The 57,671-nt window shown below is 32.4% G+C and carries 51 protein-coding genes and 5 tRNA genes (2 of these 56 only partly in view); 21 read left to right on the forward strand and 35 right to left on the reverse strand.

Annotated elements, in window-relative coordinates:
- The 8 genes from AC07UM_RS20895 to AC07UM_RS20930 form a co-directional block, all read right to left on the reverse strand.
- On the reverse strand, positions 1 to 225 hold the 5' end (the start) of the coding sequence (locus AC07UM_RS20895) for a hypothetical protein (protein WP_494684480.1). Its footprint begins 2,154 nt before the window's first position; only the first 225 of its 2,379 coding nucleotides appear in the window; its start codon is at positions 223 to 225; the stop codon falls past the left edge of the window.
- Entirely contained in the window at positions 216 to 959 is a 744-nt protein-coding gene (locus tag AC07UM_RS20900; RefSeq protein ID WP_494684481.1) for a hypothetical protein, read from the reverse strand. Before AC07UM_RS20900 ends, AC07UM_RS20895 begins: the two co-directional genes overlap by 10 nt.
- A complete protein-coding gene (locus tag AC07UM_RS20905) occupies positions 932 to 2,065 on the reverse strand; it encodes an AAA family ATPase (protein ID WP_103234728.1) in 1,134 nt (377 codons plus the stop codon). Before AC07UM_RS20905 ends, AC07UM_RS20900 begins: the two co-directional genes overlap by 28 nt.
- Positions 2,066 to 2,116: 51 nt before the next feature.
- Positions 2,117 to 2,254: a hypothetical protein gene (locus tag AC07UM_RS20910; protein ID WP_494684482.1), complete on the reverse strand. Its 138-nt coding sequence runs from the start codon at positions 2,252 to 2,254 to the stop codon at positions 2,117 to 2,119.
- The gene (locus AC07UM_RS20915) at positions 2,247 to 2,906 is read right to left on the reverse strand and encodes a conflict system bpX4 domain-containing protein (protein ID WP_494684594.1); all 660 of its coding nucleotides are present in this window, start codon (positions 2,904 to 2,906) and stop codon (positions 2,247 to 2,249) included. Before AC07UM_RS20915 ends, AC07UM_RS20910 begins: the two co-directional genes overlap by 8 nt.
- 264 nt (positions 2,907 to 3,170) lie before the next feature.
- Positions 3,171 to 3,401, reverse strand: a complete 231-nt coding sequence (locus AC07UM_RS20920; RefSeq protein ID WP_494684483.1) for a VOC family protein — start codon at positions 3,399 to 3,401, stop codon at positions 3,171 to 3,173.
- Positions 3,398 to 3,511, reverse strand: coding sequence for a hypothetical protein (locus AC07UM_RS20925; protein ID WP_494684484.1), 114 nt, complete (start codon positions 3,509 to 3,511; stop codon positions 3,398 to 3,400). The genes AC07UM_RS20920 and AC07UM_RS20925 overlap by 4 nt, the downstream gene beginning before the upstream one ends.
- 61 nt (positions 3,512 to 3,572) lie before the next feature.
- Complete coding sequence (locus tag AC07UM_RS20930; protein WP_494684485.1) at positions 3,573 to 4,715, reverse strand: acyltransferase family protein; 1,143 nt, start codon at positions 4,713 to 4,715, stop codon at positions 3,573 to 3,575.
- A 109-nt stretch (positions 4,716 to 4,824) separates the two neighbouring features.
- Here AC07UM_RS20930 and AC07UM_RS20935 point away from each other — a divergent pair, with 109 nt between their 5' ends.
- The gene (locus tag AC07UM_RS20935) at positions 4,825 to 5,697 is read left to right on the forward strand and encodes an AraC family transcriptional regulator (RefSeq protein WP_494684486.1); all 873 of its coding nucleotides are present in this window, start codon (positions 4,825 to 4,827) and stop codon (positions 5,695 to 5,697) included.
- A gap of 76 nt (positions 5,698 to 5,773) precedes the next feature.
- Positions 5,774 to 6,484 carry a purine-nucleoside phosphorylase gene (gene deoD / locus AC07UM_RS20940; protein WP_494684487.1) on the forward strand — a complete coding sequence of 237 codons (711 nt, stop codon included), beginning with the start codon at positions 5,774 to 5,776 and terminating at the stop codon, positions 6,482 to 6,484.
- Positions 6,485 to 6,543: 59 nt separating this feature from the next.
- Here deoD and AC07UM_RS20945 read toward each other — a convergent pair whose 3' ends face one another.
- The 12 genes from AC07UM_RS20945 to AC07UM_RS21000 form a co-directional block, all read right to left on the reverse strand.
- On the reverse strand, positions 6,544 to 7,329 hold the full coding sequence (locus AC07UM_RS20945) for a TatD family hydrolase (protein WP_494684488.1): 786 nt from the start codon (positions 7,327 to 7,329) through the stop codon (positions 6,544 to 6,546).
- Positions 7,330 to 7,371: 42 nt separating this feature from the next.
- Positions 7,372 to 7,441, reverse strand: a tRNA-OTHER gene (locus tag AC07UM_RS20950).
- Between the two features lie 9 nt (positions 7,442 to 7,450).
- Complete coding sequence (locus AC07UM_RS20955; protein ID WP_494684489.1) at positions 7,451 to 8,278, reverse strand: SIR2 family NAD-dependent protein deacylase; 828 nt, start codon at positions 8,276 to 8,278, stop codon at positions 7,451 to 7,453.
- Between the two features lie 20 nt (positions 8,279 to 8,298).
- A tRNA-OTHER gene (locus AC07UM_RS20960) sits at positions 8,299 to 8,368 on the reverse strand.
- Positions 8,369 to 8,373: 5 nt separating this feature from the next.
- A complete protein-coding gene (locus AC07UM_RS20965) occupies positions 8,374 to 10,305 on the reverse strand; it encodes a hypothetical protein (RefSeq protein WP_494684490.1) in 1,932 nt (643 codons plus the stop codon).
- Positions 10,292 to 10,798 carry a hypothetical protein gene (locus tag AC07UM_RS20970; protein ID WP_494684491.1) on the reverse strand — a complete coding sequence of 169 codons (507 nt, stop codon included), beginning with the start codon at positions 10,796 to 10,798 and terminating at the stop codon, positions 10,292 to 10,294. Before AC07UM_RS20970 ends, AC07UM_RS20965 begins: the two co-directional genes overlap by 14 nt.
- Positions 10,799 to 10,821: 23 nt before the next feature.
- Positions 10,822 to 10,893, reverse strand: a tRNA-Pro gene (locus AC07UM_RS20975).
- A 97-nt stretch (positions 10,894 to 10,990) separates the two neighbouring features.
- Positions 10,991 to 11,064, reverse strand: a tRNA-Val gene (locus AC07UM_RS20980).
- A gap of 3 nt (positions 11,065 to 11,067) precedes the next feature.
- Positions 11,068 to 11,140, reverse strand: a tRNA-Gly gene (locus tag AC07UM_RS20985).
- An 89-nt stretch (positions 11,141 to 11,229) separates the two neighbouring features.
- Entirely contained in the window at positions 11,230 to 12,594 is a 1,365-nt protein-coding gene (locus AC07UM_RS20990; protein WP_494684492.1) for an SDR family oxidoreductase, read from the reverse strand.
- 165 nt (positions 12,595 to 12,759) lie between these two features.
- Positions 12,760 to 13,410 carry a tRNase toxin domain-containing protein gene (locus AC07UM_RS20995; protein WP_494684493.1) on the reverse strand — a complete coding sequence of 217 codons (651 nt, stop codon included), beginning with the start codon at positions 13,408 to 13,410 and terminating at the stop codon, positions 12,760 to 12,762.
- 3 nt (positions 13,411 to 13,413) lie between these two features.
- Complete coding sequence (locus tag AC07UM_RS21000; protein ID WP_494684494.1) at positions 13,414 to 14,127, reverse strand: DUF434 domain-containing protein; 714 nt, start codon at positions 14,125 to 14,127, stop codon at positions 13,414 to 13,416.
- 281 nt (positions 14,128 to 14,408) lie between these two features.
- Between AC07UM_RS21000 and AC07UM_RS21005 the strand changes: the two genes are divergently transcribed.
- Positions 14,409 to 15,248, forward strand: coding sequence for a DUF4822 domain-containing protein (locus AC07UM_RS21005; protein ID WP_494684495.1), 840 nt, complete (start codon positions 14,409 to 14,411; stop codon positions 15,246 to 15,248).
- 98 nt (positions 15,249 to 15,346) lie between these two features.
- Here AC07UM_RS21005 and AC07UM_RS21010 read toward each other — a convergent pair whose 3' ends face one another.
- The 4 genes from AC07UM_RS21010 to AC07UM_RS21025 form a co-directional block, all read right to left on the reverse strand.
- The gene (locus AC07UM_RS21010; protein WP_494684496.1) at positions 15,347 to 16,396 is read right to left on the reverse strand and encodes an MBL fold metallo-hydrolase; all 1,050 of its coding nucleotides are present in this window, start codon (positions 16,394 to 16,396) and stop codon (positions 15,347 to 15,349) included.
- 11 nt (positions 16,397 to 16,407) lie between these two features.
- Positions 16,408 to 17,985, reverse strand: a complete 1,578-nt coding sequence (locus AC07UM_RS21015; RefSeq protein ID WP_494684497.1) for a Na+/H+ antiporter — start codon at positions 17,983 to 17,985, stop codon at positions 16,408 to 16,410.
- A 166-nt stretch (positions 17,986 to 18,151) separates the two neighbouring features.
- On the reverse strand, positions 18,152 to 18,838 hold the full coding sequence (locus AC07UM_RS21020) for a hypothetical protein (RefSeq protein ID WP_494684498.1): 687 nt from the start codon (positions 18,836 to 18,838) through the stop codon (positions 18,152 to 18,154).
- A gap of 99 nt (positions 18,839 to 18,937) precedes the next feature.
- A complete protein-coding gene (locus tag AC07UM_RS21025; protein ID WP_494684499.1) occupies positions 18,938 to 20,689 on the reverse strand; it encodes an alkaline phosphatase D family protein in 1,752 nt (583 codons plus the stop codon).
- Positions 20,690 to 20,911: 222 nt separating this feature from the next.
- Between AC07UM_RS21025 and AC07UM_RS21030 the strand changes: the two genes are divergently transcribed.
- Positions 20,912 to 21,421: a hypothetical protein gene (locus AC07UM_RS21030; RefSeq protein ID WP_494684500.1), complete on the forward strand. Its 510-nt coding sequence runs from the start codon at positions 20,912 to 20,914 to the stop codon at positions 21,419 to 21,421.
- A gap of 277 nt (positions 21,422 to 21,698) precedes the next feature.
- Here the strand turns inward: AC07UM_RS21030 and AC07UM_RS21035 are convergent, their stop codons facing one another.
- From AC07UM_RS21035 to AC07UM_RS21070, 8 genes are all read right to left on the reverse strand, one after another.
- The gene (locus AC07UM_RS21035; RefSeq protein ID WP_494684501.1) at positions 21,699 to 23,885 is read right to left on the reverse strand and encodes a peptidase domain-containing ABC transporter; all 2,187 of its coding nucleotides are present in this window, start codon (positions 23,883 to 23,885) and stop codon (positions 21,699 to 21,701) included.
- 9 nt (positions 23,886 to 23,894) lie between these two features.
- Positions 23,895 to 24,818: a hypothetical protein gene (locus tag AC07UM_RS21040; protein ID WP_494684502.1), complete on the reverse strand. Its 924-nt coding sequence runs from the start codon at positions 24,816 to 24,818 to the stop codon at positions 23,895 to 23,897.
- 10 nt (positions 24,819 to 24,828) lie between these two features.
- The gene (locus AC07UM_RS21045; RefSeq protein ID WP_494684503.1) at positions 24,829 to 26,184 is read right to left on the reverse strand and encodes a radical SAM protein; all 1,356 of its coding nucleotides are present in this window, start codon (positions 26,182 to 26,184) and stop codon (positions 24,829 to 24,831) included.
- A 56-nt stretch (positions 26,185 to 26,240) separates the two neighbouring features.
- Positions 26,241 to 26,441, reverse strand: a complete 201-nt coding sequence (locus AC07UM_RS21050) for an ecotin (RefSeq protein ID WP_109738735.1) — start codon at positions 26,439 to 26,441, stop codon at positions 26,241 to 26,243.
- A gap of 89 nt (positions 26,442 to 26,530) precedes the next feature.
- Entirely contained in the window at positions 26,531 to 26,731 is a 201-nt protein-coding gene (locus AC07UM_RS21055) for an ecotin (RefSeq protein ID WP_109738736.1), read from the reverse strand.
- Positions 26,732 to 27,066: 335 nt separating this feature from the next.
- Positions 27,067 to 27,285, reverse strand: a complete 219-nt coding sequence (locus AC07UM_RS21060; RefSeq protein WP_494684504.1) for an ecotin — start codon at positions 27,283 to 27,285, stop codon at positions 27,067 to 27,069.
- A gap of 332 nt (positions 27,286 to 27,617) precedes the next feature.
- Positions 27,618 to 27,812 carry an ecotin gene (locus AC07UM_RS21065; RefSeq protein WP_494684505.1) on the reverse strand — a complete coding sequence of 65 codons (195 nt, stop codon included), beginning with the start codon at positions 27,810 to 27,812 and terminating at the stop codon, positions 27,618 to 27,620.
- 30 nt (positions 27,813 to 27,842) lie between these two features.
- The gene (locus AC07UM_RS21070; protein WP_494684506.1) at positions 27,843 to 29,969 is read right to left on the reverse strand and encodes an outer membrane beta-barrel family protein; all 2,127 of its coding nucleotides are present in this window, start codon (positions 29,967 to 29,969) and stop codon (positions 27,843 to 27,845) included.
- 210 nt (positions 29,970 to 30,179) lie between these two features.
- Here AC07UM_RS21070 and AC07UM_RS21075 point away from each other — a divergent pair, with 210 nt between their 5' ends.
- From AC07UM_RS21075 to AC07UM_RS21125, 11 genes are all read left to right on the forward strand, one after another.
- The gene (locus AC07UM_RS21075) at positions 30,180 to 31,904 is read left to right on the forward strand and encodes a helix-turn-helix domain-containing protein (RefSeq protein ID WP_494684507.1); all 1,725 of its coding nucleotides are present in this window, start codon (positions 30,180 to 30,182) and stop codon (positions 31,902 to 31,904) included.
- 198 nt (positions 31,905 to 32,102) lie between these two features.
- A complete protein-coding gene (locus AC07UM_RS21080) occupies positions 32,103 to 32,225 on the forward strand; it encodes a hypothetical protein (protein WP_262509919.1) in 123 nt (40 codons plus the stop codon).
- A 168-nt stretch (positions 32,226 to 32,393) separates the two neighbouring features.
- Positions 32,394 to 34,505: a CocE/NonD family hydrolase gene (locus AC07UM_RS21085; RefSeq protein WP_494684508.1), complete on the forward strand. Its 2,112-nt coding sequence runs from the start codon at positions 32,394 to 32,396 to the stop codon at positions 34,503 to 34,505.
- Positions 34,505 to 36,685, forward strand: coding sequence for a lantibiotic dehydratase family protein (locus AC07UM_RS21090; protein WP_494684509.1), 2,181 nt, complete (start codon positions 34,505 to 34,507; stop codon positions 36,683 to 36,685). Before AC07UM_RS21085 ends, AC07UM_RS21090 begins: the two co-directional genes overlap by 1 nt.
- 5 nt (positions 36,686 to 36,690) lie before the next feature.
- Positions 36,691 to 37,548 (forward strand): thiopeptide-type bacteriocin biosynthesis protein, encoded by an 858-nt coding sequence (locus AC07UM_RS21095; RefSeq protein WP_494684510.1) that lies wholly within the window; start codon positions 36,691 to 36,693, stop codon positions 37,546 to 37,548.
- A 417-nt stretch (positions 37,549 to 37,965) separates the two neighbouring features.
- Positions 37,966 to 39,165, forward strand: a complete 1,200-nt coding sequence (locus tag AC07UM_RS21100) for a hypothetical protein (RefSeq protein ID WP_494684511.1) — start codon at positions 37,966 to 37,968, stop codon at positions 39,163 to 39,165.
- Entirely contained in the window at positions 39,116 to 39,574 is a 459-nt protein-coding gene (locus tag AC07UM_RS21105; RefSeq protein ID WP_494684512.1) for a hypothetical protein, read from the forward strand. Before AC07UM_RS21100 ends, AC07UM_RS21105 begins: the two co-directional genes overlap by 50 nt.
- Positions 39,575 to 40,243: 669 nt before the next feature.
- The gene (locus AC07UM_RS21110; protein ID WP_494684513.1) at positions 40,244 to 41,467 is read left to right on the forward strand and encodes a tyrosine-type recombinase/integrase; all 1,224 of its coding nucleotides are present in this window, start codon (positions 40,244 to 40,246) and stop codon (positions 41,465 to 41,467) included.
- A gap of 58 nt (positions 41,468 to 41,525) precedes the next feature.
- On the forward strand, positions 41,526 to 42,638 hold the full coding sequence (locus AC07UM_RS21115; protein WP_494684514.1) for a hypothetical protein: 1,113 nt from the start codon (positions 41,526 to 41,528) through the stop codon (positions 42,636 to 42,638).
- A gap of 114 nt (positions 42,639 to 42,752) precedes the next feature.
- Positions 42,753 to 43,082 (forward strand): hypothetical protein, encoded by a 330-nt coding sequence (locus AC07UM_RS21120; RefSeq protein WP_052003793.1) that lies wholly within the window; start codon positions 42,753 to 42,755, stop codon positions 43,080 to 43,082.
- A gap of 224 nt (positions 43,083 to 43,306) precedes the next feature.
- A complete protein-coding gene (locus tag AC07UM_RS21125; RefSeq protein ID WP_494684515.1) occupies positions 43,307 to 44,584 on the forward strand; it encodes a hypothetical protein in 1,278 nt (425 codons plus the stop codon).
- 116 nt (positions 44,585 to 44,700) lie between these two features.
- Here the strand turns inward: AC07UM_RS21125 and AC07UM_RS21130 are convergent, their stop codons facing one another.
- Together AC07UM_RS21130 and AC07UM_RS21135 are read right to left on the reverse strand one after the other, a co-directional pair.
- The gene (locus AC07UM_RS21130; RefSeq protein ID WP_494684516.1) at positions 44,701 to 48,555 is read right to left on the reverse strand and encodes an nSTAND3 domain-containing NTPase; all 3,855 of its coding nucleotides are present in this window, start codon (positions 48,553 to 48,555) and stop codon (positions 44,701 to 44,703) included.
- A 71-nt stretch (positions 48,556 to 48,626) separates the two neighbouring features.
- Positions 48,627 to 50,540 carry an ATP-binding protein gene (locus AC07UM_RS21135; protein WP_494684517.1) on the reverse strand — a complete coding sequence of 638 codons (1,914 nt, stop codon included), beginning with the start codon at positions 50,538 to 50,540 and terminating at the stop codon, positions 48,627 to 48,629.
- 290 nt (positions 50,541 to 50,830) lie between these two features.
- On the opposite strand from AC07UM_RS21135, the gene AC07UM_RS21140 reads away from it, so the two are divergent.
- The 6 genes from AC07UM_RS21140 to AC07UM_RS21165 all read left to right on the forward strand — a co-directional run bounded on the left by AC07UM_RS21140 (position 50,831) and on the right by AC07UM_RS21165 (position 56,637).
- The gene (locus AC07UM_RS21140; RefSeq protein ID WP_494684518.1) at positions 50,831 to 51,124 is read left to right on the forward strand and encodes a hypothetical protein; all 294 of its coding nucleotides are present in this window, start codon (positions 50,831 to 50,833) and stop codon (positions 51,122 to 51,124) included.
- 13 nt (positions 51,125 to 51,137) lie between these two features.
- Complete coding sequence (locus tag AC07UM_RS21145) at positions 51,138 to 51,482, forward strand: hypothetical protein (protein ID WP_034736921.1); 345 nt, start codon at positions 51,138 to 51,140, stop codon at positions 51,480 to 51,482.
- A 95-nt stretch (positions 51,483 to 51,577) separates the two neighbouring features.
- Positions 51,578 to 53,734: an ATP-dependent nuclease gene (locus tag AC07UM_RS21150; protein WP_494684519.1), complete on the forward strand. Its 2,157-nt coding sequence runs from the start codon at positions 51,578 to 51,580 to the stop codon at positions 53,732 to 53,734.
- Positions 53,716 to 55,665 carry a UvrD-helicase domain-containing protein gene (locus AC07UM_RS21155; RefSeq protein WP_494684520.1) on the forward strand — a complete coding sequence of 650 codons (1,950 nt, stop codon included), beginning with the start codon at positions 53,716 to 53,718 and terminating at the stop codon, positions 55,663 to 55,665. The genes AC07UM_RS21150 and AC07UM_RS21155 overlap by 19 nt, the downstream gene beginning before the upstream one ends.
- Positions 55,666 to 55,944: 279 nt before the next feature.
- On the forward strand, positions 55,945 to 56,295 hold the full coding sequence (locus AC07UM_RS21160) for a hypothetical protein (protein WP_454046828.1): 351 nt from the start codon (positions 55,945 to 55,947) through the stop codon (positions 56,293 to 56,295).
- Between the two features lie 12 nt (positions 56,296 to 56,307).
- Entirely contained in the window at positions 56,308 to 56,637 is a 330-nt protein-coding gene (locus tag AC07UM_RS21165) for a hypothetical protein (protein WP_454046829.1), read from the forward strand.
- A gap of 89 nt (positions 56,638 to 56,726) precedes the next feature.
- On the opposite strand, the gene AC07UM_RS21170 is transcribed toward AC07UM_RS21165, so the two are convergent.
- Positions 56,727 to 57,671, reverse strand: the 3' portion of a protein-coding gene (locus tag AC07UM_RS21170; RefSeq protein ID WP_494684521.1) for a DUF4365 domain-containing protein. It continues 54 nt past the right edge of the window; only the last 945 of its 999 coding nucleotides appear in the window; its start codon lies beyond the right edge, outside the window; it ends in the stop codon at positions 56,727 to 56,729.

Raw genomic sequence — 57,671 nt, forward strand, 5'->3', positions numbered from 1 at the left:
CTGCATCGCATACACTACCATAAGCAATGCCCCGAACGGAGGCCAGCCCTGCGGCAGAAGTTCTTTAAGGATCTCCATTACATAAGGCCTGTAAGCTATCGCTCCCACTCCCGGAACCGAGAGGAGATTGTTTTCGTGATACCCGGAATCACCGGGAACATCTTCATCAGTTTTCCATTCCCAGAAGTAATTTTCATAGGACTGGAAATAGGCCTTTAATTCCATTCTCTTGATTTTTCTGTAAGACGAAATGAGCTTACTGACAACGGACGGAAATCTGTTTCTTTTATTAAAAGGTAGTTTCCATTTTCATCCCAAAGCAACCATCCTTCCGACTCTTTATTATATTTCTGCTGTAGCAGCGTACTTACATTTTTAAATTCAAAATCCAGACCTGCCGGCAGTAAATGTCTGTCTTTTGTCCAATAGGTCTTTCCGGGAAAGCTCAATAATGGAATACCCATAAACAGTGCTTCATCTCCCAGAACAGTCCATTTTATTTTTTCAAGTTTAAACCTGGGTAATGCTGCAATACTTTCTTTAATATCAGCAATGTTACTCAATAAAGCAACTACAGATTGCTCTTCATCACTTTCTTTTAATCTTACCTGAACCTGTTCCTGAATTCCAAAATAGTTTTGATTCGAAGGTGGAAAAGTAAGCTGCAACGCCTTGTCTATAGGTATCCAAAGCAATGCTGTTCTCATTTTTTTACTCGGAACCAAAGCCTCTTTCCTGAACAAAAGACCATCCCGAAGCTCATACAGAATAAAGTCCGGCAATTGTTGTATTTCCGGAGCCGCTGCCTGCTCATCAGTAAAACCTCTCAGCCAGATTGTTTCTTCTTCCACTGCAATCTGAATGTTTTTCCAGTCTCTGATGGAGCCAAGAAAATCTTCATTGGGACGGGGAATTTCTGCCCAGAATTCTTTTAAACGCTTTGAAGGATCTTCTGCCATAAGCTTTCAATTTCTTGCTGTATATATTGCTTCTGCTCGGGATTTCTGATCCAGTCACAACGGGTCTGCAGGTATCTCAGTTTATCTTTTATTACATTTTGTTCTTCAAAACTCAGCATTCCACCATTCCATTTTTCCACAAGAATTGTCACATCTTTCATGACTTCTTCAGGATTGGGTGTTTTGTTGTGCATAGCCTGTGGATGGGAATCCGGATGATCATCTTTCTCGATAGTCCTGTTGATAATTCCTTCCAGAATTTCAATCTGTTCTTCTGTATCCCAGATATGTTTCAAGACCCAAAGATCGGAAAGTACCGCTTCTTTTCTTCCACAGATCAGGGCACTGGCAGCGATCAGGTTTTGAAGTTTCACCGCTCTACGGTCTGAAATGGCAATACCTGTATTTCGAAGATTGATGATCGTATTCAGGTAGACTTCATAAATGGGTTTAAGATCTATTGTTCTACACAGATTCTGAAGCTGTCTGATCTCATCAGCATGAATTTCCGGAATTTCCGTTTCTTCTTCATTCTCCAGTTTTCTTCCTGCCAAAAGGACCTGCTGCAATAATTCAGGGTTTACGTAATCTACATTGATTCTTACCAGAAAACGGTCAAATAATGCGTTCAATGCTTCGTCTTCCGGAAGAACGTTACTTGCTCCTACAAACATGAGTGCCGGCAAGTGCTTTGTTTCTTTTCCTCTTTTAAAAATTTTCTCATTGAGGGCCATCAGAAGTGAATTCAAGATGGCAGAATTGGCATTGAAGATCTCATCCAGGAAAACCATGGAAGCTTCGGGCATCATTCCTTCTGTATTGGTGAGAAGCTCTCCTTCTTTCAGTTTTCTGATATCAAAAGGTCCGAATATCTCGTTCGGTTCTGTAAAACGAGTTAATAAATATTCGAAATTTTTGCCGTCTTTTACCGTTTTTGCCAGCGTTCTTACAATTGCTGATTTTGCGGTACCCGGAGGTCCGTACAAAAAGGCATTTTCTCTTGCCAAAAGGCAGATTCCCAACAGATCTACGACATCATTTTTACCTACAAAAGTATCTTTTACGTAGTTAAGAACTGTATTGAGTTGATTTATATTCTGATTCATTGATTTAAAAAATTAAAATTTCCACCACTTTTTTTTGAGGCTTCTCCTCTTCTATACGTACTTCCTTTCATTTCTTTTGCTGAATGAAAATGCCAGTCTCAGATAAGGATCTTTGAGTACCATATCACGGCATTTCAGGAATGCTTCTTTTGTTGGATCCGCTAAAAATTCAAATACTTTCTCATCCATTTTCATTGTTGTTTTCGGTTATCGTTTTTAGTTCTCGCCAGAAAGCGTCTTTGTGTATTCCGAATTCGGCTATTATTAGTTTATTGAGGAACGGAATTTCCGCCAGTTTATAATCTTTTTTTTCAACAATTCTTTCCAGGTATAGTTTCCGGTAGATCTTGTCATTTAATTCTTCCTGCCAATTCATATTTTTCAGATCAAGATCATATCCGATTCCCGAATAATGAAATTGCCTCAGAATATCTTCCAGCATGGCAATCAAAGGATCTTCAGAATCGACAGCGTTTAAAGCCACAATGATCTGCGGTAAAAACCTGAGTGATAAATCTGCGGATAAAATAGAAGAAATATCCCGAGCTCCTTTAAATCCGGGAATAAGATTTTCAATATTTTTTTCTGTATTTTCTCTGATCAGATAAAGCTGTGCACTATGATAGAGAATTTTTGCGGCCCATACGGCTGTTTCCTTGTTACAAGTCAGTTGATCGGATAGAAATTCCAATCTTTCTTTTTCAAATTCGGTTTCAAAATAATCTCCTGCTTCCGCCTCTTCCTGAGGGGAAATTTTCTGTAAGCTTGAAAAAAGAGTAATGCATTCTTCCTTACGAAGTAAAAAGATCGTGTCTAAAAACGGTGACTTGGTTTCCATGATCTAACAAAAATAAAATTATTTCGTTGAGAATAAAATTTTTGTGAAGAAGATTCATGTTAAATGTGGAATTCTATGCTTTTAATTACAATATTGGAAAACGCAAAGGCGCAAAGATGATAAGCATTATGCTATTTTTAAGGCGCAAGAAAATCAAAGATTTTCAGCAAGGTTACAAACCTTATAGGTTTTAAAAACCTATAAGGTTTGAGATTACGTATTCATTACTATAAAGATTGCTCCGTCGCCATTCCTCCTCGCAATGACTTATTGCGATACGATTTCAATGATATTATTTTCCGGAATTAGTATTACGCTTTCGTAATAGCCGTCTCCCTTTGTACGAGATTCTCCGGCAATGATATATCCATCTTTTCTCAATATCTCCGTAAGTTCATTTACTTTCTCTTTACGGTCTACTGAAAATGCAAGAGGGATGATTCCATAGTGCTGAGACTCGTAAGAGGTTTCGGTTTCTTTGATGTTTGGCCTGGTCATATTTCAAGACGGCAGCCTTTATCAAAGCTTAGAAAGTAAGACTGAAAGTTTTTTACAGGATTGTGGTATTTTTCATTGGAAACGGCTCCGAAATACTTCTGATAAAACACTCTGGATTTTTCAAGATCTTTAAACCAAATGGCAATATGTTCAATTTTTATTTTTAATATTTTATTTATTTGAAATTAATTTTTTGTTTAGCCATTTCCTTACAGGAATATCGTAGAATTTCATAAAACAGTAGGCTAGAATTATCGCAGCAAATACCGTTATCAATCCTAAAATCCATGATTGAGGTTCTTCCAATGTATGTTTTCCATTGACAATCCAGGACATATAAACATATACCAATGGGAAATGGGTAATATATATCGGATATGAAATATCTCCTAAAAACTTGCAGAAACGGTTCGCTTTTTCATTGGTAATTTTCCCTTCTGCTCCAAGCAAAATAACAATCGGGAACATGATTATTAAGGAGAAACATTCATAAAAAGCATTCTGCCAATGTGCGGTAGTTCCTCCTAAGCGCGGAAATGCAAATACAACGATCAATAAAATACTGGTTGTAAAAAAAGCATTTTTTGTAAATTTTAATGAAGCTGTCCTTGCTAAAAATATTCCCATCAGAAAAGGAAAAGCCAGTCTTGTAAATCCTATTTTCAACTGTGTAGTATCGTCAATAGACCAACCTCCGATCATATCACCGTTTGGATTGGTAAATGCATAATAAATGGTAAACCCACCTGAAATCAACACCAGAATGCCTAATACCATCTTGGAAACTTTTCTTAAAACCAAAGCATACACGATATTAGCGATATATTCAAAAAATAGCGACCAAGACGGTCCGTTTAAAGGATGCATCTCATTCCAGCCTCTGATATCAAGACCTTTTCCAACCGGAATAACCGTCATTCCAATGAACATGACCAGTAATAATTTCCAACCCGGAGTGGTGGCAATGCCGCCCCAGCCCAATCCTTCCGAGTGCTGGAAATAGAATAAAACCGCTCCTACCAAAGAGCCTATGATGATCATCGGCTGTAATCTCACAAGACGACGGATAAAAAAATCTTTCAACGTCATCTTATTCCAGCGATTATCGTAAGCATAGCTAATCACATATCCGGAAAGCATAAAGAAAAAATCTACCGCCAGATACCCGTGATTAATAATCTGCTTTGTGTGATCTCCATTTGAAAACGTTTCAAAAACATGGAAAAACACAACCATGATGGCAGCCACTCCACGAAGCCCGTCAAGAATTTCATAATGGGGCTTTGATTGAGAAATAGATAACGTTTGATTCATATTTTAATTAAGATTTGATGCAAAAATAGAAGGTCTGGCTTCAAAAAGTTTGTTCTATATTTTCTAATCATTGTCTTATATTTACATTATTACGATTTTTATTCTTTAAATGAAGCAAAATTTAAAATATTATCCAAAAGCAAGGACCCGTACTTTTCATTTCGATCATGTTCATATCAAATGGAATCAGCAAGTTCCGTTACATCAGCAGGAAACATGGGAATTGTCTTATATCATAACCGGAAGCGGGGTAAGAACTATTGGTGATATTGTGGAAAACTTTTCAAAAGATGAGGTAATTCTTATTCCTCCCAATATTCCGCATTGCTGGTCTTTTGACGAGGTTGTTCATGATAATGAGGGTAAAATTGAGAATATTACGATTGTTTTTGAAAACGATTTTTTAGAAAGCTGTAAAAACATTTTCCCGGAACTGCTGAACAGTATTTCTGAGCTTCAAAGCAATGAAAATGCTGTTTCTTTTAAAAATGAACGGTTGGAAAATCTTCAGACCATAATGACTTCCATGATTCATCAAAATAGTATTGAAAGGCTTTCTTCATTTATACAATTATTGGAGTTAATTTCTTATTGTAAAGAAATGCAGATTGTTGGAAGACCTGTTTCTGAAAACAAAAAAGAAAAGAAATTACAGGAAATCTATCTTTTCATTTTAAATAATTTTCAACGGAATATTACACTGAAAGAAATATCAAAGTCCGTAGGAATGCAAAAATCTTCTTTCTGTGTGTTCTTCAAAAAAATGACCGGAAAATCTTTTGTCACTTATCTGACGGAGTTTAGAATTGAGTCTTCCTGCCAAATGTTATTGAAGACAAAATTGTCTGTGGCTGAAATCTGTATTGCTTCGGGGTTTAGTGATATTCCTTATTATAACAGAGTTTTTAAGAAAATTAAAAACATTCCTCCTACACAGTTCAGGAAGGCTGCAGAGCACACCAGCTCCATTGAAGTGCAATAGAAAAAATGATGACCTACCCGGATTGTCTGGTCACTATCCACATATTTGTTATCTTTGTGCCATTCAAAAAAACATTATGAGTATTCACATCAGTGCAAAAAAAGGAGAAATTGCTAAAGTAGTATTGCAGCCGGGGGATCCGCTTCGTGCACAGTATATTGCTGAGAATTATTTAGAAAATGCTAAACTGGTAAGCAAAACCAGAGGTATTCTTTATTATACAGGTCTTTATAAAGGGAAAGAAATCACGGTAGGAGCCAGTGGAATGGGCTTTCCAAGCATCGGAATCTATTCTTTTGAGCTGTTTACAGAGTATGAAGTAGATACGATCATCAGAATCGGGACTTGTGGTGCTTACAATACTGATCTTAAACTTTTTGATATTTTAAATATTGAAAACGCAGCCAGCGAAAGTACCTACGCCAAATATGCTTGGGGAATTGAAGAGGAAATTCTTCCTCATCAAGGGAATGTCTTTACTACCATCAATGAAACGGCTAAAGATTTATCATTAAACGCTAAGGCAATCAACATCCACAGCAGTGATATTTTCTACAGAAAAGATCCTGCTACTCCTGAAATTGCTACAAAATACAACTGTCCTGCAGTAGAAATGGAAGCATTCGGTTTATTTGCGAATGCTCAGCATTTAGGAAAAAATGCGGCTACTATTCTTACGGTAACGGATATCATCCCTACACACGAAAAAATCTCTGCTGACGAAAGAGAAAAAGCTTTGAATCCAATGATGGAACTGGCTTTGGAGTCGGCAATAAAGAGTTTGTAAGAGCAAGAGACAATTTTGTTTATAAAAAAAGAGCTTTACTTTATCAGTAGAGCTCTTTTTTATAGTCTGAAAAAATTTCTGGCTGTTTCTGTGGTCTCGTCTGCGACTTCGGAAATGCTGATCTTTTTCAGATGGGCAATTGTTTGTGCTACATACGGTAAAAAGGAAGGTTCATTCCGCCTGTTCTGCATCCTTGACATATTCTTCGGAAGCATAAAAGGGGCGTCTGTTTCAATCATCATTCGGTCAAGAGGGACATATTGTATAACGTCTTCGAGATGCTTAAACCTTTTCTCATCACTGATTGCTCCGGTAAATCCCAAATACAATCCTTTATCCAGATATATCTTTGCTTCATCCAATGTTCCGGTAAAGCAGTGTACAACAGCTTCGGGTAATTGGAAAAGGTATTCATCTGTAATGTCATTAAACCTTTTAAATGCAGATCTTTCATGAAGAAAAAGCGGTTTATTGACTTCTATAGCCAGTTCCAGCTGGGCTTTATAACATTTTTCCTGTATGGGTCTTGGAGAAAAATCCCGGTCGAAATCCAGCCCGCATTCGCCTACTGAAATCACATGATCCTGTTTCAACAATTTCCTGAGTTCACCAATACTTTCCCCGTTAAAAGATTTAGCATCATGAGGGTGAATTCCCGCTGTTGAAAATAAAATTTCCGGATATTCTTCTGCAATCTCAGCCGATTCTTTACTTCCCCTTACACTGGTTCCTGTAAGAATCATATGTTCTACACCCTGGTCCAAAGCGCGGTTGATAATTTCGTCGTGTTCATTATAGAACTGTTTATTGGTCAGATTAATGCCAATATCAATGTATGTATTCATTTTTTATTATAATTTAATTATTGTTTTTAGTTAAAAAAAAATAGAAACAGGCCGGGTTTGAACCAGCGACTTTCCTTTGAGTGGAATGTTTTTCCAGTTAAACTACTGTTTCCAATTCATATTATGATTTTATTATTTCTTCAATCATTGTTTTTAATTGTGGTATTGCTGATGTACTGCTTTCCCGGATTGAGTAAAGCGTTTTGCTTCCTTTCAGAATATAATCAAAATATGTATCACTCTCAGGATTGATGAGCACAATCCATTTGGCCCGTATTTTTACTGTTTCCACAATATTGACAGGCAATGCTGTAGATCCTGAAGTTCCGATGACAAACAAAATATCCGTATGATCAGCAATGTCATAAGCCGTATCAAAATAGTAATATTTTTCGTTATAGCTTTCATCAAACCATAGAGTATGTGGTCGTAGCCAGCTTCCGCATTTCTTACATTTCAAACCGTCAATATCTTCTGGTGTAAGGTCTTCGGTATATTCTTTCCGTTTTACATTTTCAGGGAAATCAATAGGGGCACTGCATTCTTTTGAGCACCGTACTTTCTGTTTATTTCCATGGATCTCATAGACATTTTGTGTTCCGGCTCTTTGATGGAGACCATCTACATTCTGGGTAATAAGCTTAAATCTGTCTCCCAAAAGATGTTCTATTTCCGTCAGCGCTAAATGTCCCTTATTGGGTTGTGCTTCTGCAATAAGTTTTTTCCAGAAAAGGTTATACTGCCAGACTTCTTCCGTTTCCTGTCTGAAATACTTTAACGTTCCAAACTCTTCCGGACGGTGATATTTTGTTCCTTTAATCCAGATTCCATCGATGGACCGATATGTTGGAAGTCCACTTTCAGCAGAAATTCCGGCTCCGGTAAGGAATGTGATATATCCTTTTTTCTCTTTGATTATTGTATGTAAAATTGATTGTAATTCTATCATGATTTTTAGTTTAAAAAAATAGAAACAGGCCGGGTTTGAACCAGCGACTTTCCTTTGAGTGGAATGTTTTTCCAGTTAAACTACTGTTTCTTGTTTTATGTTTCTGCTCTCAGAAGATTAAAATATTCTGAAGCTGTAAGAGGTCGTATTTCTCCTGTAGGAGTTACTTTTTCTTTCAACTCACAGATTAGCAAATCTCCCTGTCTTTTCAGACATTCTATATGCGGAATTATATTGGTATGAACCCTGAAGGTAGATGCTATGGCAGTCAAAGCATCATCTTTATATTCCTGCTCTATCCACAGCCAATGTTCCTTTTTTGTGGAAGGGCACCAGCATTTCACCGCATAAGAATGTTGCATTCTATCTCCCCATACAAAAATTCCGAGCTTATTGTTTTCAACTTCGTGAACTTCATAACGGTTGACTTTCTTGGTTAAGTTTTCGTTTCCGTTTTCATCATATTCCACGTAAGAAACTTCTATTTTCCTTTCATTGATCTTTTTAGCTTCCAATTTTTCCATCAGATTTCCCACTCCATAGTAACTGAAACAGAAAAGTTTGAAATTTCTATCTGTGGTATTAAAGAATTCTTCATATTTCATCGGCTTCACTTCATCCCAAAGACTTTCAATTTTATCTAAGATCTGCGTAAAAAACGGAGTATCGAAATGTTTCCACTGTCTTTTATACTCACGGGTCTCAAAATTCTGAAAACTGCTGTGTCTTAATTTTAGGATCGCAACCAGTTTTCTCAAAGGATAGCTCTTTTCCTGAAGAACATAAGGGAAAAACATCCGGGAAACAATGAAATGATCTTTCGTAAGATAGATGTTATTATTTATTTTAAAATAAATATTCTTTGCCAGCTGTTCAAAACCGGGATTTGTACCGTACAAATAATTATTAATACATTTCAGAACCGGAAACTGAACCCCCTGCAACCTTGAATCTCCCCATTGTCCGAGATACTCCAATGATTTAAAATTCACATTCTGGCTCTCCTGATACATAAGCTGAACTTTTCCGTTAATTTTTTGAAGATGTTCAAAACTATCGGTTTCATGGACAATCAAATCACCCACCTCAGCAATGTTAGGAGCAACCGCATTATAAGCATTGAAAATACCTTTCACATATTGAAGAGCATTCAGGTGGCACTTTTCAGAACCATTATATTGGAAATTTCCATTGATATCAGTCAAAACCGGAAATACGGCTCCGCTCCCGCCATTAAGCATAATATTTCCAGATTTCTCAAGTGCCGGGAAAGTGACATAAGAACCATTTTCCAGATGAATACTTCCGCTGGTTTCCTGAAGTTCTGGAAATAAAATACTTGTATTTTCAAATTTCAAGTTACCGATCAGCTTCTTCAACGCCGGAAAATAATGGGTAAATTTGTGCCCAATCTGGTATTCACATCTGAATTGAAGAGAACCATGAACAAATTCCAGATTCGGGAATGATATATTTTCACCTACCACACTTATTTTACCGCGGATTTCCCGGTGAGGAATTACAATATTATTTCCAAGGATCTTAATATTAAAAATACCGTCTTTCAGAAGCACATCTGCCTGAAACTGGTAATTGATAGGAATAGCATCTCTCGTTTTCAGTAATTTACCGTTCTTAGCATTGACTGTAGCATTTTTCACAGAAATATAGCCCCCGATTATTTCCAGGTTTTTAAAAACAGCATCAACGATGCATTTGAAATGGCCACTTACTTTTTTAAGCTGATCCAGCTGGGTATAACAATGCATTGTAAAATGACCTTCCACCGTTTCAAGTTGTGGAATTTCACAATTATCTGCATCAATAGAAAGATTTCCGTTGATATGTTTCAGTTCCGGAAAACGGCAGCCTTCACCACGCAAAAGCAAGTTTCCTTTTATTTTGGTACCGTGAAACGTCATGTTTTTGGCATACACTTCTATCTGGGTATGGTCGTCAAAAACAGCCTCCGTCCAGTCTTCTTCGGAGAATATTTTATATCGTTTTGTAGTATCAGTCGTATGCATTTTCTATTATTTGTGTTATCGGGTTATATTCCTGTTGGATATACTTTACAAAGCAACCGCTTTCTATACGGAGCATTTTATGTTCATTATGAGTGATAAAAGCATCTTTTGCAATCAGAAATGTTTCTGTAGTTCCGTTTTTAGAATAGATGTAATAGTCCTCCGCTTTCAACATATGCTGATTGCTTGTTTTTTCAAGACAATATTCTTTATAATCCTTTGTATATTCTGCCAGATTTTCAATTCTGTTCAGGTAGTTTCTGTTTGTTTTTCTTTCTCTTACTGTTGAAAAGTATTTTGGGATATCCTGTTCTTTCGTCACCATTACATTTTCAAAAGATTCCTGTTTCCATTCTGTCGGAATCATTTCCGGTTCTTTCACCAATTCTGTTTTAGAAATTCTTGGTCTCGGCGTTCTTTCCTTCCACTGCATGGGTACGGGAACTTTTACTTCATCAATGATGTTTAAAAAAATCAATAAATCTTTAAGCATGGTATTATAATTTTAAATGAAAGCCAAAGAGACCGGGATCGAACCGGCAACCTATCCTCCGTGGATATGCTTTTCCAGATTAAGCTACTGCTCTGACTTTCTGATTAGGGAGATAAGCACGATTCGAACGTGCATCGATTCCGGGCAGGAAATCGTTTTTCCGTTAAACTATTATCTCCATTATTTACTTTGGGAGTACAGCAGGATTTGAACCTGCAGCTCGTCCGTGTTGAGGACGTATTCTTCTCCTTTTGAATGATGTACTCCTGTGAAACGGACGGGAATTGAACCCGCAGCCTCTGACTTGGAAGGTCAACGCTCTTCCTGTTGAGCTACCGTTTCAATGGTTGGGAGATAAGCAGGATTCGAAGCTGCAACTCATTTTAGCAAAATGTATTTTTCCATTTATTACTATTATCTCCATCTGGATATTACCAGGTGTGAACTTTATAATTTTTCAATAAAACTCCACTGAAGTAATTTCCTTTTATTCCTTCTATCACAGGATGCAGAATTCTGGCTGCCCCATCCACTGAATCCAGTGGCGGAATGTAGCCCATCTCAAACTGTTTTTTTCTCAAACTTTCTTTAGCTCCTGTAGAAATCCATCCCACATCTACCGCACTCATATAGATCTGGTCATTTTCAAATTCTTTTGCAGAAGTGAGTGTCATCATATTCAGAGCTGCCTTTGTCATATTGGTATGCGGATGAAAAACCGTTTTATTTTCATAACTGAAAATTCCTTCTGATGAGGTTACATTGATGATAAATTTTTCTTTAAACGCTGAGTTTTTCATCAATGGCTTCAGTTCTTTAATCAGAAAATAAGGCGCTATATGATTGATGAGGTTTACCTCTACCAGTTCATACATGGAAACCTCTTCCAAAGTAGAATTCCAGCTTGTTTTTTCTCTGTTATCCACAGGTTGTCCAAAACGGGTAAGTGCCACCTGAGTTTCTTCATTGTCTGCATATTCCAATTTCGCTGTTTCGTTGGAAATTTCTGTCTGGTTCGGGATCAGGGTCGCTATATTTTTAAATTCAACTCGTTTTTCCTTTTCACGTTTTATTATCGGCAGATAGTATTCATCAGGATATTTTATTGTCTGAGCTGCATTATTGATCAGAATATCCAGCGTATCAAAATTGAATCTATAAAAGTTGATAAAATCCTGAATCGCCTTCAGATTTCTCAGATCCAAACCATATATCCAGAGTCTGTCTTTCCAGTTTTCATAATCTGCCTCCTGCTGCATCAATTCCATCGCCAGTGCCGGAAAACGGGTTGTCAAAACCAAATTAGCCCCGTTTCTCAACACCTTCAATGCTGTGGCAAAACCTACCTTCACCCTTCCTCCTGTCAGGATTACATTTCTTCCTGTAAGATCTGCCGTTTCAAAACGTTTTTCATAGTTTTCTGCGGCACAGACCGGGCATAATCTGGAATAGAAAGAGTGTGCATACTGATAACTCTGGTTACAGCAGTAGCAGTTTTTGGGAATCTGAAGTTTTGTGAGTTGTACTTCTTCTTTTTCATTATCATAATAAACAGAAACTCCCGCCAATGCTTTCTGCATCAATACAGCATTGGAATGTACAGCCAGGTCATGAGACTTCATATCTGAATAATTCTCATGACGGCTTTGTCTTTTGGCGCTTTTATGAATTTTCGTAATCAGTCCTGAAAATGTTTTGTTATCAGGATTCAGGAACGGATCTTCCTTCAAGGCATCAAGAACCTTGAGACATATTTCCCATTCTTCGTTTGAAAACTTTTGGTCTGATGTATTCATAGCTTCTGTTTTATGTCTGCAAAACTAAAAGCATAGTACGCAATCTTTTTACGTAGTAAAAAAAGAATGAAAAAGGGTGAATTTGTGAAGAATACATCAGGCTGGTCTGCATGATTTATGAGAAAATATAAATTCCCGCAGATGGCACAGATGTTTATGCTTTATTTATTCGTTGATAAATTTTTCCAGAAAGCCGATCAGTTTTGTTCCTCCGTGGCTCCAACGGATGCCGTGACCTTCTTTTTCCCGGACTTCAAAAACCAGCTCGTGTTTGTAATGAAAGAAAACATTCCACCAGGTTTTATTGTCAATGATATCTTTGATTTTTGCCATTACTTTCTCTTGCTTCTGCTGATTATTTCCTTTGATTTCTCCCCAAAAATCATCATCCATTCTTCCAATATGCTTTTCCCAGGCTCTTTGTGCAATGGTAATTTCGCTATTGAAAGGTTTCTGGCAGGCATCCATCAGCATGGTTTTCAAAGGAGGAATGGCATTTTCATCACGAATACTTGCAGAGGTTAGTCTTTGACCTAAAATATTCAGCCAATGTTCAAACGGAATTGTTTCCAAAAGTTTTGTTTTCACCTCATCTGAATCATTGTTCTCAAGGATCGTCATAAATTTTTCAAAGCTCTCCTGCCTGTCAAGTTGTATTTCTTCGTTAAAATAAGGCAAATTCAATTCTAAGGAATGGTTTTTAAACCTCTCTATATTTTTTTCCAGATTTATCAGATGTTCTTCTGTTAAAATAGCTTTGTACTGGTCTTTCCAGGTTTGAGAAAACAGGGGAATATAGGGTTCAAACAGGTTCATATTTTACATCATTTTAATCAGATTAACAGAAAGGTCTTCTTCTCTGATCAAATAGCCGATGAGATTAAACCATTCTTTACAGTGATCCAGAATCCAGGCATCTGAAGAAACGATGAGTTCCGAACTTTCTGCCAGAAATTTATCAGGATTGTACTGCAGGTCTGCTTCCCAGTTGAGCTGATGTTGTTCGGCAAATTCAAGAATAATCTGCTTAATTCTTCCACTGTTAGACACCGGTTTATCAAAGATCCATACAAGTTTCTCAATTTGGTTTTTCTGATGAAAAGAAGCGACCAATTCCATAGCTCTTAAGGTTTGATTCACTCTTTTATACGTTCCATGAACTCCGGAAAGATCACGGATACAACCGTCCAATCCTTCAAAAACATAAGCTTTGGAAAGCAGGCTTTCCAGCAGGATTAAAACATTAAAACCATCAAGATAAACTGTCTTTTCCTTTAAATCAGAAACTTTCAAATGTTTCAATTGTCTGTTTTGAATCTGAATATCAGATGCAGAAGCTCCCCGTAAAGCCTGTATCTGGCGGGTTTTTAGTCTGTATCTGTTTCCTACAAGTTCTGAAGCCGCTTTTTCCGGGTATTCTCTGGTCAGCAAATACTGCATATCTTCAACAGCCAGCTTCAGTTTGCTGATCTGCTTCTCTGAACCAAACAGGGTATCATCGCCAGTGTTTTTTCCACGGTTTCTGTTATTCATACTCAAAAATAGAATTTTTGTGGAATTTTCATGGCAAGAAAAAAGTTTTTATCATGGAATGTTTAGAAACCACCCCGGCAAATCTTCGATTTGCCACAAAGGAGGGGAATTGAGCACATTCGACAGTAATATTTGTTAATACGATTGATATTCTTATAGGAAATATCAATTCTTTCATTCTAATTTGGGATCTGTTATGTTTTCTACAACAAAAGAGATATTCTATACAACGTTTTGATATTTATTCGGAATAAGTTTGCAAAGACTTAAAAAATACCCTTATGAATACACTGAAAAAATTATGTTATCTGTCTGCAGCTGTGCTGTTATCAGCATCTTTTGTTTCATGTTCAAGTGATGACAATGAAATCATTATTGAACAGCAGACTCCCTCACAGGTACTGTCTTCTACTCCATGGGAAACTACCGGAGCTAAGGATAAAAGTGGAAATAATGTTGCCCTTACTGATGCCAGCGTAGCCGGATATGTAGGATTTGCTTATTTTAAGGCAGACGGAAAGTTTGCCATTTACAACCTTACTGATGTATTGAGATCTATGGGAACCTGGTCTGTGGATGCACAGGGAAAAACCAGAACGATTGCGGCTTTGAACCCAGATGGGACCACCATTTTCACCCGTGATGTTGAAATTCTTGTTTTAAACAGAAATGAATTCACCTACAGAATACGTCCTAACTCCAGCGATCCGTCTATTTACTATGACATCATCCACACCAGAACGTCTCACGCAGAGCCGACAAATGGACAGCTTACATTAGCTTCTACTCCATGGGAAACCACTGGGGCTAAGGATAAAAGCGGAAATAATGTACCTTTAGCTGATGTCAGTGTAGCCGGATATGTAGGCTATTCTTACTTTAAAGCGAACGGAACTTTTAAAATTTTCGGGTTAAACGATATTTTGAGATCTGAAGGGACATGGTCTATTTCTCCTGACGGGAAAAAGAGAACGCTTACCACTCCTACTTTTACCCGTGTTGTAGATATTCTTACCCTGAACGAAACTACATTCACTTACAGAATTACTCCTGATGCTGCCAATCCGGCTGTATTTTACGATATCATTCATACAAAGGTCAACCACAAGGAACCTTTGTAGTGATTATTTTTTTGATATGAAGGAAAAACCTGTACAGTGATGGACAGGTTTTTATTTTTTTGAATTAAATGAATGAAGGATGTACTCAGTGTAATTCATTAAATATACTCCTCCCACCATTTTTTCCAGGTTATCGTCCCCAGCTGGTCCAGATCTACCTTTTCGCCGATCATAGGAAGGGTAATGGGTATATTCTTTTCTTCTGCATGTTTTGAGGCAAGCTCTAAAGGTTCATACCAGATGTGCTGTGCCAGTTTGAATTTTGAGTTGTGAACAGGAATGAAGTTTTTGGCTTTCAGTTCTTTTATTTCTGAGATCAATTGATCCGGCAAGGTGTGAATGTAAGGCCACATTTCGTTATATTGTCCGGTTTCCATTACTGCTAAATCAAACGGTCCGTATTTTTCTCCAATTTCTGTAAAATGATTTCCGTAACCGCTATCGCCGCCTAAAAATAGATTTTTTGTAGGTGTTTTCAACACAAAGGAAGTCCAGAGTGAGATATTACGGTTCAGTAATCTTCCGGAAAAGTGTCGTGCAGGAGTAAGCGTTATTCTGAAACCTTCTGTAATATCTATGCTTTCCCACCAATTTTTTTCAATGATTTTATCAAAGCCCCAACCCCAGTATTCAAAATGCTGGCCGGTTCCCAACCCACAAATAACTTTTCCTACTTTATCTTTTAAATCCTGAACGGTTTTATAATCCAGATGATCCCAATGATCGTGTGAGATAAGCAGAAAGTCTATATCCGGCATGTGTTCCGGCTTGTAATAATCGGCTCCCTGAAAAGCTTTTATAGAACCTGGCATAGGGGAAGCATTTCCACTGAAAACCGGGTCTATCAGAAATTTCTTGCCATCCACCTGCAGGAAATAGGAACTGTGCCCAAACCATACCAAAACATTTTCTTCAGGTGGAAGATTTTTAAGGTCGGTCACCACAAACGGAAGAGCCGTGCGGGGTGATGTATTTTCTACTTTACACAAAGTCTGAAGAAGTACTTTGGTCATACTTTCTCCCTCTAATAAAGACGGTGTATTCAATATATTCTGAAATTTCCCATTGAGATAATTGGGAAGCGTACTGAAATATTCTTTTCTTTTTTCATCGGGAAACTGCCCGAGCTGTTTTTTTAAATTTTTCATTCCCTTAATTTTTACATTCTAAGCCTTTCTTCTTCCAGGTCCAGCCTTGTTAAATAATGTCTTATATATTCTTCGTCAATATTAGGATTGCGTCTGTTTTCTTCCCGAAGCCATATTCTCTGTTGTTCGAGTGTTTCAAAATAGATTTCTTTAGCTTCTTCAGACATCTCATGAGCAGAGTCTTCTTTATCTTCCTGCTCCCAGCGGTCCATCAGTTTGCTAAAATATTCATTTTCTCTTCTTCTTTCTTTATAATTTTCATCCAGATATCTGAAGGATACCCGGCGCATTTCTCTTCTCAGGAAATATTCAGATTCTTCTTCAGACATTCCTCCTCCGGAATCGGGTAAATTGAGCTTTTTAATCAGTGCAGGTAATGTCAATCCCTGAATAATCAAAGTGGTAAGAATCACAATGAAGGTAATAAAAAGAATAAGATCACGGTGCGGAAAAGGCTGCCCATTCTCCATTACGATGGGAATAGACAATGCTGCTGCTAGTGAAACTACGCCCCGCATTCCTGTCCAGCCCATCAGCAGTGGCGCTTTTATTCCCGGATCTCTATCTGCAACATTGATGAAATTTCGCATGATGAGTGTAACGAAAACCGCACCAAAACCAGACAAAAACCGGACAATAACCAGTACGGCGGTTACTAATAATCCGTAACCAATGGCATCGGATAAACTTATCCCTTCTTTTCTCAATCCCACCATAATTTCCGGCAGATCCAGCCCGATCAGCAAGAACACAATTCCGTTGATCAGAAATACAAAGCTTTCCCATACATTGGAGCCTCTTAATCTGGATTGTGAAGTTTTGAAAATCTGATGTCTTCTAACGGAAAGAAACAATCCGCCGCTTACCACGGCCAATACCCCTGAAGAGTGTACTTCTTCAGCGGCAATATACATCACATAGGGAGCAACAAGACTGAGTATCGCATCCATATTGACATCGGTAGGGAATATTTTCCCAATTTCAAGGAAGATAAAAGCAAGTACAACTCCTATTCCCAATCCGCCGAATACCATCCATCCAAAACTCACCGCAGCATCCTGCCATATAAACTGTCCGGTAGCTACGGCGACCATTGCAAACCTGAAAATGATCAGTGAGGAAGCATCATTGAATAAACTTTCTCCTTCCAAAACTGTAGATACATTCTTGGGAACTTTCACAAATTTCAAAATCGCTCCGGCACTTACAGCATCCGGTGGAGATACAATTCCTCCCAGCACAAAGCCTAGTGCCAGTGAAAATCCGGGAATATATGAATTGGCTACAAAAGCCACAGATATTGCCGTAAGGAAAACAACGATAAAGGCAAAACTGATAATAATGCGCCTCAGTTTCCAAATTTCTTTCCAGGAGACGGCAAAGGCTGCTTCGTATAAAAGTGGAGGCAGGAAGATAATAAAAATAAGTTCCGGATCAATTTTCAATACCGGCAGTCCGGGGATAAAACTGATAAGAAGCCCGGCAATAACCAATATAATTGGATATGCTACTTTTAAACGGTTGGCCAGCATAATAGCACCAATGATTACCAGGACTAATCCTAAGTAATAAATAAAATTTTCCACCATTGTTTTTATATTAATTTTTTAAACCAAGTCTCTATTTTTTTGATAACAAAAGTTTAAAGGGAAAATAAATATAAGATTTTGAGATGTGAAAATCCAATTGATTTGGAATAAAATTTTAAACCCGGTCTATTTCAAATTTTATAAAAATAAATGTGATCCTTCGAAATCATGTAACCACCCAAAGCATAATAAGTCCTAATACTAAACAGCATAGTATTATTATAGCAAAAGTCTGTGCCAGTAATTTCCAGTATTTTTTATGATCGAATGTAAAATCAGCAGGGTTGATATAGTAGACATTATAAACCAAAGGATCTATCCGCAAATCTGGTCTGAAATATACAATTCCCTGAATATACCTTCGCCTTAAGGCCTTTAAATTTCCAATAAAGGAGCTGTAACCTGCGTTCATTCCGTTAAAATCTACTTCTGTTACCGAACCATTGTCATTTACTTTCAATATATAAGTTTTGTGTCTTGGACTGACACTCACATCATATTCATCAGAAATGGAATATTTTTTCAAGTTACTGTAAAGAATTTTATCTATTGTTCCATTGGCTCTTTCGTAATGAATTCCCTGATCATCAACGACTATCTGTCTGACCACCCTTTTTCTGATTTTCTTCTGATATTGAATAAAACGGTATAAGCCAAAAGCAAGAGCCGGATAGTACAGTATCGAAACTACAGTAAATAGTACAATTTTATTACTGAATACAATGGGCAACCCTACTATCAAAAGAAACGCCACTATTAATAAAAGTATCCCGGAAATCCTGGTCAGCCAGGTCATGAACCACCATGTTTTAGAAACTAATGGTAAAAAATCTTTTCTTACATCCTCTTGCATCTGTTCAAGATACGAAAAAAGTTAATACTATAAAAGAGCCACAGTGGCACACCATGACTCTTTTTACTTAATTGAAAATAAAATATGATTGAATTGAAACTATGAGATCGTATATGTTTTTTCTGTAGTGGTATTGTACGTATCGGAGATAACGTTGTCTACAAATCTCCATTCTGCTACGGAGCTTCCGGTAGTAAATTTTACATGCAGATACCCTCTTTTATAGAGATTGGCATACTCAAGGTCATCAATTAGTAATGAAAATGCCTGAGCCAATTCTATTGCTTTTGTAGGATCAGAGGTAATTCCCAGATAGCCTTCTAATCCCGGAGAAGAAACAGAGCTGCAGGCCAGTTCGGTTCCGATGAATTTTCCCTGAGCATCGGTAAGTTTTCCTAGCCATGCATTGTGGGTATCTCCAGCCAATACCACTACATTTTTTCCAGCGAGAACGGAATACAGCTGTTCTCTTTCCATGAAATACCCATCCCACGCATCCAAATTATAGGGTAAAGTAGTTGTGATTCTGGCAATTTCCTGTGGAGTCAGTGTAGGATCCTGCTGCTTGTATCTTGTTTTGATAATAATCAGTTGTGTGATCGTATTTTGAAGTGCCTGCATGGTGGCCGGCTGTGCGCTTCCGTGTTGTTTTATTTCTGCCAGAATCTGGTTCAAAAGCATCAGAAGTTCGGCAGGAACCATCATTTTAGTCATTAAAATCTGTTGCCCCAGTACTTTCCATTTTGCTGTATCTCCATTGATCTGAGAGCTCAACCATGACATCTGTTCGCTTCCTATCAGTTTTCTGCTGGTGCTTAAGAAATCTGTTTTAAACTGTACCTGATTAAAGTTTCCTGCATTATCCAGATAATCGGAATATTCCATCTGTTTATCTCTTGCAATCACTCTTGTATCCATCATATAAAGGGATACGATATTTCCGAAGTTGAAACTTCTATAAATTCTCATATCCTTCCCAGTTTTAAGGGGAATATATTCACTGTATGCCTGGAAAGCAGCCATTTTTCTGGCTTGAAAATCACCTTCGTTAGGCTGATGGTTTTCAGCTCCGGATTTATAGGTATCATTGGCAAATTCATGATCGTCCCAAACACAGATGAACGGCTTTTTCTGGTGAAGAAGCTGAAGATTTTTATCTCTCCTATATTGTCTGTATCGTTCTCTGTAATCGCTGAGATTAAGAATTTCCTTTGCCGGCTGATGTGCTCTTCCTAATTGGTTGGTATAAGGATTTGTTCCGTATTGCCCAGGTGCATATTCATAGATATAGTCTCCAAGATGTACGACAACATCTGCTTCAGATTTTGCAATCGATCCATATACATTAAAAAGTCCTGCAGGGAAGTTGGAGCAAGATACTACCGCCATTTTCACCTCGTTTACTGCATCTGATTTTGAAGGTAAAGTAAGGGTTTCCCCTGTTACACTCACTTCTTTGGTTTTGTTATTATAGAATCTGTAGTAATATTTTGTGTTGGAAGAGATATTCTGTACATCTACAGCTACCGTAAAATCATTCACTGCTGTGGCGTTCGCCTGACCTCTTCTTACGACTTCTGAAAAGTTGCTGTTCTTGCTTATTTCCCAGGTGATTTCCGCATCAGTTCCTTTAGAATATCTGGTCCAGATAATGATTCCTGTTGCACTGGGATCAAAACTTGCCACTCCGGATTCAAAACCTCCATTTTTAAGATCATCGGGAGCATTCCCATTTTCTGTAAAATCGTCGCTGCAGCTTTCAATTAAGGGTGCAATGAAAATTCCTCCAGCTGCCAATAGTGAATTTTTAAGAAATCTTCTTCTGTTGAATTGGTTATTATTTTCCATCATTACTTTTTTTGCAAAGCAACGGGATATGGGGAAGAAGGGTGTTAACTGTGTTTTAAATATCTTTTATGCTTTTTTAAACAAATGTTTAATGTTATGCATAGGAAATTTGGAGTGATAAAATATCCCCTTTTAAGAAAATAGAATGGAAGCTTGTTCAAATATTATAAAAAGATATTCTACTTTTTATTACATTCACGACCCTAATAATTATGATAAAATAATATGACTAGAAAAATCATTCTTTCGTTATTCATCCTGATAACCGGATATTTTTTCTATAACCCAATGGTAATATCCTTAGCAACGGTAAAAGATCCTGAAGCAATTAATTTAAAATCTGGCCAGACATTCAAATTAAAAGATATTCTTGGATTGGAAAGCTCTAAAAATATGGTTGTATATATTGTTTTAGACCATGAGGACAGAAAAAACAGGAGTTCTACCATCCCAAAATGGAAAGTTTTAAAATCCAATAATCTCTCTTTAGTAAATGATTTGATTCATTGTGAGTTTAAATACACCGGATCGGATGTTTCCACAGTGCAAAGTATGATCTATGTCTACTCAAATAATTCATTAGTTTTTGAGAGCGAAATTTCTCTGGACATCAATAGTTTAGGACTTCAAAACAGATCAACTGGCTGGACAACTCCGGTTGATCAAAAACAATTTCTGCATATTATAAGTCAGTTTGATAGATACAACCTGCCGGTTTTAATTATTAATAAGTAGCTATGTTCAATAGAATAAAAACCGCTCACATTACGTAAACGGTTGATTTTATGTGGTCTCAACTGATGATCATTCACAAACAAAAAAAATGGAAATTTTCAACTTATTTGATGATGTATTCAGTATTTTGACAATAGTATTACAATTTTCTACAATAAATCATATCCTATTTTAGCCATTAATAGTGGTAACAAAAATGTCGATTTCATAATACAAAAAGAATTTCCCAATAAGAATATAAACTTTAAAAGCACCTGACTGGATAAGAGAATTTGTGCTACTCTCCCAATTCCAGCTGGTTTTTAACTAAATTAAAATATTCTCCTTTTTTTGATACTAACTCCTGATGGTTCCCCTGCTCTACCACTTCCCCTTTTTTCAACACGATAATATTATCTGCACTCTTCACTGTAGATAGACGGTGGGCAATAATAACAACGGTTCGCCCTTTAAAAAACTCTTGTAAATTATCATGTATAATTTTTTCATTTTCTGCATCCAGAGCGGAAGTAGCCTCATCAAAGAAAATGAAATCCGGATTTTTATATACAGCGCGCGCGATGAGAATACGTTGTTTCTGTCCGCCGCTTAAGTCATCTCCGGCAGCCCCTATTTTAGTATCAAATCCTAGTGGCCGACTTTGAATCATATCATATATATTGGCTAGTTTGCAGGCATGAATCAAGAGTTCTTCGTCTGCTTCTCCCTGCATCGCAATATTCTCTCTTATTGTTCCACTAAAAATGTAAGAATCCTGAAGAACAACTCCACAATTGCCTCTCCACCAATCATGATTTATATTAAATAATTCTTCTCCTCCTATATTGAGCTCTCCATCTGAACAGGGATAAAACCCTAACAGCAGTTTTGATAAAGTTGTTTTTCCACTCCCGCTTTCGCCAACAATGGCAATAACTTTCCCGTTGGGGATGTTAAAATTAATGTCTTTTAAAACATGGGGCTGATGACCTCCAGGATATTTGAACCATACATTATTTAAACTGATATCCTGACTTAGCAAAGCGTTATCTCCATCTTTTAAATTCAGGTTTTCATCATTTTGCTGTAAAATCTCCTGAACCCTTTTATAAACCAGGCTTGAATCCTGAAATGAACGAAAAAACGATACCAGATTTTCTATTGGAGCAGAGGCTATACCAATGATATATCCTATACTGAGCATTTCTCCAACGGTCATCTTCCCAAGCGAAACCCAATAAATACAAAAAAAAGTACTTGAAAATATGAAAAGCTGCTTAATAACACTGGTGACATTGGTTTGATAAATATCCAGGATGAGACTTTTTACTTTAGTCTTGTATATTTTTTTCTGTAATTCTTCCCATTTTGATATTTTTGAAATATGAGCATTACTAATTTTAACTGAAACCATCCCGGTAATCATCTCCACCAGATGATTTTTATTTTCTGAATTTAGCTTAAAAGCATAATAATCTATAATCCTCCTTTTATTATGAAATAAGTAAATCCACAGCGTTGAAAAAAGGGCAATACCGATAAACCCCATTGCGATATACTGATTGTATATTAAAAGCCTTATGACTAAGACAACCAGTAAAAACACTGATAAAACATTAGACAGCAGCTGCCGGGTCAGTAATTGTTCAATCTTCGACTGCTCCTCTATTTTTTGCAATAAATCAGTATATAATCTGTTTTCGAAAAAAGAGATAGGCAATCTAACGGTTTTTTGCAGCAAATCGTTCAGCATTTTAATGCTGACCTGCGAACTAAAATGGACTCCTACAAAGTTTTGAAGAATATTTATCAGTATTTGCCCGCCATACAAAAGCATTTGAAATCCAAAAATTCCAATAATGATTTTTCCTTCTTTTGACTTGGTTCCTTCATCGAACATTTTTTGAATCAACTGAGGGAAGATGTAGGAAATAATAGAACTGATGGTGATCAAAAAAAGAAGCAGCCCTATTTTAAAGTTTTGTTTTTCTAAAACGGAGTGAATGTAGTTTTTAAAGATTTTTAAATCTTTTTCTTCAAAAGGCGGTGTAAATTCAACAAATTCTTCTGTTGGGATTAATTGTAAACCAATCCCTTCATTATCAGCTGATGAAATCCAGAGCTTAACAAATTCTTCTTTTCTCAGCTTTAATCTCCCATATTTGGGGTCTGAGATGTAGTAAAAGTCATTTTTGATTTTATATAATACAACAAAATGCTCCTGCTCCCAATGTAATACGCAAGGTAAATGAACATCTTCATTTAAGGTAGATAAAAGGACCTTAAAAGGTGTTGTATGGAAATACAGCTTTTTACCTGCATCATTGATATCTGCCAAAGTAACGCCAGAGCGGGTTACTTCGGTAAGATTTCTCAGGTATACCAAGTCACAATTTTTGCCATAATATTTTAAAATAATCTTCAGGCAAACCGGACCGCAATCCATCTGTTCTATTTGGGAATAAAAAGGAAATTTGTTGAACACAATAATAAGTTAGATTGTTATACCTAGTGTTTTTAGTTTCTTAGTAAATTCTTCATCATCTACTAATTCCTGGTTATTGGTAATGGATACTTTATCTAAATAATTTTCTATTACAATTTTTACTAATTTTTGCGGAGAACTTTTGATATCAGAAAAATTTTCATTCAGGAAATCCAGAAAATCTTCATCTTCAATTTTAGCGATACAGCGCATTGCTATCAATAAATTTTCATGTTCACCAGAAAATTCATTCTGCTGTATCAGCTCATTGAAAATTTGTTGAAATATCAGTCTTGTCTTCTTCTCATCCTGCAATGATTTAAGAATAGCGATATAAGAGTTGTTAATGATATGTTTTAATATTCCCTGTTTATCTATGAGTGGCAAAGTTGCAGCGATATTTTTATAGCGTTCATTTTCATGTTTGTTCAACATAAAAAAAACTATTATTCTCAAAACCTCAGCCTTATACAGTTCTTCATTTTTTGTACGTGCAAAAACTCTGATCTTATTGAGTGACTGCTCTCCAATAATTATGGAAAAATAAGGAAACGCATTGCTTTGAATTAAAGCACTATCAATGGCGCGATTGATATTTTCTTCTGCCAATTCGAAATCATTTTCTACATAGTTTTTATACGCAAGCAAAGCATAGTCTAAACTTATCATACCATGATAAATAGGATCTATAAAGTAATTCCTCATGCTTTGCATTTTTGTATAATGATAGTTCCCTAAGGTGATATTCCCTACACGAAAAGCAGAAAGTGATTTTTCAGATAAGTTCATATAGTAAAACAACCCTGACTGAACATCTTCCGGAATATCTTTTCTAAATTCTTCAATCAAATTTTCAAAAATATGTCTGGGCTTTTTTACCTCATATTCTCTAAATTCTACCGTTTTTATTTTCTCTAAAATTATTGTTTCCATACATCATTTATTAAGCAAGCACAGCCTGTTCATTAATATATCTCTGAAGAAGAATTCTGTCATCAATATTAAATTTGAAGGAAGGACACGCCGGGATATTATCATACCAGTTTTTGGGACAAGCTCCACCACATAGCGGAAGAAATTTGCAGCTTTTGCACCATGAATTGTTATCCGGGATTTCATTGAACCAATTTCTCATGATAACGTTCTTGCTGTCAACGTCCTTATCTTTTACTATATTTCCAGCATAAAACTCAGAGTCATCATATTTTGGAGTATACGGAATCTCCCAGCAAGTAGAGATATTTCCGAAAGCATCGAATACTTCTGAAGTCTGGCTTACCACCATACATGGTTTGGTAACTCTTTCAGGAATAATCTGGGTTTTAAACTTTGCTTTCGACTGCAGAAGTTTCATATATACTTCTATTTCAAGCTCTGCAAATTCTTCTTTTGAAACTCCTTTAATAGTCGCTTTATTATCTCCCCAGTCGTGAATAGGTGCTAAATAGAAACTTACATGTTCTAATATGCCTTCAGCGTCTAAATAATCAATAAAATCTATTACATTATAACTGTTTTCTTTATCTACATTACATCTTATATTGAAGGTTGCTTCTTTTTGATATAATTCAGAATTAACAATTTCTTTAATATTTTTAATGATGATATCAAAGCTGTTAGAACCATTTTTCAGATATCTTCTTTTATCATGGAATTCCTGAGTTCCATCAATAGTAATCTGATATTCTGTAACTCTATAATTGTTTACCAGTTTTTCAAAAAGAGAGTATTTAAGACTTAAAGCATTGGTAATAATTCTTGAAGAATACTTTAAGTTTTTTTCAGCACATAGACTGATCAAACGAGTCGATAAATTAGAAATAGCTGACAAACCTGTTAACGGCTCTCCCCCATACCATGTGATACTCAAATGCTCCAGATCGCTTGATAAACTCTCCATTTTTGTGATGATTCTATCATAGGTAAGATCAATAACTTCTTTTGACATACTTTTGTTTGTATGCAGCTGCCCACAGTAATGGCATCCCAACTGACAGTTTCCCGAGGGCTGAATGACATAAGAAAGTGTTTTTAAATCCTGATGATCAACAGACATAATGTTATCTGACAATATCTCCTTCAATTCGTCTTCAAACTCAGGAACATAAAATTCATTTTTGATCAGGTTGATGAAAATCTCTTCAGGAATTGCGGTGGTCTCAAGATTACATATTTTTTCATATAACCCTTTTTTCACTTCAATGGATGTTCCGGAACGAGTAGAAAAAAGAATGATATGATCATTTAAAATCTCCTCGTTTTCTATAGTATGGATATATCTTGATAATTTGTATTTCATAATTTTTTTATTTTAACATTAAATAGAGTAGCACGAATGCTACTCTACTTTTTACTTTAGTTGTAACTCCAACATTCATTACCACTACAAGTCTGAGTACCTCCAAATCCCCAGCAGTCATTTTGGCTTGTGCAGCTTGCTACCAGTTCTAAAGGAAGTTTACCTCCTTTGATTGTCTTTACTGAATTTTCGCTCATTCCCTGCAGCTTGTTTTCAGTGATTTTTTTAGACAATTCGTACAATTTTTTGTTTTTCATCACAATAAATCTTAGGTTAAAATTTTTCTTGTAAAGTTTTAATTCCACACAAGATTTTGCAGAACCTCATTTTCCAGGATCAGAGTCTATTAGTTATAACTCCAGCAGCTGTTACCACTGCAAGTAGCCGTACCTCCAAATCCCCAACATCCGTTTTGGCTTGTACAGTCAGCTACAAGTTCTAAAGGTAGCTTTCCTCCTTTGATTGTCTTTACTGAATTTTCGCTCATTCCCTGTAGCTTGTTTTCAGTAACTTTTTTAGACAATTCAAACAATTTTTTGTTTTTCATGACAATAAATTTTCATGGTTAATAATTCCCCGATCAGTTTCAATTCCACACGGGGTTATACAGAACTTGATTTTTTATGAAAAGCTCCAGAAGTGGGAGTCTGTATGCAAATCTGGTCTGCACTCACTATAGGTACACTGACTACAATGGTTAGCGAGTAAGCTTCCCATAATCAGTGCAAAACCATACTTTTGCATTTTTTCATATGATCATTTGTGTGTTTTTAAAATCTTTTCAGGCTTTTATTTTTCAATAGAAATAAGCTTTTTTATGTTTATTACGAATCTTATCTCTACTAAAAGCTATCAACCCTATAGATTATAATTTTGAAGGAATTAGTCTTCTTTCATATAATACCAACAGTCGTTCTTTGAACAATTATTAGCGGTGCTTCCATATCCCCAGCATTCGTTCTCACGACTGCATTCACCGGTTAAAACTTCCAGAGATCGCTTTCCACCTGTGATAGTCTTTATTGAATGTTCACCAGCTCCCAGCAACTTGTTTTCAGTGATTTTTTTGGATAACTCGTGTAATTTTTTATTTTTCATCATAATAAATTTTCATAGTTATTAGTTTCCCAGAACGGTTTTGGTTCCAGACAGAGGCTTTCATAACAAAATTTTTATGAATAGCTCCAACAGTTAGGGGTATTCGTTGAGCAGATCCCGCAATAGGAATTACAATCCGGATGCCTAATGCAATCATCTATAGTAAAGTCCTTTCCCGCGTATATAATGAGAACTTCATGTTTTTGTAATTTTTTGATCTTGCCCTGTGTTATTTTTTTTGATAATTCTTCTAGTTTTTTGTTTTTCATATCAATAAGTTTTATGATTATTAGTTTTTTTGAATAACTTCAATTCCCAAAAGGACCTACAGAATTTTATGAATACATCCAGCAGTCATTCCCTGAGCAGACCAACGGACCACAATATGTATGACAACCCGGACCATCAACACAGTCATCTATAATACTCTTCTTTCCCGCATATATAGTGAGAACTTCATATTTCTGTAATTTTTTGATCTTGCCCAAGGTTATCTTTTTAGATAGCTCTTCAAGCTTTTTGTTTTTCATGGTTATTAGTTTTTAGTAAAAATTGTAGAATTATAATCTGGGATTTTCATTTTGGGTTCTTCCCTTGTCTATATCTCCGGTATTCACCTTTTTTACTTTGTTGTTTCCAAATGTTTTGGATATGCTGAGTGATATGGATCTTAAATTGGATTGTGACAGCGTTTCAATATATCCGTCGGTATTATATAATGTATTACGGGAGTTTGAAAGATTCAACAAATCTTTTATAGAAAGTTTGAATTTGAAATCTTTATAATTCTTTGAAATTTCAATCAGGTTATTAATAAAATATCCGTTCTTCTTATTAACAAGCGTATATGGAGAGGTATAGCCAAAGTTGTAGCTTATATTCCAGCCTTTATTCCATAGATTGTTTCCACTGATTGTCACGGAAGAGTTATTATACCATGAGCTAGGATGAACATCATAAATATCTGCGTTATTGATATAATACATCCCTGTTGAGAGGTTGAACATCCATTTGTTTTCAAATAATGGTTTGTTGTAATTCACTCCCATATAGAAACGCTTTACTGTACCCTCAAAGTTTTTGGGTTTTGTAATAGAAATATTACCTACTGTCTCTGTGTAAGGAAGAATAGGATTTTTTACAATTCCAAAATTACTTACAAACACCCATGTTCTTTTGATGCTGTAACTGGCATTGAACAAATACATCTTTGCCACATTCAAATCCGGATTTCCTGTTTCCCACCAGGTTTCATTATTTTTATAGATAAATGGATTCAAGTCATCTACATAGGGTCTCCATAATGCGGTTCTGTATCCCAGAGAAACTCTGTTATTCTTATTAATGGCGTAAGACAGGTTAATGCTAGGCACAATATTGTTGTAACTTCTCGAAAAATTCTCACTGACTGTATTTTGTTTTGCGTTGATGTTTGTATTTTCATAACGCAGTCCTAAGTTTACATCCAACGCTGAAAACAGTTTTTTCTTAACATTAGTATACAATGCGTTGATGTTCTCATGATAAGTGAAATTATTAGAAAACATTGTATTTAAAGTACCGTCTGCGTTGTAATAGTCATAGGGGTTATCCGTAGAAAGCCAATTCAATTTACCGCCCGCTTCAAGACTAAGTTTTAATTTTTCGAAAGTTTTGGAATAATCTACTCTTACAGTATAATTGTCTTTCTGGTAATCATTATATATTACATTAGAATACGGATTTGTCAAATTGAAAAATTCTGTCGTATTATCTCTGTGGTGCGTATAATAATCAAAGTTGACATCCAGTCTCTTGGATTTCTTATCATCACTAAAACTGTAATAAACATTTCCTCCAAAAAGATTCAACTTATCATTCTGTGTATTTACCGTTCTGTTTTCAAAAATCCCTCCTGTAGTATCATAGTATGTATTTCTGTTTTCTAGTGAAGCCTCAGGTGTTTTGTGGTAATATTCTAAAATACCTCCTATGCTGCTTTTTTCATTAAGCTCATAATCAAAACCTGTATTTCCTCCAAAGTTGGTTTCTTTGATAAGGGTATTCCCGATAATTTGATTTCGGCTGAGTTTTGAACTATAGTTATCTATGGTGCTTTTTTGCAGATCATTATTGTTTTCAAAAAACACCATGGTATTATTGGAAAATCTGTTTTTATGATAATTTAAAGCAATATTGGCCTGCTGGCTGTTTTTTCTATTCTGTTTGTCTGTAACGGTAAAACTTCCTTTCAGCCCATCGGTTTCCAGCTTCTTCAGCTTTAGATTGATAATCATTGCATCTTCCAGATCGTATTTTGAAGACGGATTGGTAATCAGTTCTATTTTTACCAGATTAGATGCCGGCATAGCATTAAGATACTGCATCAAATCTTTTCCCTTAAGGATTGATTTTCTATCGTTGATATAAACAGATGCATTGGTTCCTAAAAGAGTTATTTTATTATCATCTACTTTTAACAATGGAGTTTGAGAAAGTACTTCAGATATGTGATTTCCTATAACTAAGTCACTATTTTCAACATTAAAAATAAAACGGTCATCTTTTTGTTCGAAAAAAGGTTTCTTTCCATTTACTTTTATTTCTGCAATTTGTTTTTCTATGACTTTATTAATAGAGTCTTTCTTCTCTTGAGAGAAACCCAACAAAGGAAGCAGAACACCTACACATATCAATATTTTCCTCATTTACTTTGAATATTTCTGATGCAAACATCATAATTCTGGAAAATTTCTACAAGATTAGCAATCCAAGATTGATAAATACCGGCATATCCGTTTACTAAAATTTACAAATTCACGATTCACAAGACCAATCATAAAACTGATTTACAATAAGTTATCTATTCATCCTGAAAATCCATCTATATTTCATAAATTTGCAGGCTATTTAGAAATATGAAGAAGATTCATTTGATCGTATTCACGGTTTTGCCTGTTTTGTTCTTTTCCCAGAGTATAAAAGGATTGATAATTCCGGACTCATTAAAGAATAGAAGCTATAAACATATTGATGATGCTTATAATAAAGTATTTCAAATTGATAATGATAAAGCAGAGCTTTTAGCCAACTATATTTTATTAAAAGGAAAGAAGGAGAATAATAAAGAGATCATCTTTGAGGGGTATTATAATATTGCTCGTGTAAAAAATCTAAAAAATGAAAACGGACATCCATTTGCAGATTCACTCATCACAGCATCAAAGAATATTAATAATTACGATTACCCAGCCAAATCTCATATTTTAAAAGGGATTCTATTCAATAATGAAGGAAAATATAAAGAAGCTTTAGATGAATATACAATTGCTATAAACCTTAATAAGGCTGAAAACAAAGAACAGTTTTATTATATAAACAAGCTTATTGCTATCCTAAAAACAGCTACAGAAGAATACCAGGAAGCCTTACCTCTTTTCTTAAAATACTATGATTACGAAAAGAATAAAATAAAAACGACCAACCTGGAGGCTAAAAATTATATTTCTTCTATTTTCTCTTTAGCCAATGTATATATCAGATGTAAGGATTACAAAAAAAGTATTCAGTTTGCAGATTTGGGTTTAGCAGAATGTAAAAAATACAATAATTACTCTAATTATAGTTACCTGCTCATGATAAAAGGAATAAGTCTCTTTTATCTAAAAGATTTTAAGGCATCTTATACCATTCTATCGCAAGTTGAAAAAGGACTGATCAATAATAAAGACTATACCAACCTGGGGGTTTTATACTATTATCTTGGGAAAATAAAATACGCAGCTCATCGAGAAGATGAAGCTATAGAATTCTTTAAAAAGGCAGATTCAATTTCTTTTACTTTCAACAGCTTTGAGCCCATAAAAAGAGATGGATATGAAATTCTCATTGACTTTTACAAAAAGAAAGGTGACTTAAAGAATCAATTAAAATACATTGATAATCTGATCCACAGTGACAGTATCATTGCTATAAACCGTAAAAATCTTTCAAAGGAGATTCTGAAAAAGTATGATACTCCTATACTTATGAAAGAAAAAGTAAGTGTAATTGAAAAGCTGAACAATCAAAACACCTGGTTAATAACGGCCTTATTATTCATTACTCTACTTTTCATATTCATCATCAGGAAAAACAGAAAGAAAATAAAAGAATACGAAAAACTGGCAAAAGTATTATCAGAGAGACCTCTGACTGTTCCTACTGTCCAAGAGGAGAGTAAGGTTGAAAGTGAGGTCGTTCCTCCTGCTGTTATTGAAAAGAAAGAAAAAGCTCCTAAGAGTGACCTCTCCTCAAATCCAAAATTTAAAATACTCATTGATAAAATAGAACAATTTGAAAAGACGAATAGTTTTCTCAATAAAAATATTACTTTAGATTCTCTTTCAAAAGATTTTGATACCAACAGAGACTATCTTTCTAAGCTCGTTAATGAACTAAAAGGTAAAAACTTTTCACAATATCTGAATGAACTTAGAATCAATTATATCGTTGAAGAATTAAAATCTAACGAGAAAATAAGAAAGCATACCATTGCAGCCATCGCTGACGATATAGGATACAATAACGCAGAATCTTTCACGAATGCTTTCAAAAAAATAACGGGAACTCTCCCTTCTTATTATATAAAAGCGCTTCATTAGAAGAAAAAGCAAAACTATACATATCAACACATTACAACTTAATTTTGTCGAAATTTATCAATTCAGGTATACATTTATTCTTTATTTACAAGAATAAAACTTCATTTGCATCTCAAATTATTTAGAAATCTTAAAATTACTTAACTCGTGAAAAAAATTAAAAAAACCGAAAAAAAACTATCACTAAACAAACTTCAAATGTCTAAAATAAAAGGAGGATCAAGCTCTACTGCACGCGGGATCATGCTTATGAATGGAGACAATGATACTGTTGTAGACAAAACACTCAATGACACCATCGATATTACAGTACAAAACTAATAACCGTTTTAACATTTTATCAGTAATTTTGAAAAAAATTACTGATTTTTTATTTTTATGAAGTACATACTCACCCTATCATTTCTTTTATCATTCAATAGTATTTTTTCTCAAAAAATAGGTATTAAACAATTTAATGGATACAGCATTGAGAAGATAGAGCCTTTAATGTCTTATTTAAATTCTGAAATACAAAAAAAATATAAAGAAAAAGACAAGACAGTAAAGTATGACAATCTTTTTAGGGTAAGTATGGCCGGACAAAACTACGATGTTGCCTTAAGCCAGCTAGATTCAGTACGAAATGTTTACAGGAAAAGTAATCCTAAGATTGCTTACGCAATGGGGACACAATATGAGATCTACATAAACACTACTAAAAATAAAACATCTAAAAATTTTCGGGAAAAGTATAAAGAAGAATTCTTAAAAAAATATGAAAGCTTACCTGCAAAATCACAGATAATACTTCCCCGTTATTTTAATGTGGATCTAGAAAAAACTAAAAAGGACATTCTGGCTTCTCTTAAAAACGATTTTGAAAACAAAGATAGTGTAGATTTAAAAAAAGCTTTATTGCTGTGCAGAAACTATAATGCATATACAGCAGGTCAAACCTTTGAGCTGGCAAAAAAATATTTAAAAGAGCTCGATTCTAAGAACTTCGAAGTGAGAGACAGCTTATTGATCAATAATGAAATAAGTATAAGAGTTGTTTTAAATAAAAAAATCAACAATCCTGAATCAACAATTTTAATCAATAGCATTTATCCTGATACAGACGATGTAAATGATCAAAAAGAACAGGCAAACTATGGCTATCATTCTGTCTATATATATCCCAGAGGGAAATATATAAGCAATTCTTCAATAGAACCTTTTGAGCATGAAGCAGAAGACATTAATAAAGTTATTGATTGGGTAATAAAACAACCCTGGAGCAATGGTAAAATTGGAATGATTGGAGGCAGCTATTTGGGATTCAGTCAATGGGCAGCAGCTAAAAATATTCATCCAGCCCTAAAAACAATTATACCCCAAGCCTCTGTGGGAATTGGTACAGTAGACTTTCCAATGAATAATAACATCTTTGCTTCATACTGCCTTCGCTGGATAAATTATGTCACCAATAATAAAATGCTGGATTCAGGCTTTACAAATGAAGATCAATGGAGTTCTACCTTTAAAAAATGGTATGAAAAGGGAGATGCATTTAACAGCTTAGATGCTATTTCAGGTAAAAAAAATGAAATCTTTCAACGTTGGTTAAAGCATCCGTCATTTGACAGTTATTGGCAAAAAATGATTCCTTATAAGGACGAATATGCTAAGATCAATATCCCGATTTTAACGATTACAGGCTATTATGATTCCGATCAGCTTGGTGCTTTATATTATCTAAGAAATCACTACAAATACAACAAAAACGCTGATCATTATATGATGATTGGTCCCTATGATCATTCTGGAGCTCAAGGTTATATTAAAAATAATTTAAGAGGATATACCATTGATTCTGCAGCCAATGTCGATATCGGAAATATTACCATGGAATGGTTTGATTATATTCTGAAAGGCAAATCAAAACCATCTTTCCTTAAGAATAAAATTAATTATCAGGTGATGGGAACCAATGAATGGAAAAGTATTGCTAACATTGATGATTTCGAGAAAAACAAATTAAAATTCTATATCAGAAACCATAATACCCTTTCTTTAGAAAAAGAAGCCGATAAAAATTTCACATCGCTTAAGGTAGATTTAAAAGACCGTTCTGATGCAGACAATCTTATTAAGCAGAAAGATAATGTTTTAGATAATAATATTGATCACTCAAATGCAGTTATATTTTCATCAAGTCCATTTGAAAAGCCCGTTGAGTTTACAGGAAACTTCATAGGCAATTTGAAATTTTCTGTCAATAAAAAAGATATTGATCTATACATGAAATTGTATGAACAAAATACAGAGGGCAAGTATTTTTTACTATCCACCTACTATGGAAGAGCGAGTTATGCTAAAAATGCAGAAAAAAGAGAGCTTCTTCGTGAAAACAAAGAAACTAGTATTACCGTTACCAACAATGAATTTGTGAGCAAAAAAATAGAAAAAGGAAGTAAATTGATCTTAGTTTTAGGAGTCATAAAAAGTCCATACATGCAGATCAATTATGGAACCGGAAAAGATGTTAGCGAAGAAACCATTAAGGATGCTGCCGATCCTTTGGAGATAAAGTTTTACAACAACAGTTTTATAGAAATCCCTATTTCCCTTAATTAATGCCACGTTTTCCTTTTCAGTTCTTCGACCGCTTTGTTGTCAGATCTCCGCTTTTTTCTTACAAAGAATTTCAAAATAATTTGTCTGGGGAAAGCACTATTAATGAAAATTTAGAAACATATTTTAAGAATACTATTTTCAGAGAAGCTATCTACTTAGCTTCTCTTTCTTTGTATGAAGAGATAGAGAAATTTTCGGATCATAATTCTCCAAACGAAAAAATAAAAAACTCTTTACTAAAATACTATAACCGTGCGAGCACCCGCTGTACACCATTTGGTTTATTCTCAGGAATAAGTACGGGAAGCTTCGAAAAAGAAACTCAATTTCCTGTATTTTCAGAGAACACAAAAATAAGAGATACAAAGCTGGATATGCACTTTTTAGTCGCTTTATCTGAACACTTACTTACACTCCCAAATATCAAAAATAATCTTTTATTTTTCCCTAATAATAGCATCCATCAACTTGGAAATAAAATTCGTTATGTAGAATATGAAAATAAAGATGGTAAAAGAGATTATATCATTTCTTCCGCTCCACTTTCCGAAGAATTAGAACAGATATTAGCCTTTTCTGAAGCAGGTAAAACCATTGAACAGCTTGCCGCTATTCTTGTCAATGAAGACATATCTTTCGAAGATGCAAAGGAATTCATTGATGAACTTATCGAAAATCAGGTTTTAATAAGTGAACTAAATCCAACAGTTTCCGGGGATGATTTTTTAGAATTGATCATTTCCAGCCTCAACAGAATGGGTGCCCATAAAGAAAAAGAAATTTTAATGGTCATTAAAAATAAGATGAATGAACTTGATCTAAATTTTGGAAATACTTCAAAAATATATTCTGAAATTGAAGAACACATCAAAAGATTACACTTAAAATATGAGAAAAAGTATCTTTTTCAGACAGACCTTTATTTTGATGATGAAATAAATTTATCTTATCAATGGAAAAAAGAACTGAAGAAAGGAATCTCTTTTTTGAACAAAATTACCGTTCCCTATAAAGAAACAGCTTTAGAAAAGTTTAAAAAAGCATTTCACGAGAGATTTGATAATGAAGAAGTTTCTCTTTCCTATGCTTTAGATCCTGAAATCGGGATTGGCTATTTACAAAACATTCCGGCCAAGGGTGTTCATCCCTATATTGAAGACTTAATCTTACCCTACTCTAATCGAAAAAAGGAAATTCAGTTTAAACTTAATCCGACACAAATTATCCTTAATCAGAAATTACAAAAAGCTTATTGGAATAAAGATGCTGTAATTCATTTATCTGATGATGATTTTAATGATTTTGAAGATGATTGGAATCACTTGCCTGATACCCTATCAGTAATGGCTGAAATCGTTTCTGAAAATCAACAAGAAAAAATATCTATTAAATCCGTCAATGGAAATGCGGGGAAATTATTAGGGAGATTCTGCTCAGAAAAAGCATCCGTAAAAGATGTAGTGAAAAATATCGCTGAAAAGGAACAAGCGCTCAATCCAGACAAAATTTTAGCAGAAATTTTACACTTACCTGAATCCAGAATCGGAAATGTCATCAGAAGACCTTCATTAAGAGAATATGAAATCCCTTATTTATCCAGTTCAGTTTTAGAAAAAGAAAATCAGATTTTTATAGAGGATTTATACCTTTCAATAAAGAATGGCAGACTATTGTTAAGATCAAAACAGCACAATAAGGAAGTCGTTCCTCACTTAACGAATGCTCATAATTATTCAAATGACTCTTTACCTGTATATCATTTTTTGAGTGATTATAATCATCAGAATATAAGACCATATTTGTCTCTTGACTGGGGCGATTTAGCCAAAATTTATGATTTCTTACCCAGGCTTGAATATCAAAATATAATTCTTTCTAAAGCACGATGGAGAATTGATTCGGAACAGATTCATTATTTTGAGACCATGATTCAATCTGATACAAAGGACCTCCTATTTCAAAAGGTCGAAGAATGGAGAAAATTAAAACAAATCCCCCAATGGATACGATGGGTAAAGGGAGATAAGACTTTGGCTGTTAATCTAAAAAACTATGATTTAATTCGAATGTTTTTTTCATCGGTAAAAAATGAAAAAGAAATTTTTATTGAAGAGCTTCTGTGCAATGACCAATCTGATCATATGCATCAGTTCATTTTCCCTCTTTATAAAGATCTATAAATAAGATGGTAACGAGAAAATATCACCCAGGAAGTGAGTGGCTTTATTTTAAGCTTTACACCGGAGTCAAAACTTCAGATATTATTTTACAAGAAGCTCTGGAGCCATTAGTTGAGCAATTACAACATCAGAATCTCATTGAAAAATGGTTTTTTATACGATATAATGATCCTAAGTCTCATTTACGGGTAAGGCTACACATTAAAAATCAAAATGACTACGGTAGCATTTTAGAAATGATCAATTCATTATTTAAGGAGTATCTGGAATCAGGAGAAATCTCTGCTGTCATCATAGAAACTTACTCCAGAGAACTTGAACGCTACGGTGACAATACCATAGAATATGCGGAAGAACTTTTTTTTAAAAGCAGTGAATTGATTTTGAATTTTTTGGAGTATAATGACGAAGAAAAAATCATGGTTTCTCTGTTTTACATTGATCATATTTTAACAGCATTAACTCTTTCTGCTGATGAGAAAACAGAATGTATAAAGAATTTTGAAAAGGCATTCAAAAAAGAATTCAACGCAGATAAAAACTTAAATAATCAGTTAAAGAAAAAGTATCATGACTTTTATCCTGGATATGTTGAGTTTATGATCTCCGAAGAATATGAAAGCATAAGAAATTTAATACAAAATAACATTTTTGAAATTAAACCAAAGCTTGAAAAAATTCTAGAATTAAAAAAAGATAATTCATTAAAAATTCCAATAGAAGATTTCTTCCAGAGTATTTTTCACATGCATATTAATAGACTATTTGTTTCTCATCAAAGATTATTCGAAATGGTAGTTTATGACCATTTATTCCGTTTTTATAAAATAAATAAAGTTCATTCTATAAAAATAAATAATTAAGATAAAACCTGGTCTATCAATTTATTCATGACAAATGATAATTTATGTAAATTCTTATTAAATTGACCATCGTAAAAAAGGTCAATAATATGGTCTAAAAAGTATTGCTAAAACAGAGTATCAAAATAATTTTTAACCTCTAAAAAATGAGATGTTTTTTATCTGTCCCGGACGAGTCTCCGGGATTTTTATTTTTTAATAGAAAAAGCGGTTAAAGCAAATTAAAGAATAATATGAAGCTAAAGTCATGTTTCACTTAGTTTATATTCTACACAATAACAAAATTATAGTAAATACGGATTCCCGTTATTGGGAATAAAAAATATAATCTAATTTTAGTGCATCAATAAAGTGAAAAATAAATTTCACTTTTAAAAGAATTAAATTAATATATTTACGTTTTAATTTTAAAAAACGATGAAACACAATTTAAAAAAATTATTCTATTTATTATTTCTAGCATTAGGAATAATTTCTTGTAGGCAACAAGAATCATTATTGGAAACTCAAAATGAAGAGAGAACATTTAACCTTTTCAATAAAAATAATTACGCCCAATCTAAAAATTCCCAAGATAAGTCTTCTTTAGGAAAATTGTACTCTTCAGATTTTTTACAAGCCTTTTATTCTTATGATCTAAAAAATGGAACAAATTATACAGGGCTTAATATAAAAGGACCAATTCCTACATCCTATATTAACTTCAGAGTCCACTCCCAAGTAATTGAAGATAAAGAAGGAAATATTTATATGTATTTCCCGGTAATAAAGAATGAAAAAGTTTCTAACATTTATTTTTCTAAGATAAATAAGAAAAATACTATTCTAGGATTATATAAACTAAAAAATACTGAACAAGAGTATAATAATATATTTTCTGCGTTTGAAAGAGTATTTAATCATCCGAATGAAAAGATGCTTTCCAAAAGTGGAGGTGTAACAGAAATTGATGAAGTTGTAATTACAGGACCGTCTAACCCTTCAGATGATATGGGTGAAATAGGTCCCGGACAGTGTGAAATGTATGGGCAATGTAATAATGGTGGTGGTTCTGGAAACTCCGGCGGTGGCGGCGGCGGTGGCGGCGGAAATGGGACTCCAACAATTTCATTTACTCCTCCTCCACCTCCAGAAAATCCTATTAATGATATAAAAGATTTTTTAAGTTGCTTGGATATTACCAAATCGGCTAATTTAACTGTATATGCGCAAACAATGTTAAGTTCTCCTCCAGGACATGCATTTATATCGATTACACAGGGAAGCTATACGATGACATACGGATTTTATCCTAAAAAAGGTTTTCCTAATAATGCAACAGGTCCAAGTACTTTTGCTGACGATAGTGGACATGCCTACACTCACTCATGGAATGTGGGTACGATATCACCAACACAGCTTCAACAAATTATTGCAACATCAGCAGCATTTTCTTCAGGCATTTACGATATTGCCATTAATAATTGTGCAGATTTTACTCTAAGTTCACTAAATTACGCAGGAGTTAATATTGATACTTCAGGCTTTGATACACCAAATACAGTTTCAAACATAATAGAAAATCATAATGGAAATTCAACCAAAGGCAATGCCCCTCAAACAAAAAGATGTAAATAATAATTTAACTATAATTCTTAAAATTATAGCTATAACATCTTTCTTTTTTATCTGTGGAATAGACCAAGTAGGATTACCTATTCTGATCTTATTACCGCTTTTAATTATTGGTCTATTTCAAGGTCTAAGTCATTTTAATCTTGAAACATTTTTTGGATTTATTTTCGCAGTAAGTCAGATAGGAACTTTAATACTTTTTTTTAATAAAAGGTACTATAATAAATATTTATTACTTTTTTGTTTTATCTCTTTATTATTATCAGCTTTTTATATAACAGGTATTTTTAATCCTGATAATTATTATGATAAAAAGGCTTTACCAATATCTTTTATATTACCCATGTCTATTTTTACAATAAGCTCACTAATTTTGATTATAAAAAGCTTCAAAAAAAATAATTGTGAATAAAATTAATAATCCCGTATAAGATACGGGATTATTTTTATGAAATTTCAAACAAATTATATAAATCATAAAGTTGATTTTAAATAAGCACCTGTTAATGGTGCTTTATTTTTTATGTCTTAATTTATTATGATTTCCTTTAAGTCGTTATTTTTTCTGTTAGTCCTACCGGTAGCATATCGGCCCGTTGTAGCATCCTTAGTATGATTTGCCATTCTTCGCCGGTGCTTCAATTTCCTTCAGTTTATTATTGCTCATTTCATCAAGGATATCCAAGAACAAATGCTTGTGGGTATAGAAATCAGCTGTAACTTTAAAATATTGCCTTCAGTATCTTTTGTACACCTTTTTGGTGATCCGGGCGTACCTTTTTATATGCCTTTTAGGTATCAGCAGGAACTTTAGACACTCAAATTATTGTAAAGACACAAGTATAAGAGATTGAGAAACAGTACTAAATAGAAAAGCACTCTTTTCAGAGTGCTTTTCTGTGGTCCCACCTGGGCTCGAACCAGGGACCACCTGATTATGAGTAAGGGATCAGGGTATTTACTTTTGTTTACTTTTATTCATAAATACATTGTTTTCCAATTAATTACAATTAAAATTCATTTTGAATTTTGACTTATTTTTACTATTTTTGACCTTTAACCTTGACCCAAAACTTGACCTATGGCAACAACACAACTCATGCTCCGACATAAACCTAAAGCAGACGGAAGTCTTCCAATTGTTTTCAAAGTATATCTAGGCAATAAATCTAAAGTTATAACTACTCCATTTTCCGTACAAGAAAATCAATGGGATACTAAAAATAAAAAAGTGAAATCATCTCACGGCAAAGCCCGTGAAATTAATGAATCTTTGAAAAAATTAGACACCCGTCTTAATGAAGCTATCGTAGAACTGGAATCCGAAGAGCTCGATTATAATTTAGACGACATTGATGCAAGGTTTAGAACACAATCCGCAGGTAACAAAATAAAATCTATTTCTGTGAAAGAATTTTTTCAACAGAGAATTGATGCATTAAATGAGCTTAGTAAATTCGGATATGCCAAAACAATTAAAGAATCCATGCAATCGTTATTCAGATTTGAAAAAAATATAGACTTAAGATTTAAGGATATTGATTTTGAATTTTTATTGAAATATGAAAATTTTTTAGCAAAATCTTGTAGCAATACAACTATCAGAATCAGAATGACCGATTTAAGAACATTATTTAATCTTGCTATAAAGTCGGGTTATGCAAGAAAAGAAGATTATCCATTCGGCAGTTACAGTATTCAGAAAAGATTGAAAATGCAGTCTCGTAAAATAGCATTGAGCGAAGAACAGTTTTCAATGTTTAAAATTTTTGATTGTGGAAGCTTTCCCAAATACACTAATACTTATAAAATGTTTTTATTTTCTTACTACGTTGGCGGTATGAACTTTAAAGACATGGCATTCTTAGAATGGGATGATATAAAAGGTAATCGTCTGTACTATACCAGAAGTAAAACAGGTCGGGACTTCAATGTTCCTTTGAGATCAGAAGCATTGGAAATATTGGAATATTACAGAAATTACTTAAAACCAGAAGAAGTAAAATATATCTTTCCTGTTATCTTAAAAAATAAACTTTCAGATAAGCAATTGTACGGAAGGTATAGAAGATGTTTAAAAATCTTTAACTCTGATTTGAAATTCATAGCAGAACAAACGGAGGTTGATGAAGATATAACCAGTTATGTAGGGAGACATACTTTTGCCACTCACTTAAAATTTAATAATGTTTCTGCGGATGTAATTAGTCAGGTAATGGGACACTCTTCTGTTTCTGTTACTAATTCATACCTGAAAGATTTTGAGGATGGCATTATTGATGATGCTTTTAGTAAATTAGTATAAAATTTTTCTCCAATTGAAAAACATAAATACATACGACATAAAATCTTACAATAGAATAATGCGTGAGATTGGAATAGGGGGATTAGATGGCATTAAAAATCTGATTGAGCAAAATTTATATTTAGAATACGGATATATTAAGGATTTTATCCCTCAACAATATAATTTAAGATACCAAAATCTAAATGATAAGGGAAAGATCATTGTCATTAATGATATCATCAAGGAACTTAATTATGAAAGTCAAATAATTGGAAAACGTGATGATTTTGAATATTTTAATTGGAAAGTATCTCTATCTGAGGAATTTCCACATATTTTTAATAATTCTGCTGCTGATATAGAGAAAAAAGTGAATGACTGGCATTTTGATATATCACTATATGATATAGCTCCTTTTTCTTATAGCCTTTCCGATAATGATTTAATGGTAAATTGTTACGGATTACTCAAAAGTCTTGTTGATGATTTAGAAATTGACCCCATTGGTAAAAATAAAATTTTCAAAGATATTATTAACCAATTGCAAGAATCTATTGAATATAATAGTGTGTTTTTAGATGCCAATGCTACAAAAGATGATATCTATTTACTTACTGAAAAAATCACTTTGTTATATCAGCAAATATTAACAATGATAAAAAATACATTTTCTCAATATCTCAATCTCTCAATTTTTGTAAATCCAGTACATTCTAATTCTACTCCACTCAATAATACAATCAAACAAACTGTTTTTGGAAAGAACTTTGATTTTATTGGGCAACTGCATGAAAACCTCTGGACAAAAGGATTTATTGACGAATCTTGTACTAAAGAAGTATTTTTACAGCATTTTTATATAGATATAATTCCATCAGAACCAATTATACTGATTGGTAAAACCCAATCTGATTTAGCACATCTGATTGATTCTCTAAGAGACTTTTTCAAAGAAGATTATCAGGATAGCACATTTTTTAATAAGTTTTGGGCAGAAAGATTTCTGTTTTTAACTAATAGTAACAATCAGATTCCAAAAATTAAAGACAAAAATAGTATTAGCAGAATTATTAGTGAAGTGAAAACAGGCAATAGACAACCAACAAAAATTAACACAATTGCTGAAATTGTTGAAAATTTAAGAACTCATTCCGCAGTAATTCCACACAATCTTAACAAAAAGTTTTAAAACTCCTTTATACAGGGAGTTTTTATTTTTTGTGGAATAATCTATTCCTCAACTCTTCCTCAAAAATATACAGAAATTGCAATTGAATTTATATAACAATAAAAAGAAAATTATATGATAAAAATTGTAAATGAATTAAGAGAAATTCTAACGAACATTGCAAGAGAATTAAAAGAGCTGAAAGAAACAGTTAAAATGTCAACTATTCTTAATAAAGAAGTACTAGATGTATATGAAGCGGCGGTACTCACAGGATATAAGGTAAGTTATATACATAAACTTAGTAGTGTAGGAACAGATTTACCTATCTACTCATCTTCTGGCAATGGAAAACTTTACTTTAAAAGATTAGAATTGTTGGAATGGATGACAAAACACAAAAGAAACAATTTTACTGATTTCCAAAATAATGTAAATAAATATTTGGCAAGAAAGACAGCTTAATTATGGAAAACACAAAAATACAATAGACTTTGTTTTAGTTTATTTTCTTTTGACAGTTTGGTTTAGATTGCGCATAATAATCTTGTTAATCATTCAGACAGTCGGATTTAGACCTCAAATAATAGCCTAAAAATCAAGTAAAATTTTAAAACAATATAAAACCTCAAAAAATATAGCAAACAAGCTGTATGAGCTATCGCTATATCCTTATTCTAAATAATAAAATGATAAACAAAATAAACAATTGTAAAAACAGAGCTATTGTAAGCTCATTTAATAATATTGAAGAAGTAGTAAATTTCATTAAATCTCCACCTCAAGAACATATTCAATATGTAGAAAATGCTAGAAACCTAGAAAGAAAATCTAAAGAATACAACTACATTAAGCTCAACAAATTACCTGCAATAACAATTAATTTTAATTTCTCAAATAATTATATATCAGGAAAAAATGTTTCGAATCCTACAGGATATCTTTATCTCGATGTTGATGGAATGACCGAACAAGATTTTGAGATTAATACAACCTATATATGTGCATACTGGAGAAGTTTATCTAACACAGGCATGACATTAGTTGTGAAAGTAGATGGATTAACTCTAAATAACTTTAAGGAAGCTACCAAAAAGATAGCTAGATTATTAGACATACCTTATGATGAGAAAGCAGTATCAATTGATAGGTTGACCGTTCTTCCTTATGAGAGACATGCATACTTCAATAGTAGCACAGAAATTATTCCAGTATTTCAATTGTTATCATCCGATTTGACAGTTTCTGATGAAAATGATGTTACAAAAAATACCCACTACAATAGTATTAACAATAATAATATTAAAAAACTGTCTAAATACGATTGTAATGGGTATAAAATTAGATTTGACAATTTGGATGAACTCATAGAATCTAAAAATATAGAATATGACGAAAATGGTTTTTATGATTTTGGAAAGGATAGTAAATTGAGATATGCTAAAGTTTTTGTTCCTTTTACAGCTATAGAGTCAGATAAAAGATACTATATATTAGAAAAAATAACTCTTCAATTAGTCGCTTTAAATAAAAAAGTATCTAAAAAAAATATTTATGGTTGTATTAATAAAATTAACAACAACAGAATGACTCCTCCTGTTGAAAATAATTTTGTAGAAGATCTTTTAAATAAGATATATAAAAATATAAAAGAGATTGAACCTAATTTTAATGAAGAAAGAAGATTTATTTATGATAAAACAAAGTATCTTACTACAAAGGAAAAAAGAATCCTAAATATGAAACAACTCGGAAAGGATAAGTCTAATAAATCTGTAGCTGAATTATTCAAAGTAATGAAGGAATGGAATTATAGTATACATGGCAAAATTACCATCAAAAGTCTGTCAAAAATAGCTTCAAAAAACAGAAAGACTGTCCAAAAATATTATAAAGAGTTAAAGGCTAAATTAATCCCAATTATGGATCCAAACATTAAAAATCAAGAAAACATCTTGGAAATATAATTTTCAATTTCATAGAAGGAAAAATTTGTTCAAAGCATGTAATGATGAATATTTCAAATTTATAAGACCTCCAACATTGGAGGTTTTCTTTATTACAACTACAAGTTAATTATAAATCAATTAATTCCTATCCAATTATCTAATTTATAATTAAAAATATCCATTTGTTTCATTTGTGTTCTTCCTGAATCATATATCTTGTTATTCATTTTTTTTATAGCTTCTATGACTTTTTGATTTTCTTCTTTCTGAAGATCTAAAACATTCTTTGCATATGTGAGTGTTCCCAAAAATCTCGTATTATGCTCTTCGGTAATTTTTTCAAAAAATTTGAATGCCATATCGTTATACTGATCTCTTTGAATTAAATCAATAATTTGACGAATGACATTATCTGGGGAGATTTTCGGAATAATTCTTTTAAACAAAAATTGTTCTTCAAAAATTTTAAATATATCTTCGTTTCCATGCCCAGTTTGCTGTAAGATCTCAAGGTTCTCCAAAATTAAACAATCAATTATATTTGATTGATCGTGAGAGTCAAAGGTTTTAATTAATTTTGTCCACATCTTTTTAGCCGATGCCAAGTTGCAAGTAGCATTTGCTGTATTGTATAAAAGTCTTTCAAATAGATATTCTTTTTCAGAAGAATTATTACAAATAATATCCCATAAAGTTTCCCATTCTTTCCATTCTTGAGTAAATCCAATAACTCCATTACCTATAAAATTTTCTAAACAAATTTTGAAACCTGCATTATTTTCATTTAGGAGAATTTTATACATAATTTCAAACCAGAAATTACGATTTTTATGATGTAAGGCTAACCACCATAAAGGTTGTGGAAATCCGCAGAAAACATTTAAACAGTCACATAACAGACTATCGTTTACATTTGATAGAAAAACTGTTACGTCTTCATTAAATAAATCAATATTCCCTAAAATTTTTTCAGTCAACTCTTTTGGTGGATTTTCTGTAGTTAATATAACAGCCTTAATCCAACGTAGATCCATTCTATTACCGTCTAATATTGTAAAAATTTGTTCTTTTTCTAATTGAACTATATATTCCCAATTATTTAATGCCCATTTTAAATTAGATAATAAGAAACTAGTATCATAATAATTAATTAAATTTGAAAAAAGATTCTTTCTAATTTCTGAATTATTTTTAGTTAATGCCAACAAATCTTCCATTATAGACATTTCATATTCGTCAATAATTTTATTTTTTGAAATTTGAAAATCTATTCTTTTATACCAAGCATTCAAAACCTCCATACCTATTTTGATATCTATATATTTAGTAGCTGTAGACATGGTTGAACTAAACCTAGCCCCATTTAAATAAATTTTTAAGGGAATATTATTTATAATTTGCGGATAAATAACACCCCACAAATTCCATAATTCTACAATTTGTTTTTGATTAAATTTTTTCCATTCAATAATTGATTCACTCCCGTAATCAATTGAAAATGTTGCTATAACTTCATAAGCTCTAATAGCCACATCAGTTCGATTTAAAGATTTAACGATTAGGCTATTACATATAACTTTCAATTCTTCTGAAAAATTAAACCAATTTTGTATTACAGCACTTATTAAATTAAATATAACTGTAGGATGCTCATCTTTAAAAAGAAACTCTATAAATTTTTCATCTAAAATATTTTGGTTTCTAAAAATTTCGTATATAATTTCAGACCTTATAAAAGCCTCTTTTACTTGCAGAAGTATTACAAAAATTTCTTTATCAATAGTATTCTTTCCTTTTTGTGTTTTAATATACCCCCAAATTTCATAGCTTGACGGAAATTCTTTTTGTTTCAATTTATTTTCGACTTCAGACACTTTGCTTTTATCCAAGCTTAAGGACAAGTTTTTCATGCCAGCTCCACCATTCGTTTTAAATGGTATTTGATTGTTATACCATTCAATATCATAATAATCAGTTCCTCCTTTTTGTATTTTAAAGATTATTTTTTCTTGTTGCTCTATATTTAAGTCTCCAATTATTTTTGTTAAAAATAAAAGGGAATTATCTTCAACTGCTGGAAAAATAGAATTTAAAGCTTTAAATCCTAATTCTATTACTTGCGATCTAAATTCAGGATTAATCTGATTATAGATAAAGAATAAATTTCTTGAAGCAATAAAGGCTGTTTGTTCATTAAGGCAGAAAATACTTTTTTTGTATAGGTCTAATTTCTCTTCAAGATAAATAGTGCTTTTATCGAGAAAAAGATTTAGTCCTGCACTTAAAAAATTTGAGTGGGTTGTGATAACTATTTGTTTTTTAATTGAAATTAAATTTCTTTTTTCTAGATAACCTAAATCTTTTTTAAGCTGTATACTTGGAGTGAAATTCTCAGAATAAGAAGGAAAATCAGATTCGTTTTCGTCTAGGGAGTGAATATATACATCTTCTCCTAAGCTTGAAGGCAATTCAGTATCTGAAGAATAGATATATGCTAAATCTTTGAAATCAACTCCATAAACTGAAGAGGATGATACAGATAGTATTGATAACAATTGTGCTGAAGATAGATTTGATGTTTCCAGTTGATTGGCAATCTCTCTAGAATTACTTTTAGCAATATGTACTAGTTCACTAAAATTTTTACCCTCTAATTTTTCTATATCCTCACTTGCTAAATATCTAAGCTGTCCAATTTGAAGCTGGCTTTCATTTTGTGATTCTATTATACCTTTTTCAACTGTTTCAAAAATATTTTTTGTCAATGAATTCTCCTTTGATATAAACTCCCAAAAAGGAAGCAAAGTTTCTATATCATGAAGAGTTAAATCAAACCACTGCATTTTCCCAATTGAACATTCTTCTATCGTTTTGGTATTATTCACATCAAACAAAAGTTCTATACGACTTGTTATTATTAATAAATGATGCTTTTCTTTAGTATCTAATAACTCCTTAATACTTTTTAATATTTCCGTAAATTTATCTTTGAGTTCAACATGACCAAAAGGGTCTGATAGAATTACTATTTTATTATCTAAAATATTGGTTTGTAGAAATTTTTTGATATTATAAATTTCATCGTGAATAAAATAATTATAGCCCTTCAAGACAAAACTCTCAGATATTTTTTTTGCCAACTCAGTCTTACCACACAATGAAGTACCTGTCAATAATAAGACATAATCTTTTTCAAGTTTTAGTAATAAACTTTTCTCTTCATTTCGGGTTTTATATAATGGATCAACAAATGGATTTCCTATCTTATTTAATTCTAAAAGTTCTTTTATCCTTTTACTAATATCAAATCCTTCATCTCTTCCACCTAATACAACCTGTATCAATTTCAGATAAATTTCTTCAGTTTTTGATTGCGCAATTTGGCATTTGCTATTTAAATATTGTAAAACTGCCGTGTCGACCTTTTCATCAGTGAATTCTTCTACAATTATACATCTTCCCAATAAATCTTTAACCATTTTATGGTTAAGCTTCAATGCTTGGTTATAACAAAATTGCTCTCTTTTTTTATTAAGGTCAGTATCTCCTATTTTTATTTTTTTAAGTTCCTTCAAAAAAAAACTTGATAATTCTTTAGAAGTAAGAACAGCAGCGGAATCATTTATTTTGTTATAGTCTTTTTTTAAAAATACAATAGAATCACTACATCTTGAACGAGTTACAAATATAACTTTAGTATTTTCATTATCTATAAGCTTCTGTAATAGATTATTATTGCTTGTACGTTCCTCAAAATGGCACAGCCACTTTATTAATTGAGGTATTCCTAAAATTCCCTCCTCTCTTTTGACTTGTATTTCAATAAACTGCTTAGTAGAATCTTCATTTTCAATTTCTATTAAAGCATCTTCACTCCCTATTTTTTCTACATACATCTTTGTAGAATTATTTCTCAGAAATAATGCATTTAATACTGTAACTCGGTATTGATATTCATAACCTTTTGGTCCAGATAATTGTATACTCATTTCAGGTTATTAGCTTATGTTTTGTTATAATTATAAAATTAATTGTAGAATATTTTATTGATAAATAAAAATTAGATTACAATTTTTTTCTGAGTACTTAATATATCTTGTTCTGTAAACTCTGAGTATCGTTCAGAAAGTTTATCTCTGAGGTTAAATAATCTTTTTTCAGAAGAGTCTACAATTTGAGAAAATAAACAAATTTGAACTTTACCCATTTCAACATTATTAGAGTTTGAAACGGTATGATTAGGTTGTATCTTTTCTGAAAATGATTCGCCAACTAAAAATGCATTTATGTAAGGATTTCCAAGTAGAGTTCCACAGTTCATAAAATCTTCTACGTAACCTACTGCTTGATTTTTTTCTTCTCTGCCGAGTTTATAGCCTCCTCTTTTTAATTCTATAATTAAAACTTTTTTGATATTTGAAATACTTGTTTCAGTATCATAATCATTAATACAATTTATTGAAAAGGTGGAATCTCCCATTACAACGATATCTGGTCTTTTTTTGTTATTGTTGAAATTATCCTTATCGATTTTCTTTCCAAAAACTTTCTGTACTGTAGTATGTAATTGATTATTGTAGGAATATTCTGGAGAGTCGTATTCAGGACCAAATATCCATCTCGCACTAGCAATTAGTGGATGTAAAACATGAAGCTCATCAACTGTCTTGTCGGATGATAATTTTCTTATGGATTCTATAACAGAAATTCTTTTATCAATTTCATCTAAAACAATTAAAGCATCTTTTATTGACCAATTATCCAGAAGCTTATTCAAACCATTTATATCTTCGCTTGTAAGTGTAGAGATCTTTTGAAGCAATTCAGAACCATTCCTTGTATTCTCTAAATTAATCAATGTTTCCATTGCAAGATTAATTGATTCTTGCTTAGCAGTTGGGTTTGTTTTAGTAATATGATCTAATGCTTCATTAAATTCATATTTTGCCAATGGTGTAAGAGATGCATAATCTTTATTATAGTTTTGCTTAACAATTTTCTTTGTTTCTTCAACATTTTCTATTGCAATTTCGTTAAAAATAATTCCTATTTCTTCCGACAGTTTTTCAAAAATAAAATCTAAGTCTCTACTTTTTTTGAAGCCAGACCAATCTTCTCTAATATAACTTTCGAGATCATTTGTTTGAATAATAACAGAATATTTTTTTGCTTCCTGCGTTCTCCCATCTAAAATAATATTTGTTCCCAACGCCCATGACGGTTCACCAATTAATCTACCCGATTGCCAAATTGCCACACCTTGATAAAGCGTGTTTTTTCTTGATTTTTTAGTATCTATTAAACTTATAATGAAACTACATTTCTCTATTTCAATTGGAATTGTTTTAACTACGCCCGAATGATTTTCTAAATTAATTATTTTTTTATTTATAGAAATTTTAAAATTAGGATCATGTAAAAATCTAGCGGAAATAATATTATTTATTTCAGAAGATTTGGGAATATTTTTTTTAACAATTACTTCCAATTTTGTCCCAGGATATCTTGATTTTGCAAATTGTTCCTTTTTTATTATAAATGGCTCTGTATCATCTTTTGTAGTAATAGTAAATGTCGATTCCTTGCCATCTTTATTAGTGATTATTTTATATTCATCATTAAAACATAGTAATCCATGTCTTCCAACACCGTTTCGACCATATGCAATCCTTTTTAGATCTATACCCTTTGCAAATTCAACTTTTTTTCCTTGATTTTTCAATCTGTTGTACCCAAGTTTCATCCAACGAGCTTTGAATTCATCAGCAGTTAATCCAGTACCATTATCTTTTATGATTAGTGGCTGCCCATACTCATCTGGCAAGAAAATATCGACTTCAGTTGCTCCTGCATCCCACGCATTTGCAACTAGTTCAGTTAAAGCAATGTCAGGTTGAGATCCTAAATTGCCTAATGTTCTCAATAAAAAATCTTCTTCAAATAAAGAACCTTGTACAAAATCATGTTTTTTCATTGTGTATTAGTTATTAGTTTAAATAGTAATATTAGACGTTGATCATAGATTTAGTATATAAAACTAATATTTTTATATAAATATCTACAAAATTAATTATTCAGCTTCAGTAAATGTGCCTTATTTGAATATCAAAATATTGCAAATACTTAAAGATAAATCCATATTACTTCATCTAAGTTAGGACATAAATATAAGTATCTCATATTTAGAAATTGATTTGTAATGATATTTATTTAATTTAGTGATTATTTGAAGTATAATAATCGAAATAAAAAATTATAAAATCCATGAATTACACATTAGAAGAATTAAAGAAGCAATTAATATCGCTTAATTACGAAAAAGAAAATGAAATTGAGATGTTGGATAAAGTAAGTTTAGATAACTATCTTGATAAACAATTAGATGAAATTAATTATTTGATTGCTATAAATATTGATAATATGAGTGATCCCAAAATTAAAAATATTTTTGACCTTGCAAAATCTAAAGAAACTACAATCGTATCAGGTGAACTTTTAGATTTAATTTTTAAAAATAATCTTCTCTATAGAATTAAATATGAATTAAGTAAAATTTAATTTTAACAGAATTATGAAGCACCCTTATTCTAGTATAGATGAAATTAATAAATTTCTTAGCGAACAAAACTTAGAAGAACATGAAATTTTTAACGCTGATATATCAATAAATACATATTTAAATAGTATAGATATTAAAACGAAGGTCATAATATCTTTTGCAGATACATTTAATTGGGTTGTAGTAACTTTTATTGAAAGTACACTTAATACAGATTTGTATCCAACTGTGTTTAAGGCAAAATTTGATGAAATGGTATATGAAAATGATAAATACCTTCTTATAAAAGGTTGTCACTCGAATAATAGAAAAATTGGAAATTATAAAATAATTATAACTCCAAATCGAAAAAATTAAAAAATACTGAAATGAAAAAAAATAAAAATATAAGCATAACCAATATTGAATTTCAAATTCTTCCTAAAATTTAAAAGTTTAAAATATTAATAACCATGAATATAAAAAAACTTTTTATTAAAAACTTTAGAATACTCTCTGATTTTCAAATTGATTTAGAAGATGAAATTTCGTTGGTTATAGGAAAAAATAACTCGGGTAAAACTTCTATTCTTACAGTTCTGGATAAATTTTTAAATCAAAGTGATAAGAATAATTTTTCAATTGAAGACTTTAATTTGTCCTTTAAACAACAATTGCAAATTCTTATTGAAGATCCTACAGAGCTTTCTGAAGAAGAGTATCTGAAATGCTACAATGGTATTTCATTAAGAATATTAGTATTGTATAATAATACTGATAGTTTCATCAATATTCAAAAATTAATGTTAGATCTTGATCCCGAAAATAACAATATTGTATTAGGATTTGATTATTATTTAAGTTATAAAAATTATTTAGGAATCAGGAAAGATTTAGCACAATATAGACATCGTGAAAATGTTAAAAAAGCTGAAGCAGAAGCCTGTGAGCCACCTAAAAAATATAATGTAAAAGGATTTTCAGAATTTTTCAAATTACATTATCAAAAATATTTTGAAACTAGGAAAAAATCAATTTTCTATGACAAGACTTCACAAAAAATAATTGAGGATAACTATATATTAATTGAAGACTTGAAAATATCTGATTTCATTAGTTTTAAATACATTTCAGCTAGAAGAGATGTTACTAACAAAGAAACAGATAAGACATTATCATTACAAACTTCAAAGATATACGAAAGAAAAGAAAATGATGAAAATGAAGCTAAGAAAATAGACGATTTTCATGATACTATAATTAATACTGATGAAGAATTATCAAAAATTTACAAAGTTTTTTTTGAAGACATAATTGAAAAAATAAAAAGTCTAGGTGGAATACGTGAAAATGAATCAGTATTAAGCGTACTTTCCACATTACAGTCTAGAGAACTTTTAAAAGGTAATACGACCGTTTACTATAAACATGAACTGTCGGATTTACCAGAACACTATAATGGTTTGGGATACCTAAATCTTATAAGCATGATCTTTGAAATTGAAATAAAAAAATATGAGTTTCAAAGGTCTTTATTAGAAGCTCCCGCAGATATTAATTTATTGTTTATAGAAGAACCAGAAGCACATACTCACCCACAAATGCAATATGTTTTTATAAAAAATATTAGAACAATCGTGGGAGATAAAATATCAAAAACAATTAAAAATGTTGATAATACAGAATTTGAGATTTGCCGTAGTTTACAGACAATAATTTCTACACATTCTTCTCATATTGTTGCAGATAGTGATTTTGATGAAATTAAATATTTAAAAAAGACAGATACTATAACTTCTAAAAATTTAAAGGATTTAAAAAATCTATATGATGAAACGGGAAAGCAATATCAATTTCTTAAACAATATCTTACTATAAGTAGGGCAGAAATTTTTTTTGCTGACAAGGCTATTTTAATAGAGGGAGATACAGAGCGTATACTTCTACCAACAATAATGAAGAAAATAGATATTCAGTTATCTCACTCTGATAAAGAAGAGAAAAAAATCCCATTACTATCTCAAAATATCTCAATTATCGAAGTTGGAGCTTATTCTGAAATATTTGAACTTTTTATAGATTTTATAGGCGTTAAAACACTTATTGTTACTGACTTAGATAGTACTCGTAAAGTTAAAAAACTAAATAAAAATGATAAAGAAATCACAAAAGGTGAAGCTTGTCGTGTCGCAATTGGAGATAGTTATGCAAATCCAGCACTTAAATTTTTCTTAAATAACAAAACTCTTGAAGAATTAAAATCTCTGACATTAAAAGATAAATGTTTGATTAAAACAGATGATAAATGGGTTCCAAATGAAAATGGAACTGTATGTATTACTTATCAAACTGATTATGATGGATATACCGCAAGAAGCTTTGAAGATTCTTTTTTAGCTATACCACAAAATAAGAATTTAGTTATTAGTAAAATAGATAGCTTTAAAGGAATTAAAAATCCTAGACATTTTGATAATGAAAATAAAGATTCTTATGATTTAGCAAATGAATGTATTAATAAGAAACCCCATTTTGCCTTAGACATCTTATATCATAGTAATGATGATTATTCTAATTGGGAAATTCCTGAATATATAAAAGAAGGTTTGTTATGGTTGAAAGAGAATTAAAAAGTGAAATAGATCAGATTTTTGATCACATAGAAAAAGGCGATAATTTTTTATTAAGTGGTGGAGCTGGAAGTGGAAAAACATATACATTAGTACAGTGTATAATTGGAATAATTGATAAGTTTCCAAATCATAAGATTGCCTGTATTACATATACAAATTCTGCTGTTAAAGAAATTGAAGAGCGTATAAATCATAAAAATTTACAGGTTTTAACCATTCATGATTTTTTATGGGATTGTATAAAAAATTTTCAAAACGAATTAAAACATGCAATAGTTACCCTAGCTAATAATTCCTTGCAGAAAAAAATAAATATAGAAAACCCTAGTTTAGAAATGTTTTCCGAAGGTATTAGATATATGGAAAATCTAAATTTATCTAAAGGAATAATTTCACATGATGAATTATTAGTAATTGCTGAATATTTATTTGAAAACTATGAAAAATTATGTGATATAATCAAAGACAAATTTAATTTTATATTGATTGATGAGTATCAGGATACTAGTGAATTAGTGATAAGGATTTTTCTAGATCATTTCAGAAAGGGTTCAAAAAAGAATATAATAGGTTTTTTCGGAGATGCAATGCAATCTATTTATGAAGATGGTATCGGAGATTTAAATAAGTATAAAGAAAATGCGGGTGGTTTGGTTCAAGAAGTTAAGAAGCTAGAAAACAGAAGAAGTCCACTGAATGTAATTAATTTAGCTAATAAAATAAGAAATGATGGTCTAGAGCAATTACCGCAATTGGAAAAAACAAACCCTATTCCCCCAAATATGAATAAAGATGGTACAATTAAGGAAGGGGAAATTAGATTTTTATATTCTGCGGAAAATAATTTGGATAAAGTTAGAAAATATTTAGAATGGGATTTTAATGAGAAAGATAAAGAAGGGAATTTAAAGTGTAAAGAGTTAAATCTAACTCATAATCTCATCGCAAAAGAATCTCAATTTGGATCCTTAATGGACATTTATAACAATGACCAAATATTAGAATATAAATATCTTGTTGATGTCTTATTAAAAAATAACCCACAAATTCAAATAGATGAAAATGATACTTTTGGAGATGCAATAGAAAAATCTGGGCAAGTTCCTAATGGTGGTAAAATGTCTGACTTCATTAATGCAAATATTGATCTATTTAACGAAGCTAAATCATATAAGTTTAATTTGTTTAGAAAAATTTACTTAAATAGTGATATTCTTACGGACGATAAAAAACAAAATGAAAAAGACTTAATCAAGAAAGGAACAAAAAGAGATAACTTATTAAAACATTTATTTAAAATCCAAAATTGTATAAGGCTATACAATGAAAAGAGATATAATGAATTTTTGAAAATTACAGATTATAAGATTAATTCAATTGAAGACAAGAAAATATTACAAGATCATATAGAAGCTCTTTCAAAAACTGATGAAAAAACGATTGGTGATGTAATTGAAAAAGCAGATGAATATAAATTGGTTTATGCTGACGATAAACTCTATGAGTTTATACAAAATAAGCGATATGTTTATAATAGAATTTCTAAGGTTAAATATTCTGAATTTATTAATTTATATAATTATTTAGAAGGGTTTACTCCGTTCTCAACCCAACATAAAACAAAAGGAAGAGAATTTGAAAAAGTCCTTGTTATATTAGATAGAGGAGGTTGGAATAATTATAATTTTGAATATGTTTTTGATGATGGTACAGTGTATAAATCTTTAGTTGAAGGAAAATCAAAAACAAAATCAAAATTGTCAAGTTATCCTAAAATAAAAGAAAGAACGGAAAAAATATTTTATGTATGCTGTACTCGTTCTAAAGAAAAACTAGCTGTTTTCTATCATAATCCGCAACCATCTGTTATAAACACTGCAATAGCTTGGTTTGGTGAAGAAAATACCATAAATATTGATGACTTCTAAAGATTGAATCAAAATTTATATATTTGTAATTCAAATTTTATCGGAAAATAAAAGTGTAAAAACTTTTGCTTTTGTTCTGTGAATCGGCAAAATTCTAAAATGTTACAAAATGCAAACAGTTCAGCACACTTGTCATATGGCAAGTGGCTTATCCTGTTTCTATGTAACATAGGCTTTGCCGAGCCTTCAGAACTAGAGCAAGTGAGAACCACTTGCTTTTCTATTTTTCAGAAAAGCTGTTTACCGAGAAGCTAATCATAAATTCAAAAATTAAATTATATGAAAAAGTTTTTATCAGCATTATTGATAACAGTTTCAGCAATTGCATTTGCCCAACAGACAGAAAAGGACAACAAGTGTGATCTTCCTAAAAATTATCAAGAACCTCAGCCTGACAAAAAAATCCAATCATGGTTAAAACGTGCTGATGCTACCATTGAAGATTTAAGAAAGCATATTGCTGTTGAAAATGACTGTACCGAGAAAGATGTAATCTTTTTAAGAATTTCAGAACAGAAAGGAAACGGAATGTATTCGGTATGCGTAGCAGGCAAGCCAATGAAGTATAAACGTATGGGGACAGTTTTTATGGGTGCAGGAGAGAATCCTTTTGATACAGTTTCTAAGTAAAATAATATAATTATGGCAATTCATAAAGTTAAACAATACAGGTATTATTTTACAAAACCCTACAGTCCAGTTTCGGAGAATGAATATGTGCAATTAAAAAGAAGCCTTCCACCAATCCCCGAAAATCCTTCAACAGCAATTTTGAAAAAGTACTGGTGGTGTATTCTACTTATTCCAGCTTTTCCCATATTATTTATATTGGCTCTCACAGGATTGGTGGACGAAATAATTAGTTATAGTGACTATATAAAGGATAAGAATAGATTTGTCCAAAGGTATTTTCATTTAATTCATACTTCTAAAAATTATATAGAGTTTGTTGAAGGCTATAAAAAAATATAAACTAAATCTAAAGAGTGATGATAAATTACTGATAGGTAATTCGGTTATCACTCTTTTATCATGAATGTTATTAAATTGATTAAGCTATTTTATTTTTTACTTTTTTTAATGGTAGGTTCTTCGGGATATGATGATAATAAACTTATAAATTTTGGTAAATACCATTCTCTAGATAAATCTTCATATATTGTTCCTAAATTCGATAATTGATGCCACATAACAAGTATTTTTTCTCTAGCTTCCTTCGCATCGAATATATCCTGCTCCAAAAACATCCTTAATTCATCTAAATTATTTTTCATTACAGGTAAGATTTCCCATTCATTATGATTCCAAATATCTAATTTATCAATCTGGTCTATAAAAAATAGTGCTTGTTGGTAAAGTTCAATATCTGAAATTTCTTTATCTTTTTCTAATTCATCTCTCATTGTTATTACTGGAAAATCTTTAATTTTTAACAAATGAGAAATCTCATTTTTTTGGTAAGAAAATTTAGAAAATGCTGAAAGGAGTTTTGCTCGTTTTCCATAAAACTTAAATGCATTATTGCTAACAAGTTTATCCTTCAAATTATTTAATATGGGTATTTTTATTGTGTAATATTCTTGTTCACCATAATTGGGATTTCGAGGAAGAATAATTTTATCAATATAATCATTAAGGCATAAGAAGTAAGTATCTTGATTAAAAATATCAACTAAAAATAGTAATACAGATACACTCCCTCCTAAAGTTTGAATTGTATATATAGAATTGGTATCCATACTGTATTTTATGACATCAAGCTCAATATATTTTGATTTATCTTCATTCCATTTTCCTTTTGCCACGTTACCAACAGGAAAAATTTTATCTCGTTTAATTTCTGCTCTTTTTATTGATTTTACCTGTACAAAAATAAATTCACCAAGTGTCTCGTATATATTTTCTTCTATTTTATCAAAAAGCTCAATTACTAAATCAATTCCATAATCAGGTCTGTTAAATTCTCTAATAACATTCTCCTTTGGAATAAGAGCTTTAATAATTTG

Source organism: Chryseobacterium sp. GW821-FHT04C04 (assembly GCF_059420365.1).

Bases quoted from the DNA above. Each gene is read 5' to 3' on its own strand.
- AC07UM_RS21055 (WP_109738736.1), bottom strand. From the start codon at position 26,731: ATGAAAAACAAAAAATTGTTTGAATTGTCTAAAAAAGTTACTGAAAAC.
- AC07UM_RS20900 (WP_494684481.1), bottom strand. From the start codon at position 959: ATGGCAGAAGATCCTTCAAAGCGTTTAAAAGAATTCTGGGCAGAAATT.
- AC07UM_RS21130 (WP_494684516.1), bottom strand. From the start codon at position 48,555: ATGAGTATACAATTATCTGGACCAAAAGGTTATGAATATCAATACCGA.
- AC07UM_RS21095 (WP_494684510.1), top strand. From the start codon at position 36,691: ATGGTAACGAGAAAATATCACCCAGGAAGTGAGTGGCTTTATTTTAAG.
- AC07UM_RS20905 (WP_103234728.1), bottom strand. From the start codon at position 2,065: ATGAATCAGAATATAAATCAACTCAATACAGTTCTTAACTACGTAAAA.
- AC07UM_RS21160 (WP_454046828.1), top strand. From the start codon at position 55,945: ATGAAAAAGTTTTTATCAGCATTATTGATAACAGTTTCAGCAATTGCA.
- AC07UM_RS21110 (WP_494684513.1), top strand. From the start codon at position 40,244: ATGGCAACAACACAACTCATGCTCCGACATAAACCTAAAGCAGACGGA.
- AC07UM_RS21025 (WP_494684499.1), bottom strand. From the start codon at position 20,689: ATGATGGAAAATAATAACCAATTCAACAGAAGAAGATTTCTTAAAAAT.
- AC07UM_RS20955 (WP_494684489.1), bottom strand. From the start codon at position 8,278: ATGATAGAATTACAATCAATTTTACATACAATAATCAAAGAGAAAAAA.
- AC07UM_RS21085 (WP_494684508.1), top strand. From the start codon at position 32,394: ATGTCTTATTTAAATTCTGAAATACAAAAAAAATATAAAGAAAAAGAC.
- AC07UM_RS21060 (WP_494684504.1), bottom strand. From the start codon at position 27,285: ATGATGAAAAATAAAAAATTACACGAGTTATCCAAAAAAATCACTGAA.
- AC07UM_RS21120 (WP_052003793.1), top strand. From the start codon at position 42,753: ATGATAAAAATTGTAAATGAATTAAGAGAAATTCTAACGAACATTGCA.
- AC07UM_RS20935 (WP_494684486.1), top strand. From the start codon at position 4,825: ATGAAGCAAAATTTAAAATATTATCCAAAAGCAAGGACCCGTACTTTT.
- AC07UM_RS21080 (WP_262509919.1), top strand. From the start codon at position 32,103: ATGTCTAAAATAAAAGGAGGATCAAGCTCTACTGCACGCGGGATCATG.
- AC07UM_RS21165 (WP_454046829.1), top strand. From the start codon at position 56,308: ATGGCAATTCATAAAGTTAAACAATACAGGTATTATTTTACAAAACCC.
- AC07UM_RS21100 (WP_494684511.1), top strand. From the start codon at position 37,966: ATGAAACACAATTTAAAAAAATTATTCTATTTATTATTTCTAGCATTA.
- AC07UM_RS21040 (WP_494684502.1), bottom strand. From the start codon at position 24,818: ATGGAAACAATAATTTTAGAGAAAATAAAAACGGTAGAATTTAGAGAA.
- AC07UM_RS20945 (WP_494684488.1), bottom strand. From the start codon at position 7,329: ATGAATACATACATTGATATTGGCATTAATCTGACCAATAAACAGTTC.
- AC07UM_RS21090 (WP_494684509.1), top strand. From the start codon at position 34,505: ATGCCACGTTTTCCTTTTCAGTTCTTCGACCGCTTTGTTGTCAGATCT.
- AC07UM_RS21050 (WP_109738735.1), bottom strand. From the start codon at position 26,441: ATGAAAAACAAAAAATTGTACGAATTGTCTAAAAAAATCACTGAAAAC.
- AC07UM_RS21000 (WP_494684494.1), bottom strand. From the start codon at position 14,127: ATGAATAACAGAAACCGTGGAAAAAACACTGGCGATGATACCCTGTTT.
- AC07UM_RS21105 (WP_494684512.1), top strand. From the start codon at position 39,116: ATGGAAATTCAACCAAAGGCAATGCCCCTCAAACAAAAAGATGTAAAT.
- AC07UM_RS21155 (WP_494684520.1), top strand. From the start codon at position 53,716: ATGGTTGAAAGAGAATTAAAAAGTGAAATAGATCAGATTTTTGATCAC.
- AC07UM_RS20965 (WP_494684490.1), bottom strand. From the start codon at position 10,305: ATGCATACGACTGATACTACAAAACGATATAAAATATTCTCCGAAGAA.
- AC07UM_RS21045 (WP_494684503.1), bottom strand. From the start codon at position 26,184: ATGAAATACAAATTATCAAGATATATCCATACTATAGAAAACGAGGAG.
- AC07UM_RS21065 (WP_494684505.1), bottom strand. From the start codon at position 27,812: ATGAAAAACAAAAAGCTTGAAGAGCTATCTAAAAAGATAACCTTGGGC.
- AC07UM_RS21070 (WP_494684506.1), bottom strand. From the start codon at position 29,969: ATGAGGAAAATATTGATATGTGTAGGTGTTCTGCTTCCTTTGTTGGGT.
- AC07UM_RS21005 (WP_494684495.1), top strand. From the start codon at position 14,409: ATGAATACACTGAAAAAATTATGTTATCTGTCTGCAGCTGTGCTGTTA.
- AC07UM_RS20930 (WP_494684485.1), bottom strand. From the start codon at position 4,715: ATGAATCAAACGTTATCTATTTCTCAATCAAAGCCCCATTATGAAATT.
- AC07UM_RS21150 (WP_494684519.1), top strand. From the start codon at position 51,578: ATGAATATAAAAAAACTTTTTATTAAAAACTTTAGAATACTCTCTGAT.
- AC07UM_RS21145 (WP_034736921.1), top strand. From the start codon at position 51,138: ATGAAGCACCCTTATTCTAGTATAGATGAAATTAATAAATTTCTTAGC.
- AC07UM_RS21030 (WP_494684500.1), top strand. From the start codon at position 20,912: ATGACTAGAAAAATCATTCTTTCGTTATTCATCCTGATAACCGGATAT.
- AC07UM_RS21020 (WP_494684498.1), bottom strand. From the start codon at position 18,838: ATGCAAGAGGATGTAAGAAAAGATTTTTTACCATTAGTTTCTAAAACA.
- AC07UM_RS20995 (WP_494684493.1), bottom strand. From the start codon at position 13,410: ATGAACCTGTTTGAACCCTATATTCCCCTGTTTTCTCAAACCTGGAAA.
- AC07UM_RS21015 (WP_494684497.1), bottom strand. From the start codon at position 17,985: ATGGTGGAAAATTTTATTTATTACTTAGGATTAGTCCTGGTAATCATT.
- AC07UM_RS21075 (WP_494684507.1), top strand. From the start codon at position 30,180: ATGAAGAAGATTCATTTGATCGTATTCACGGTTTTGCCTGTTTTGTTC.
- AC07UM_RS20920 (WP_494684483.1), bottom strand. From the start codon at position 3,401: ATGACCAGGCCAAACATCAAAGAAACCGAAACCTCTTACGAGTCTCAG.
- AC07UM_RS20990 (WP_494684492.1), bottom strand. From the start codon at position 12,594: ATGAATACATCAGACCAAAAGTTTTCAAACGAAGAATGGGAAATATGT.
- AC07UM_RS21140 (WP_494684518.1), top strand. From the start codon at position 50,831: ATGAATTACACATTAGAAGAATTAAAGAAGCAATTAATATCGCTTAAT.
- AC07UM_RS20910 (WP_494684482.1), bottom strand. From the start codon at position 2,254: ATGGATGAGAAAGTATTTGAATTTTTAGCGGATCCAACAAAAGAAGCA.
- AC07UM_RS21010 (WP_494684496.1), bottom strand. From the start codon at position 16,396: ATGAAAAATTTAAAAAAACAGCTCGGGCAGTTTCCCGATGAAAAAAGA.
- AC07UM_RS21125 (WP_494684515.1), top strand. From the start codon at position 43,307: ATGATAAACAAAATAAACAATTGTAAAAACAGAGCTATTGTAAGCTCA.
- AC07UM_RS21135 (WP_494684517.1), bottom strand. From the start codon at position 50,540: ATGAAAAAACATGATTTTGTACAAGGTTCTTTATTTGAAGAAGATTTT.
- AC07UM_RS21115 (WP_494684514.1), top strand. From the start codon at position 41,526: ATGCGTGAGATTGGAATAGGGGGATTAGATGGCATTAAAAATCTGATT.
- AC07UM_RS20970 (WP_494684491.1), bottom strand. From the start codon at position 10,798: ATGCTTAAAGATTTATTGATTTTTTTAAACATCATTGATGAAGTAAAA.
- deoD (WP_494684487.1), top strand. From the start codon at position 5,774: ATGAGTATTCACATCAGTGCAAAAAAAGGAGAAATTGCTAAAGTAGTA.